The following is a 54,554-nucleotide window of genomic DNA, read 5'->3' as shown; positions in this document are numbered from 1 at the left end:
CACGTTCAACCGCCCCGAGAAGGGCAACGCGATCGTCGCGGACACGCCGCTGGAGTTGTCGGCGCTCGTCGAGCGCGCCGACCTCGACCCGGCAGTGCACGTGATCCTGGTTTCCGGTCGGGGAGAGGGCTTTTGCGCCGGCTTCGACCTGTCGGCGTATGCGGAGGGGTCGTCGTCGGCGGGCGGCGGCAGCCCGTACCAGAACACTGTGCTCTCCGGTAAGACGCAGGCGATCAACCATCTGCCCGATCAGCCGTGGGACCCGATGATCGACTACCAGATGATGAGCCGGTTCGTCCGCGGATTCTCCAGCCTGATGCACGCCGACAAGCCGACAGTGGTGAAGATTCACGGTTACTGCGTCGCCGGCGGTACGGACATCGCGTTGCACGCCGACCAGGTCATCGCGGCGGCCGACGCCAAGATCGGCTATCCGCCGACCCGGGTCTGGGGCGTGCCCGCGGCAGGTATGTGGGCGCATCGGCTCGGCGATCAGCGAGCCAAACGCCTTCTGCTGACCGGTGATTGCATCACCGGCACACAGGCCGCCGAGTGGGGACTCGCGGTCGAGGCGCCGGATCCCGAGGACCTTGACGAGCGCAGCGAGCGACTGGTCGAACGCATCGCGGCAGTCCCGGTGAACCAGCTCATCATGGTCAAACTCGCGATGAACTCCGCGCTGTACAACCAGGGCACCGCCAACAGCGCGATGATCTCCACCGTCTTCGACGGCATCGCCCGGCACACCCCCGAGGGGCATGCGTTCGTCGCGCAGTCCCGCGAACACGGCTTCAGGGAGGCGGTCCGCCAGCGCGATGAGCCGTTCGGTGACTACGGCCGGAAGGCGTCGGGAGTCTGAGGACATGCCCACCCTGTCGCGGATGACGGCCCGATCGGTGGTGCTGAGCGTGCTGCTCGGCGCTCACCCGGCCTGGGCGACCGCGAGCGATTTGATCAAACTGACAGCCGATTTCGATATCCGCGAGCCGACGGTGCGGGTCGCGTTGACCAGGATGGTGAGCGCCGGTGATCTGGTCCGCTCCGAAGACGGTTACCGGCTCTCGGACCGCCTGCTGGCTCGGCAACGCCGCCAGGACGACGCGATCAATCCGCGCAAGCGCAAGTGGGACGGCATCTGGACCACCCTGGTGATCACCAGCATCGGCATCGACGCCAGGACCCGCGCAGCGCTACGAACCACCCTGCAGGACAAGCGGTTCGCTGAACTGCGCGAAGGGGTCTGGCTTCGGCCGGACAACCTGGACATCGAGCTGGGGCAAGATGTGCGCGATCGGGTGCGGGTGCTGCAGTCCCGCGACGACGCGCCCGACGAGCTGGCCGCCCAGCTGTGGGATCTGCCGAACTGGATGCGGGTCGGCCGTGAGCTTCTCGACGAAATGATAACGGCCGCCGATGTTCCCGGCCGGTTCGTCGCTGCCGCAGGTATGGTGCGCCACCTGCTGACGGACCCGGTGCTGCCCGACGAACTGCTGCCCGACGATTGGCCGGGCGACGCGCTGCGCAAGGCATATACGGACTTCGCCGCCGAACTGGTCGCGCGGCGCGATGGTGTCGAACTGATGGAGGCAACGTGACGAGTGGTGGCGTGCGCATCGAACGCAATGGGCCGGTGACGACGGTCATCATGAACCGACCGGAGGCGCGTAACGCCGTCAACGGTGCTGCGGCAGCAGAGTTGTACGCCGCATTCGACGAATTCGACAAGGACGATTCGGCGTCCGTCGCCGTGCTGTGGGGTGATAACGGAACATTCTGTGCCGGAGCCGATCTCAAGGCGATGGGCACACCCGAGGCCAACCCGGTGCACCGCAGCGGACCCGGTCCGATGGGCCCGAGCAGGATGGCGCTGTCCAAGCCGGTGATCGCCGCGGTCAGCGGCTACGCGGTCGCCGGTGGACTGGAATTGGCGATCTGGTGCGATATGCGGGTGGTCGAAGAGGACGCGGTGTTCGGCGTCTTCTGCCGGCGGTGGGGGGTGCCGCTGATCGACGGCGGCACGGTGCGACTGCCGCGGATCGTCGGCCACAGCCGGGCGATGGACATGATGCTCACCGGCCGCCCCGTCGACGCCGCTGAAGCGCTGGCCATGGGGCTGGCCAACCGTGTCGTGCCGAAAGGCCAAGCGCGGCAACGCGCCGAGGAATTGGCGGCCGAGTTGGCGAAGCTGCCCCAGCAGTGCATGCGATCCGATCGGCTGTCTGCGCTGAACCAGTGGGGACGCTCCGAAGCCGACGCGATGGACTTCGAATTCGCCAGCATCTCGCGTGTGGCGGCCGAATCACTGGCGGGCGCAGCGCGATTCGCTGGCGGCGCAGGCCGCCATGGCGCAACCGTCTAGCCCTTGCTGATCTTGTTGTTCGACCCGGTGTCGTTGATCTTCGGGTCCCCGTTGGAGTAGGTGACGGTGTTGTTGAGGCCGACGACGGACAGTTCCTTGTCGACCTTCTCGAAGGTGATCTTGTTGTCCGCGCCGCCGATGTTCACGTTGGCGCAGGTGCCTTTGACCGTCAGCGTGTTATTCGAGCCGCCGACGTTGAGCGACTTCCCGTCGGCGCAGTCCAGCTCGCCGGTCGTCCCGAACGATCCGTAGTTGATGGTGTTGCCGATCTCGATCTGCGCGCCGGACGATCCCGCGGTCGCCGTCGGGGAGTTGGTGTCCTTGCTTTCCGACCCGCAGGCGACCAACCCGAACGACGACACGGCGACTGCGCAGCAGGCGATGGCGGGCGCTACGCGCATCTCAGGCGGCGACCCTGTCGATGCGATTGACCATGCCCAGTTCGCGGCCGCGGTCCCACACCACCGGATCCCCGCTCTTGTAATACACGCTCTGGTCGTTGCCGTACACGATGACGTTGTCGACGATGTTGTCGGCGATCACGACGTTCGAAGATCCTTGCAACGTCACCGCCCAGCAGCTGCCCACCGCATAGATCGTGTTGCCGGTGCCGTTGACGAACAGCGTCGACTGGTTGCAGTCGATGGTCTGGTTGATGCCCTGCCCGGTGACGTGGGTATCGCCGTTGGCCGCTTGCGCCGCAGGCGCCCCGAGGCCGAGCGCGACCGGGATTGCGAGCGCGCATGCCGCCAGCGTCCGACCCACAGCCTTCGATGTCATGCAGGGAGCCTACGACGGGCATCGGCGCTCGGGACAGAGGTTCGCATGAGTCGCTTCGGCGACAGTGCTGGGTTAGCGTGAGCACCGATGCGTTGGCGTGCCCGTTATTTTTCCGCGGTGGCCGCTGCCGCGGTCACCACGGTGGTGACCGTTGCAGGGTGTGCTCAGACCGTCGACGGAAAGCCGCTTAAGGCGCAAGCGGGTGTGCCCGATCCCGATCGCAGCTACGGCTATGTCAACGACCGGTGCGGCCTGTTGGTCGACGGCTCGATCCAGCAGACGATGGGCGCCGACCACATCGTCCGGCCCTACAGCGGTGCGGTGTGCCAGTACGTGCTCTCGCGCGGATCGGCCTTGGTGGACGTCACCTTCTCGTGGTACGAGACGGGCAGCCTCGACCGCGAGCGCGCGCTCGCGGCCGAGCGCGGCGCCAACATCACCGACAAGATCGTCGAACGTCATCAGGCCTTCCTTGCGCGTCGCGACACCACCGGCGCCGCCTGCTCGGCCACCGCGGCCGCAGGCACCGGGGTGCTCAGTTGGTGGGTGCAGTTGCGCGGCCAACGCAACGGCGACCCGTGCCCCGACGCCGAGAAACTGCTCACCGCCACCCTGCAGTCGGACCTGTGATCATGGTGGCCAAAAGCCCCGTCGTGGCGTGCGTTGCGGTTGCCGTTGCGGCGTTCGCGGTGGGCTGCGGTCCGGCGGATCAACCCGCGCCGACCACCGCGGCCTCGGCGCCGCCAAACGCCGGCGGATTCCGCAGCGCCGACTGCAATGGCGTCACCGATGCCGACGTCATCAAGGCCGTCGGCTCGTCGATGTTCACCAAGGCGGTCGTCAGCGACGCCGGGTGCTTCTGGCAGGAAAACACCGTCCTCGGCACCTTCGGCCAGGGCATGGGCATCTCGACGTGGTGGTATCGCGGCAGCGACATGGACACCGAACGGACGCTGGAACAGCAGGCGGGCCGCACCCTCACCGAGTTGTCCATCGACGGCAAGAAGGGTTTCAAGGCCTACGACGCCAACGCTTGCAGCATCTACGTGGCCAAGGGCACCGACGTCATCACGTGGTCGATCCAGACGATGAATCCGGCGATGCTGCCCGATCTCTGTGCGATCACGGGGCAACTCGCCGCGCTCAGTCAAGAGCGCGTCAACTGATGCCTGGGAAACTAGAGGTGTTAGTTTTCCCTGATCAGTTCGACGGAAGGAGGGCGGCATGGCAGCTCCGCAGTCAGCAAGCGGCCGACGCCCCGCCCGACTCAGCCGCGACTCCATCGTCAACGCCGCGCTGACGTTCCTCGACCGGGAAGGCTGGGACGCGTTGACCATCAACGCGCTGGCCACCCAGTTGGGCACCAAGGGCCCGTCGCTGTACAACCACGTCCAGAGCCTGGAGGATCTGCGCCGCAGCGTGCGGATGCGGGTGGTCGGCGACATCATCGAGATGCTCAACACCGTCGGCCAGGGCCGCACCCGCGACGACGCGGTGATGGTGATGGCCAGTGCATACCGCAGCTACGCCCACCACCATCCCGGCCGCTACTCGGCGTTCACCCGGATGCCGCTCGGCGGCGACGATCCGGAGTTCACCGACGCGACGAGGGCGGCTGCCGCCCCGGTCATCTCGGTGCTGGCGTCCTACGGCCTGGACGGCGAGGCGGCGTTCTACGCTGCCCTCGAGTTCTGGTCGGCCATGCACGGTTTCGTGCTGTTGGAGATGACCGGCGCGATGACCGGGATCGACGCGGACGCCGTCTTCACCGACATGGTGATGAGGCTGGCGGCCGGCATGGAGCGGCGATGAGCGCTTGCGCGAAGAGCAGACAGCACCGATGAGCGCTTGCGCGAAGAGCAGACAGCACCGATGAGCGCTTGCGCGAAGAGCGCTTGCGCGAAGAGCGGGTAGCTTCAGCTAGGGTCTGACCTGCGGTTAGGCCACCTAGCGCAGGTTTGGAGCGCTGCGCCAGCCCTGGTATTGTGGACGATCGTGCCTGGCAGATAAGGCGCTTGTCGACGTGAAAATCACAGGCATGCCTGCACGCCGGGCCAATTCGCGTGTCCACGAAGCCTAGTGAAAATCTAGCGGCGGGCGCATGCGACACACCCGATCGCGGGGTACGCGAATGGGTCATAACTGCAGTACAGAGACTTAAAAAAAGAAGAAGCAACACAGAAAGCCGGTAGATGCCAACCATTCAGCAGCTGGTCCGCAAGGGTCGCCGCGACAAGATCGCCAAGGTGAAGACCGCGGCCCTCAAGGGCAGCCCGCAGCGTCGCGGAGTGTGCACTCGCGTGTACACCACCACCCCGAAGAAGCCGAACTCGGCGCTTCGCAAGGTCGCGCGCGTCAAGCTGACCAGCCAGGTTGAGGTCACCGCCTACATCCCCGGTGAAGGCCACAACCTGCAGGAGCACTCGATGGTGCTGGTGCGTGGCGGTCGTGTGAAGGACCTGCCGGGTGTGCGGTACAAGATCATCCGCGGTTCGCTCGACACCCAGGGTGTGAAGAACCGTAAGCAAGCCCGCAGCCGCTATGGCGCCAAGAAGGAGAAGAGCTGATGCCGCGCAAGGGCCCCGCACCCAAGCGTCCGTTGGTCAACGATCCGGTCTACGGGTCGCAGTTGGTCACCCAACTGGTCAACAAAGTTCTCCTGCAAGGGAAGAAATCGCTGGCTGAACGCATTGTTTATGGTGCGCTCGAACAGGCTCGGGACAAGACCGGCACTGATCCGGTGGTCACCTTGAAGCGCGCTCTCGACAATGTCAAGCCGGCCCTCGAGGTCCGCAGCCGCCGCGTCGGTGGTGCGACCTACCAGGTTCCCGTCGAGGTGCGCGCCGACCGTTCCACCACGCTGGCCCTGCGTTGGCTGGTCAGCTTCTCGCGGCAGCGTCGCGAGAAGACCATGGTCGAGCGCCTGGCGAACGAGATCCTCGACGCCAGCAACGGCCTGGGCGCCTCCGTCAAGCGGCGTGAGGACACCCACAAGATGGCCGAGGCAAACCGCGCCTTCGCGCACTACCGCTGGTGATTCAGTCGCCCGGGGCAGTGCTGCGCCGGGCGTAAAGACAACAGCAAAAATCAAGCGAAAGAGAAGACTTCTGTGGCACAGAAGGACGTGCTTACCGACCTGAGCAAGGTCCGCAACTTCGGCATCATGGCCCACATCGATGCCGGCAAGACCACGACGACCGAACGCATCCTCTACTACACCGGTATCACGTACAAGATCGGTGAGGTTCATGACGGCGCCGCCACCATGGACTGGATGGAACAGGAGCAGGAGCGTGGTATCACCATCACCTCCGCTGCGACGACGACGTTCTGGAAAGACAACCAGCTCAACATCATTGACACGCCCGGACACGTGGACTTCACCGTCGAGGTGGAGCGCAACCTGCGCGTGCTCGACGGTGCCGTTGCCGTGTTCGACGGCAAAGAGGGTGTGGAGCCGCAGTCCGAGCAGGTTTGGCGCCAGGCCGACAAGTACGACGTGCCGCGCATCTGCTTCGTCAACAAGATGGACAAGATCGGCGCCGACTTCTACTTCTCCGTGCGCACCATGGAGGAACGCCTTGGCGCCAACGCGATTCCGATCCAGTTGCCCATCGGCGCCGAGGGCGACTTCGAGGGCATCGTCGACCTGGTCGAGATGAACGCCAAGGTGTGGCGTGGCGAGACCAAGCTCGGTGAGACCTACGAGACCATCGAGATTCCGGCCGATCTGGCTGAGAAGGCCGACGAGTACCGCACCAAGCTGCTCGAGACAGTCGCCGAGACCGACGAGGCGCTGCTGGAAAAGTACCTCGGCGGAGAAGAGCTTTCGGTCGAGGAGATCAAGGGCGCGATCCGCAAGCTGACGATCTCCTCCGAGATCTACCCCGTCCTGTGCGGCAGCGCGTTCAAGAACAAGGGCGTGCAGCCGATGCTCGACGCGGTTGTCGACTACCTGCCGTCGCCGCTGGACGTGCCGGCAGCCACCGGCCATCTGCCGGGCAAGGAAGACGACGAGGTGGTGCGCCACGCGACCACCGACGAGCCGTTCGCGGCGCTGGCGTTCAAGATCGCCACTCACCCGTTCTTCGGCAAGCTGACCTACATCCGGGTGTACTCGGGCACGGTCGACTCGGGCTCTCAGGTCATCAACGCGACCAAGGGCAAGAAGGAGCGGCTGGGCAAGCTGTTCCAGATGCACTCCAACAAGGAGAACCCCGTCGAACGGGCCTCCGCGGGGCACATCTACGCGGTGATCGGCCTGAAGGACACCACCACCGGCGACACCCTGTCGGATCCGAATCAGCAGGTCGTGCTGGAGTCGATGACCTTCCCCGATCCCGTCATCGAGGTGGCCATCGAGCCGAAGACCAAGAGCGACCAGGAGAAGCTGGGCACCGCGATTCAGAAGCTGGCCGAAGAGGACCCCACCTTCAAGGTGCACCTCGATCAGGAGACCGGCCAGACCGTCATCGGCGGCATGGGCGAGCTTCACCTGGACATCCTGGTGGACCGGATGAAGCGCGAGTTCAAGGTCGAGGCCAACGTCGGCAAGCCGCAGGTCGCCTACCGGGAAACCATCAAGCGGCCGGTGCAGAACGTCGAGTACACCCACAAGAAGCAGACGGGTGGCTCCGGTCAGTTCGCGAAGGTCATCATCAACCTCGAGCCGTTCACCGGCGAGGACGGGGCCACCTACGAGTTCGAGAACAAGGTCACCGGTGGCCGCATCCCGCGTGAGTACATCCCGTCGGTGGATGCCGGTGCGCAGGACGCCATGCAGTACGGCGTGCTCGCCGGCTATCCACTGGTGAACCTGAAGGTGACGCTGCTCGACGGTGCCTACCACGAGGTCGACTCGTCGGAAATGGCATTCAAGGTCGCCGGCTCGCAGGTGCTGAAAAAGGCTGCGCAGCAAGCACAACCGGTGATTCTGGAGCCGATCATGGCCGTTGAGGTCACCACGCCCGAGGACTACATGGGCGATGTGATCGGCGATTTGAACTCCCGCCGTGGTCAGATCCAGGCCATGGAGGAGCGGGCAGGTGCACGCGTCGTCAAGGCGCATGTGCCGCTGTCGGAGATGTTCGGCTACGTCGGAGACCTTCGGTCGAAGACCCAGGGCCGGGCGAACTACTCCATGGTGTTCGACTCGTACGCCGAGGTTCCGGCCAACGTGTCGAAGGAAATCATCGCCAAGGCGACGGGTCAGTAACTGACCCGCCGTTCTGGCGGGACCACACAACTGCAAAGATCAACACTGCTTTACAACAAGCACCAACACAGTCCAGGAGGACAACACAGTGGCGAAGGCGAAGTTCGAGCGGACGAAGCCGCACGTCAACATCGGGACCATTGGTCACGTTGACCACGGCAAGACGACGCTGACCGCAGCAATCACCAAGGTTCTGCACGACAAGTACCCCGATTTGAACGAGTCGCGCGCATTCGACCAGATCGACAATGCGCCTGAAGAGCGTCAGCGCGGCATCACGATCAACATCTCCCACGTGGAGTACCAGACCGAGAAGCGTCACTACGCGCACGTCGACGCCCCCGGTCACGCCGACTACATCAAGAACATGATCACCGGTGCCGCCCAGATGGACGGCGCGATCCTGGTAGTCGCCGCGACCGATGGCCCGATGCCGCAGACCCGCGAGCACGTGCTGCTGGCCCGCCAGGTCGGTGTGCCCTACATCCTGGTCGCCCTCAACAAGGCCGACGCGGTCGACGACGAGGAGCTCCTCGAGCTCGTCGAGCTCGAGGTTCGTGAGCTGCTGGCCGCCCAGGAGTTCGACGAGGAAGCCCCCGTGATCAAGGTCTCGGCGCTCAAGGCGCTCGAGGGTGACGAGAAGTGGGTCGAGTCGATCGTTGAGCTGATGGACGCGGTCGACGAGTCGATCCCGGACCCGGTGCGCGAGACCGACAAGCCATTCCTGATGCCCGTCGAGGACGTCTTCACGATCACCGGCCGCGGCACCGTGGTCACCGGTCGTGTGGAGCGTGGCGTCGTCAACGTGAACGAGGAAGTCGAGATCGTCGGCATCCGCCCCGACACCACCAAGACCACGGTCACCGGTGTCGAGATGTTCCGCAAGCTGCTCGACCAGGGTCAGGCCGGTGACAACGTCGGTCTGCTGCTGCGCGGCATCAAGCGTGAGGACGTCGAGCGCGGTCAGGTCGTCGTGAAGCCCGGCACCACCACGCCGCACACCGAGTTCGAGGGTCAGGTCTACATCCTGTCCAAGGACGAGGGTGGCCGGCACACGCCGTTCTTCAACAACTACCGTCCGCAGTTCTACTTCCGCACCACCGACGTGACCGGTGTGGTGACGCTGCCGGAGGGCACCGAGATGGTGATGCCCGGTGACAACACCGACATTTCCGTCAAGCTGATCCAGCCCGTCGCCATGGACGAGGGCCTGCGCTTCGCGATCCGCGAGGGCGGCCGTACCGTCGGCGCAGGCCGGGTCACCAAGATCATCAAGTGATGATCTGATCTAGTACCGCGAAGCGGCGCTCACCTCCGGGTGGGCGCCGCTTTCGTATGCGCGATTGCCTTGTCGAGGACGGATGCGCCACCCTGATGGTGACGTCTGAGTTAACAACAGGTTCGACGATTCTCGTCTCGATCGCGAAGAAATTATCTCGGTCTGTTAATTTGCCTGATTGGCAATTGCCACTAAGTCTGCACTTCACAGTACATTTGAGACGGCTCGTAGCGCCTGCGTCCTGGCCATGATCTGGCGTCACTTCTTAGCCCGTTTCGTCGCGGCGCCGCTCGGTGTAACAGATGCGGCGAATGTGGCGATGAACTCCGCGGAGGTCCTGGTAGGGACCGAAGAAGGGTCGGGTTCATGTTTCGTCAGTTCAGCACTGTCGCCTGCGCCACCGCGGTGGCCGGCGCCGCATTCGTCGGTCTGTCCACCGCCACTGCGTCCGCTGATCCCGCGTGCCCCGATGTGCACTGGATGGGCGCGGCCGGGTCCGGCGAGCGCACCGGCACCGATCTGACGGCCTACAACGGCATGGGCCGGGTGGTGGACGAATCGTTCAACGATCTGTCCTCGCAATTGCAGCACGACGGCCGGACGATGACCGCTGAGGCGGTTGAATATCCGGCGGTGCCGGTGCCGGACCAGGACGGTGGCGTCGGGGAGTGGCTCGGCTTCATGGGGAGCGTCGACGCGGGCGCGAAGGCGCTGGGCGATCAGTACGCGACCTTCGTCGCGCAGTGTCCGACCTCGAAGGTGGTGCTCGCCGGCTACTCACAGGGCGCCATGGTGGTCCACCGGAACCTGCAGGCGCTTGGCGCGAGCCCGAACCTGGCCGCGGTGCTGCTGATCGCCGACGGCGACCGGCGTCCGGATGACCCGACCCTTAACCTCGGCACCGCGAGCGGTATCCCGGAGCGTGGCAAGGGCGTCGCGCAGGATTGGCCGATCCTCGCTCACGCACCGGCACCGCTGACACCGGAGGTGGGCGCCCGCACCATCAGCGTCTGCAATCTCAACGACGCCGTCTGCGACTACAGCGAAGACGCCGACGACTCCGCACCGGCGTACGCGCGGCGGGTCGCCGTGCACACCAGCTACGGTCTGGGCCAGACACAGAAGCTGGACTGGACGGGTCCGCTGTATTTCCTGCTCGGGCCTGCCCCTCAGCCCTCGGCTTCCGAAATCGATACTCGCGCCGTGAACAGCACCACCGCTCCGGCAGACAGCAGCAGCGCCGCGAGCACCAACACGATGGCGTCGACGGCGCCCGGCGGTGACATCCCTTCGCGCTGAAGCATTTCCAGCACGGTTCCCGACACCGCGACGCCGACCCCGGCCAGCGTCACCAAAGCGGTGAGCGTCACGCCTGCGGCCTCGCCCGCCCGCTCAGGCCGGACGACCGCCTGGGTCGCAACCGTCGTGAACGCATAGACCAGGCCGAGTGTGAACCCGCACGCGGTCAGCGCGGGCAGGTACACCGCCCAACCGTTCGACGCTGCCAGCGCCGCCAAAGACACTGCCGCGGCAACGGTCATGGCACCCATCACGAGCACCGGCGGCCTGCTCGCGGCGAGCCGGCCGGCCAACACGCCGCCCAGCGCGGCTCCTGCGGACGGCCCGAGGAACGCCAGGCCCGCGGTCAGCGGATCCAGTCCGCGCACCTGCTGCAGGTAGATCGTCGACAGAAAAATCGTCACACCGTAGGCGACGTTCGCCACGACGCCCGCGACGACAAGCGTGGTGAACCGTGGGTTGCGCATGAGCGACAGGTCGACGAGCGGCCACCGAACGCGGGTCTCGACGACGACGAACGCGACGAGCACAGCAATCGAACAACCAAACGCGACGGCGGTTGGCCCCGACAGCCACCCCCACGCCGGCGCGCGATCAAATGCCAACGTGAACAAGCCGATTCCGACGGTGATCAGCGCCAGCCCCGCGAAATCGATGCGACGCGGCACGGACTCGTCGAACGATTCCGTGACGTAACGCGCACCGATTGTCAGCACGCCCAGCGTCAGTGGCACGTTCAGCCAGAAGATCCACCGCCAGCCGACAGTCTCGGTAAGCAGTCCGCCGACCAGAGGACCCGCCGCATTGCCCAAACCGGCTATGCCGTAAGCCAACCCGATCGCGTGGCTGGCGCGTACGGAGGGAAAGGCGTTCGTCAGCACACTCACCGAAACCGGAAAGATCAGTGCAGCGCCGACGCCCTGCAGGGCACGGAAGACGATGACGAGCGCGGCGGTGGGGGCCAACGCGCACAGCGCCGACGCCAGCCCGAACAGCGCGATGCCCGCGAGCAACGCGCGGCGGCGGCCAAAGATGTCACCGATGCGTCCGGCGGGGACCATGCAAGCGCCAAGGGCCAGCATGTACACGCTGATCACCCATTGCAGATCCGGTGCGGTGGTGTCGAGGTCCAGCGCCATCCGCGGCAGCGCGAGATTCATGGCGAAGTAGTCGAGTTGGACGCAGAACAGTGCCATCGACACGCCCGCCAGGATCCACCGGGAACGCACAGGTTCTTCCGTCGCGGTCACGGCCTGACGATACGGCTCACAACCGGCGGTTTGGCGCTAATCTGACACGCGTAGCTGGCAAACGACAGGAGCGTGGCAGATGTTGGCGCGATATCTCAAGGCCCAAATCATGGTGCTCATCTGTGGCGGTCTCGTCGGGCCCATCTTTCTGGTGGTCTACTTCGCCACGGGGCAGAGCACCTATTTGAAGTGGATGTTCTTCGTGGGCCTGCTGATCACCGCCGCCGACGTGCTCATCGCGTTGGCGCTGGCGAATTTCGGAGCAAAATCCGCGGCCAAGACCCAGGCGCTCGAACAGAACGGCGTGCTGGCGCTGGCCCAGGTCGTCGGCATCCACGAAACCGGAACCCGCATCAACGAACAGCCGTTGGTGAAGATCGACCTGCAGATCTCCGGCCCCGGCATCGCGCCGTTCGCATCCCAGGACCGGGTGATCGCCTCGATCACGCGGTTGCCGATGATCACCAGTCGCAAGTTGGTGGCTCTTGTCGATCCCACCACCAACGAATACCAAATCGATTGGGAGCGAAGCGCATTGGTCGCCGGTGTGATGCCTGCGAACTTCACCATCGCCGAGGACAACCGGACCTACGACCTCAGCGGGCAGGCGGGCCCGTTGATGGAGATTCTGCAGATCCTGAAGGCGAACGGGATCGGACTCAACAACATGATCGATCTGCGCTCGAATCCGTCGGCGCGCGCGCAGGTGCAAGCCGTTGTCCGGCGTGCCGCGGCGGCCCAGCAAGCCCCCGCGGCCCAGGCGCCGGCGGGGGCGCCCGCATACGCCCCCCCGCCCGAACCGACCACCGCGCAGCGCCTGCAGGAACTGGAAACGCTGCGTGCCACCGGCACGATCTCCGAGGACGAGTACAACGCCAAGCGTCAACAGATCTTGTCCGACCTTTAACGTCCAAACCGCAATGCGGTTCACCCGCAGTCGCTTAGGCTTCGTGCGACGCCAAACGAATGCGGTGACGATTCATGACGGCAACGGAGCAGCCTGAAAAGGTAACCGAAAAGGTCAGTCTGCCAACACTGACCGCGATGGTCGTCGGTTCGATGGTCGGGTCCGGTGTCTTTCTGCTGCCGCGCCGGTTCGGCACCGAAACCGGCGTGCTGGGCGCCATCATCGCCTGGACCATCGCAGGCACCGGAATGTTGATGCTGGCCTTCGTCTTTCAGCGGTTGGCGATGCGCAAGCCGGACCTGGATGCAGGCATCTTCGCCTACGCCAAGGCGGGATTCGGCGACTACATGGGCTTCAACTCGGCGATCGGCTTCTGGGCATCGGCGTGTGCAGGCAACACCTCCTACTGGGTGCTGATCACCGCGACGCTCAGCGCGTTGATACCGGGCTTCGGCGCAGGCGATACCGTGCTCGCGGTCGTGGTGTCGGCCGTGGGGGTGTGGCTGTTCGCCTTCCTCGTCATGCGCGGGGTCAGGGACGCGGCGGTGATCAACTACATCGTCACCATTGCCAAAGTTGTGCCGATACTGGTGTTCATCGTGATCGCGATCGTCGCGTTCAAGGCCGACGTCTTTGCGGACAACTTCTGGGGCGACAAGGATTACTCGTCGGCGTCCGTATTCGACCAGGCGACCGGCACCATGTTGATCACGGTGTTCGTGTTCCTGGGCATCGAAGGCGCGACCGTGTACTCGCGGATGGCGCGCAAACGTGAGGATGTCGGGCGCGCGACCGTCATTGGATTTCTCAGTGTGCTCGCCGTTTTCGCGATGGTCACGTTGGTGTCGTATGGCGTGATGCCACAGGGCCAATTGGCGGGGGTCAGCCAGCCGTCCATGGCATCGGTATTGGAGTCGATCGTCGGGCCGTGGGGGTCGATCTTCATCCGCGTCGGCGTCATCGTTTCGGTGTTGGGCGCCTATCTTGCATGGACCCTGATGGCCGCCGAGATCCTCTACATTCCCGCCAGGTCCGAGGACATGCCGCGATTTTTGGCGCGTACCAACAGTCACGGCGCACCGGTGATCGCGCTCATCATGGCCTCGGGCCTGGTTTCACTGTTGTTGGTGGCGCTGCTGTTCGCCGCGGACGCGCTCGACTTCATGCTGGATCTGACCGCAGCGCTATCCCTCATCCCGTATTTCCTGGCCGCGGCCTACGCGCTGAAGTTGACGCTCACGCGTGAGACTTACGGTGACAAATCCTCGCTGGTGCCGGACATGATCGTTGCCGCCGTGGCCACGGCGTACACGCTGTTCCTGCTCTACGCGGCGGGCTTCGACAAGCTGTTGCTGTCCTGCATCCTCTATGCACCCGCGGCCGCACTCTTTTTCAAGGCGCGCCGAGAACGCGGTCTGCGAGTCTTCACCCCCATCGAGGCGGTGCTGTTCGGCGTGATCGTCCTCGGGGCGGTGGCGGGTGTGGTGTCTTTGGCAACCGGCGCGATCGAGATATAGCGCTTAGGCGCGGGAAGGAGCGAGGTGACGACTGCGGCTGCCGCGTATGGCGTTCACTCTGAAGTCGGCAAGCTACGCAAGGTTCTGGTGTGCTCACCCGGCCTGGCACACGAGCGGCTCACCCCGACCAATTGCGACGATCTGTTGTTCGACGACGTGCTGTGGGTGCAGAACGCGCGTCGCGACCACTTCGATTTCATCGACAAGATGCGGGAGCGCGATGTCGAGGTCGTCGAACTGCACGATGTGCTGACCGAGACGATGCAGGATCCCGCCGCCAAGGCGTGGCTGCTCGATCGCAAGATCGTGCCCAACGAGGTGGGGCTCGGGCTGGTCGACGACACCCGTGGCTACCTGGACTCACTCGCGCCGCGGCAGCTGGCCGAGTTGCTGATCGGCGGGATGTCGACCCGCGACCTGCCCAAGGAACTGCAATCCGGGTACCGTGCTTTGGCCCGCGAAAGCACCGGCGTCACAGAGTATTTGATGCCGCCGCTGCCCAACACCCTGTACACCCGCGACACCACCTGCTGGATATACGGTGGCCTGACGCTCAACCCGCTGTTCTGGCCTGCGCGCCACGACGAGACGTTGCTGATGAAGGCGATCTACGAATTCCATCCCGACTTCGTCGGCTCCAAGGTCTGGTGGGGAGATCCCGAAACGTCGTGGGGGATGGCCACATTCGAGGGCGGCGACGTGCTGGTGCCCGGTAACGGCGTGGTGATCATCGGGATGAGCGAACGCACATCGCGCCAGGCGATCACACAGGTTGCGTCGAGGCTGTTCGCAGAGGAGGCCGCGACTCAGGTGATCGTCGCGGGCATGCCGAAGCTTCGGGCGGCGATGCATCTGGACACCGTCTTCACCTTCGCCGACCGTGATGTGGTGACCATCTATCCCGGCATCGTTGACGCGCTGCAGACGTTCGTGCTGCATCCCAGCGACAACGACATCAGCGTTGACGTGGAAGAGGCGACCAAACCGTTCGTCGAAGTGGTGGCCGCCGCGCTCGGGGTCGGCAAACTGCGGGTCGTCGAGACCGGCGGAACCGCCTACGACTCGGAGCGACAACAGTGGGACAGCGGCAACAACCTGGTCGCCGTCGAACCAGGCGTGGTGTTCGCCTATGACCGCAACACCCACACCAACACGCTGCTGCGCCGGGCCGGAATCGAGGTGATCACCATCGTCGGCGCCGAACTCGGCCGTGGGCGCGGCGGCGGCCACTGCATGACCTGTCCGCTGATCCGCGACCCGGCCTGACAGGCGTACTAGAACACGTTCCAGTTCTGCTGTTAGCCTGGGCCGCAGGCTCACGAAAGGAGCAGCGGTGACGGGTTCGAACGGCAGCCTGGACGGGCGAGTGGCATTCATCACCGGGGCAGCGCGCGGTCAGGGGCGGGCACATGCGATTCGGCTGGCCACCGAGGGTGCCGACATCATCGCGGTCGACGTCTGCGGCCCGATCTCGGAGACCATCACCTACCCGCTGGCCACTTCGGAGGAACTGGCCGAGACGGTGGCCGCGGTGGAAGCCACCGGCCGCAAGGTGCTGGCCAGGGAGGTCGACATCCGCGACCTGGCCGCCCTGCAGCAGGTGGTCGCCGACGGTGTCGAACAGTTCGGCCGCCTCGATGTCGTCGTCGCCAACGCAGGCGTGCTGAGCTGGGGCCGGATGTTCGAGATGTCCGAAGAGCAGTGGGACACCGTCATCGACGTCAACCTCAACGGCACGTGGCGGACCATCCGGGCGGCGGTGCCCGCGATGATCGAAGCGGGCAACGGAGGGTCGATCATCGTCGTCAGTTCGTCGGCGGGTTTGAAGGCCACGCCGGGTAACGGCCACTACTCCGCGTCCAAGCACGGGGTGGTGGCGCTGACCAACGCGCTGGCGATCGAAGTCGGGGAGTACGGGATTCGCGTCAACTCGATCCACCCGTATTCGATCGACACACCGATGGTTGAGAAGGACGCGATGATGGCGATCTTCGCCAAGTATCCGCAATACCTGCACAGCTTCGCGCCGATGCCCTACCACCCGGTGAACCACGAGGGGAAGAAGGGGCTGCAGGAATTCATGACCGCCGAAGAGGTGTCCGACGTCGTTGCGTGGTTGGCCGGTGACGGGTCCAGGACGATCTCCGGTAGCCAGATCGCCGTCGACCGCGGCACCATGAAGTACTAGCCCGGCAGCACCAGCACCGGGACGGGGCTGTGCCGCAGGATCTTCGAGCCCCGCGAACCCAGGAACACCCGCGCGATGCCGCCCGCAGGCGAGGTGCCGATCGCGAGCAGGTCACCGTCCTGCCAGTCCGCCGCGTCCAGCGCGTCGGCCCAATTGTTGCCGGTGACCACCTGCAAATCGACGTTCTCGCCGACCACACCGTCGGTCTTCAACTGCGCCAATGTCTTCCGGGCATGTGACGCCAGTTGTTCGAGAATGGAGTCCTCGGCGCTGAGCCCGACCTCCGGCGGATACATGGTGCGGCCACGAACCGCGAACGTGACCACCCGCATCGGCACGTTGAGCCGCTCGGCCAGCGCCGTTACGCGTTGCACGACGTGCAGTGTCTCCGGGGTGCCGGGATACGCCGCGGTGATCCGCGTCAGCCCACCGGATTTCGAGCCGCGGTAACCGCGAGGCGCGATGGCCATCGGCACCGGCGACGAGTGCAACAGGCTGTCAGCCGTCGATCCGATCACCACCTGGCCGAGCCTGCCCTCGGACGCCGAGCCCAGCACGAGCAACTCCGGCGCGAGTTCCGCCGCCGCCTCCATCAACCCGCCAGAGGCGGAGCGGTGCGCCACCGTGTGGTAGTTGACGTCGACACCGCCGCCGACCGCACCGATGAACTCCTCCGCCTGCTTCGCCGAATTCATCGCCAATTGTTCTGCGTACTGGGAGAATTCGGCGTCGACGCGGGCCAGCGACGGAATCATCCACGGTCGCGGTACGACGGTGACGATGGTCAGCGTCGTGTTCAGCGCCCTGGCCGCCTCGACGGCGAGGTGCAGTGGTGCGCGGCCCCCCTTGCCCGCGAGGTAGCCGACGACGACGGTCACGGCTCATCCTTGTGCGGGGTGACGAAATGGTGATCTGCCGGATGATCGACGAACATGACATCGTCGTCGCCGGGCACCGCGGTGGGAATGTAGCCGTCCGCGGCTCCGGCATTGAGCGCACTGTGGTGTCGGCCCCAGGCCAGGTAGAACAGCAGCACGGCCCCCACACAGCCGCCGAATACCAGCCACGTCTCCCAGCGCAGACCAGACAGGATCCACACGCACGCGGCGACGGCGAGTACCGGCGTCACCGGATACCCGGGAACCTTGAACGGCCGCTCCAGATTCGGCTCGCGTTTCCGCAGGATGATCACGCCGATCGACACCACGCTGAATGCGACCAAGGTGCCGATCGACACCGCGTCCAACAGCCAGTTCAGCGGGACGAACCCGGCCAGGATCGCCGTGACGACCGCGACGATGATCGTGTTGTTCACCGGGGTCATCGTCCGCGGGTTCACCTTGGCGAACATCGAGGGCAACAGTCCGTCGCGACCCATCGCGAACAGGATCCTGGTCTGCCCGTACAGCACGACAAGCGTCACAGAGAAGATCGAAATCACAGCGCCCGCAGCCAGAATCGTGCTGGCCCAGGTGCCGCCGGTGATGTTCTCCAGGATGACCGACAGCCCGGCCTCGGACTGTTCGTCCGAACCGAACTCCGCTGCGTCCTGGGTGCCGAGACCTGCAAACGCCACCAGGATGTAGAAGCTGGTGACGACGATGAGCGCGGCGATGATGGCCCGCGGCATCGTCTTCTGCGGATTCTTGACTTCATCGCCTGCCGTCGAGACCGCGTCAAGGCCAATGAACGAGAAGAAGATCATGCTCGCCGCCGCGGTGATGCCCGAGAAGCCCTTGTCCCAGAACCCCTGGAAGTGGTCGGCGTTGAAGGCCGTCAGCGCGATGACGATGAACATCGCAAGCACGCCCAGCTTGATGACCACCATGATGCTGTTGACGAGGGCCGACTCGCTGGCACCGCGGATCAGCAGCAGCGCGCACATGAAAATCAGCAGGACGGCCGGCAGGTTCACGATGCCGGGGGTGGAGTCCCACGGCGCCGCCGTGAGCGCCTGCGGCAACTGCCAGCCGAACAGGTTGTCCATCAACTTGTTGACGTATCCGCTCCAACCCACCGCGACCGCGGAGATCGAAACGCCGTATTCAAGTAGCAGACATGCCGCGACGCCCATCGCGACGAACTCGCCGAGCGTGGTGTAGGCGTACGAATAGGTTGACCCCGACACGGGTACCGACGAGGCCATCTCGGCGTAACAGAGCGCCGAAAGACCGGCGGCGATCGCCGCGATGACGAACGAGATGAGCACGGCGGGGCCCGCTTCGGGCACCGCCGCCGACAGCACGAAGAAGATGCCGGTGCCCACCGTCGCGCCGACGCCGAACATCGTCAGCTGAAAAGTGCCGATACTTCGCTTGAGGTGATCGGAGGCGCCGTGCGCGACCGGGGCGCCGGCAACGGGCCTGCGCCGCGTCAGTTGTTCGGAGAAGCTTGACGATGGAGCGGTCATGGCGCCTCCTGCGGAGCCTAGATTGAACTACAACTCAAGTGTGGACCTGTGTCCGCCAAAACTTGGGCGAACTGATCAATCGCCCACTCGATCTCCTCGGCCGTGATGACAAGCGGCGGAGCAAACCTCAGCGTCGAGCCGTGCGTGTCCTTGACCAGCACGAAGCGCTCGGCCAACTTCATGCTGATCTGTTTCCCGGTGGCCAGGGACGGGTCGATGTCGACGCCCGCCCACAGGCCCATGCCGCGCACCGCGACCACACCATGGCCGATGAGTCCGCGCAGCCGTGCGTGCAGCACCTCACCCAATTGCGCTGCGCGGGTCTGGAATTCACCGCGCTGCAGCATGCCGACCACAGTCGTTCCGATCGCGGCTGCCAACGGGTTGCCCCCGAACGTCGAACCGTGCTCGCCGGGGTGCAACACCTCGAGGATGTCCCGGTTTGCCACCACGGCCGACACCGGAACCACGCCGCCGCCAAGGGCTTTGCCGAGCAGATAAATATCGGGAACCACTGACCAGTGCTCGCACGCGAACGTCCGTCCGGTGCGGGCCAGGCCGGACTGGATCTCGTCGGCGATCATCAACACGTTGTGCTCGGTGCACAGTGCGCGCACCCGCGGCAGGTAATCGTCGGGGGGCACGATGATGCCAGCCTCGCCCTGGATGGGCTCGATCAGCACCGCGACGGTGTCGTCGTCGATGGCGGCGGCCAGCGCATCGGCGTCACCGAACGGCACCGCACGGAAGCCGGGGGTGTAGGGGCCGAACCCGCGGCGCGCGGTCTCGTCGTCGGAGAAGCTGATGATCGTGGTGGTGCGACCGTGGAAGTTGTTGTGCGCCACGATGATGTTGCCTCGTCCTGCGGGGACGCCCTTCACGTCGTGCCCCCATTTGCGGGCCACCTTGATGCCACTCTCGACGGCCTCGGCGCCGCTGTTCATCGGCAGCACCATCTGCTTGCCGCACAGTGTGGCCAAGGCCTCGCAGAACGGTCCCAGCCGGTCGGAGTGGAAGGCCCGGCTGACCAGTGTCACGGCGTCCAGTTGCGCGTGTGCGGCTGCGATGATCTCCGGATTGTGGTGCCCGAAGTTGACTGCCGAGTACGCGGCCAGGCAGTCGAGGTAGCGGCGTCCCTCGACGTCGGTGATCCATGCGCCCTCGGCGCTGGCCGCCACCACCGGCAGCGGAGAGTAGTTGTGCGCGACGTAGCGATTGTCGAGGTCGATCGCGGTGTCGGTCGCCGTCATGGAATCCAGAATGGTCACGGATGTACCTCCAGCGTGCAGCATTTGACGGACCCGCCGCCCTTGAGCAGTTCGGACAAATCGACACCGACGGGCCGGAATCCGGCGTGGCGCAGTTGCTCGGCGAAGCCGGTGGCGGCGGCAGGCATCACCACGTTCAGACCGTCGGACACCACGTTGAGGCCCAGCACATCGGCGTCGGCGGCGGCGACCACGATCGCGTCGGGGAACAACTCGCGCAGCTTCGCGTGGGCGGCGGCGCTGAACGCGGGCGGGTAGTAGGCGATGGTGGTGTCGTCGAGCACCGCGAGCGCGGTGTCGAGGTGGTAGAAGCGCGGATCGACCAACTCGAGGCTCACCACGGGCATCTGGACGTGTGCCGCGATCTCGGCGTGAGCTTCGATTTCGGTGCGAAAGCCGTAGCCCGCCAACACGATCGAGCCGACGACGAGCAGGTCGCCCTGGCCCTCGTTGACGTGCCGGGTGTGCGCGGGCTCAAAGCCGTGGCGCGTCATCCACTCGGCGTAGGCGGCCGACTCACCCGCGCGCTGCGGATAGGCGAACTTGGCGACTACCGCTTTGCCGTTCACCAGCAGGCCGCCGTTGGCGGCGTAGACCATGTCCGGGAGGCCGGAGACGGGCTCGACCAACTCCACGGTGTGGCCGAGTTCCTTGTATGTCTGCCGCAGTGTCTCCCACTGATTCAGGGCGACGTGGGTGTCGACCGATGTCGAGGTGTCCATCCACGGATTGATGGCGTACTCCACCGCAAAGAAAGTGGGCGCCGTCATGGCGTAGTGGCGAGGGCGCGGCGCGCGCGAAGTCGTCATGATTCAACGGTATAAGCGCTGCTTTTTGCAATCAATCGCCGTTTATTGCGTGTCGACCAACGATATGTTGTGCCAAACTGAAAATCGCGTCGGTTTGTTGTGTGGAGGTGGTCATGGAGCGGTTGGACGAGACGGACGAGCGGATTCTGGCCGAATTGGCCGAGGACGCCAGGGCCACCTACGCCGAGATCGGCCAGCGGGTGAACCTGTCCGCGCCCGCGGTCAAACGGCGGGTCGACCGCATGCTTGACAACGGGGTCATCCGCGGCTTCACCACCGTCGTCGACCGCAGCGCGCTGGGCTGGAACACCGAGGCCTACGTGCAGGTGTTCCGGCACGGCACGATCGCCCCCGACGAGTTGCGGAAGGCCTGGATCGACATTCCCGAGGTGGTCAGCGCCGCAACGGTCACCGGCACCGCCGACGCGATGCTGCACGTGTTGGCCCGCGATATGCAGCATCTGGAGGAGGCCCTGGAGCGAATCCGGGCGGCCGCCGACGTCGAGCGCAGCGAAAGCATTGTGGTGCTCACCAACATCATCGACAGGATGCGCGGCTAAGAGGTCAACCACAGGGTGGCGGACACAACGGTAAGGGCATCGTGTAAGAACTGCCCATGAGCATCAGTGGGGGCATCGTGATCGTCGGTGGCGGACTGGCCGCCGCGCGCACCGCCGAGCAACTGCGCCGCTCCGAATACACCGGACCGATCACCATCGTCAGCGACGAGGACCACCTGCCGTACGACCGGCCGCCGCTGTCCAAGGAAGTGCTGCGCGCCGAGACCGACGACGTCACCCTCAAGCCCGCCGAGTTCTACGCCGAACAGGACATCACCCTGCTGCTCGGCAACGGCGCCAGCTCGGTGGACACCGAAGCGAAGACGGTGGCCCTGGCGGACGGCAGCCTCGTCGAGTACGACGAGGTGATCATCGCAACCGGGTTGGTGCCCAAGCGAATTCCGTCCTTCCCCGATCTACCGGGCATCCACGTGCTTCGGAATTTCGACGAGAGCCTCAAGCTGCGCAAGGAGGCCGGCTCCGCGCGCACCGCCGTCGTCGTCGGCGCGGGCTTCATCGGCTGTGAGGTGGCGGCCAGCCTGCGCAAGCTGGGCGTGGACGTCGTCCTCGTGGAACCGCAACCGGCGCCGTTGGCGTCTGTCCTCGGCGAGCGGATCGGCGAGTTGGTGGCGCGACTGCACCGCGCCGAGGGCGTCGACGTGCGCTGCGGTGTCGGGGTGGCCGAGGTGCTCGGCACCGCGAAGGTCGAGAAGGTCAGGCTCAGCGACGGCACCGAACTCGATGTGGACCTCGTTGTCGTCGGCATCGGCTCACATCCGGCCACCTCGTGGCTGGAGGGCACCGGCATCGAGGTCGACAACGGTGTGGTCTGCGACGAGCACGGCCGCGCCAGCGCACCGCACGTGTGGGCGATCGGCGACGTCGCGTCCTGGCGTCATCCGGTGGGACATCAAGTGCGCGTTGAGCATTGGAGCAACGTCGCCGACCAGGCGCGGGTGCTGGTGCCCGCGATGCTTGGCAAGGATGCACCCGGCGCAGTTTCGGTCCCGTACTTCTGGAGCGATCAGTACGACGTGAAGATCCAATGCCTCGGCGAACCGGAGGCCACCGACACCGTCCACGTCGTCGAGGACGACGGGCGCAAGTTTCTTGCGTTCTACGAACGCGACGGCGTGGTCGCCGGCGTCGTTGGCGGCGGCATGCCCGGCAAGGTGATGAAGGTGCGGTCCAAGATCGCCGCGGGCGCGCCGATCGCCGACGTCCTCGGCTAGAACTCGCCGAGGTAGAAGCGGGTGCCCTGGTCGTCGGTGCACTGCGCGGACATGCCGTAGGACTGCTGCGACGGCTCGTCGATGACGGTGCCGCCCGCTTCGCTAACCCGGGCCACCGCGGCGTCGATGTCGGCGACGGTCCACATCGGCACCGTCACCGCGGCGTCGCTGCCACCGGCGACGCCCGCCATCGGGTGCGTCTGCGCAATGGCCCACCCGTCCTCGATGCGGCCGGGTTCGAATGTCCAGTACAACACCTGACTGTAGAACGCCTTGAAGGCCGCCGAGTCCGGTACCTCGTAGGTGATATACGAAAGTTCGCCTGGCCCAGTGCCGTTGAGCGCCGGCCGCGGCTGGCCGGGGTTGGGTTGGAAGACGGCGAACGACGTGCCGTGCGAATCGGTCGCGCCACACAACGTGCCGAAGTCGAAGTGCTCGAGTTCATCGACCGTTCCGCCGCCGTCGGCGATCGCCTGCCGTGCGGCCGCGAGGTCAGCCACCGCATACGCGCAGAACAGGGTCGGCGGAACATCGACGGAGAAGATCCCGATGCGTTGCGTGGTGTTCGTGACCTGATTAGTGGCGGGGTCGTAGGTCCAGCCCAGCACATGGCCGTAGAACGCCGCGGCGCGATCGGCATCCGGCGTCCACACCGACACGTAGCCGACGTCGCCGTGCTGGATCTGCAGCGGCGCGCCGGTGACCGGCCCACTGAGCATCCAACGATGCCCGAACGGGTCGACGATCGTCGCGTTGCGCGCGCCGTGGTTCTCGTAGGGCTCCCGCTGTACCTGCGCCCCACGGTCGCGGGCACGTGCCAGCGTGGCGTCGGTATCGACGACATGCAGCATCAGGCTCACTGACGTCGCCTGTGGGACAGGTGCTTTCAAACCCAACTCGGGATACTCGTCGGCGAGATAGAGCACACCGTCGCCGATCGCAAGCTCGGCATGCCCGATGCGGCCGTCGTCCATCTCGAACGGCTCGCCCAGAACGGCTGCGCCGAAGACGTCGGCATACCAAGCGATGGCCTCCCGCGCATTGCCGACCGACAGGTACGGCAATGCAGCGGGGCGCGGGGCGGCTGGCTGGTTGAGTTCGGCGATGGCGGTGTCGGTGCCACTCATGACGACTCCTTGCGTTCGATTGGGTTGTGCCTCAAACAAAGTCACTGCGTCTTCCAGGCGTGCCCGCAGTCGGGCCGCGAACGCCGCGTCGGGCTGAACCGGAGTCTCGTCGGCATGCAGCACGGTCAGCGGATCGTGGCTGTTGTTCATGGCCGCCCTCCATCCGGCTGCGGATAGTGCGATCTGAACGCGCGCCGGGCCCGCACCAGCAGCGCCTCGGTGGCGTGCACGGTGCGGCCGATCAACTCGGCGCATTCGGGCACTGAGCAGTCGTCCATATAGCGCAGCGCCAGCACCGTGCGGTGCTGCTCAGGAAGCCTGGCAAGAACGCTCTCGGCGACGATGCGGTCCAGTTCGGCGTCCCAGTCGTCGGTGGGGACCGGTTCGGGCAGCTCAGCCACCGGGGTGCTGAACCGGTCGTGTCGACGCCGGTAATGGTCGGCGAGCTTGTGCCGTGCGACGCCGAGCAGCCACGGCAGGCTGATCGGCAGCGGAGTGTCCTTGCGGGCGGCGTCCATGGCCGCCAGAAAGGTCTCCGACGTCAGGTCCTCGGCCGTCCCGCGGTCGCCGCAGCGTCTGACGAAGTAGCCGTACACGACCGGCAGTGCATCGTCGTACAGCGCCAGCAGGGTCCGCGGAGCGTCGTTGCCATCCGGTTCGGCGCTCACGCCCTTATCGTCGCCGCACGGGCGTGAACTCCGACGCCCGACTCAAGAATTTTTTCCGCGGATCCCGGGCTCCAGCGCCGACAGACCGTCGCTGACGGTGTCGAATGCCTGCCCCAGTGCCTGTGCCAGCGACACGGACTCGTCGGCCAGCCAGTGTTCGTAGGCTGAGAGCGCCACGCCGAGCATCGTCCACGCCACCGTCTGGGGGACCAGGTCTTCCGCCTTGCCGCCCAACCGCTTTGCGACGAACGCAGCGACGACTGCCCGCCAACCGGCGTACATCGTCATCGAGTAGGCCTGCAGCGCAGCGGTTTGCAGGATCACACGCATCCGCTGCCGATGCCGGGCCGTCTCCTGCTCGTCAAAGCTGTTGAACGCCAGCAGCGCTGTGCGCAGCGCCTCGTTGATCGGCACGTCAGGGTTCAGGTGCTCGAGCAGGTCGCGCATGTGAGCCAGATGCGCGTCGAAGTCGCCCCACGGCAATGCGTTCTTGGACGGGTAGTATCGAAACAGGGTGCGGCGGGCGATTCCGGAAGCCTCGGCGACATCGTCGACGCTGACCTCGTCGAAGCCCCGTGCCGAGAACAGATCGATGGCCACGTTGGAGATGTGGTCGGGCGTCGTCGAGCGTCGCCGGCCCACCCGGTGTCCGGATTCCTGCCTCGCCACCACCGCGCCCTTCCATTTCGGCACTCGATGCCATATTCTTGCGATCTCGCTCACAATTGTCGAGACACTGTGACTGGAAAGGCGCGCTTGATGGAACCGAATCAGCAGGTTGAAACCGAAGAGCTCGTCACCGAGACCCTGGTTGAAGAGGTGTCGATCGACGGGATGTGCGGGGTCTACTGACCGTGGCGACGCCTGCCGCGGGGTTCAATCCTGACCTGAGCTGGCGGTTGCACCGTCAGGTGGCGGTGCGGCCCGAGCCGTTCGGCGCACTCCTCTACCACTTCGGGACGCGCAAGCTGTCGTTCCTCAAGAACCGCACGATTGTCGAGGTGGTCACGTCGCTTGACCACCACCTCGACGCTCGAGCGGCGTGCCGGGCCGCCGGAATCGACGATGCGCGGCAGGCGCCGTATCTACACGCACTCGGCGTGCTGGCCGAGTCCAAGATGCTCGTATCGGGAGAAGCATGACAGTCGCACCCGTACCCCGGCTGGTCGAGCAGTTCGAGCGTGGCCTCGACGCGCCGATCTGTTTGACGTGGGAGCTCACGTACGCCTGCAATCTGGCGTGTGTGCACTGCCTGTCATCGTCCGGCAAGCGCGATCCGCGTGAGCTGACCACCCGGCAGTGCAAGGACATCATCGACGAGCTCGAGCGGATGCAGGTGTTCTACGTCAACATCGGTGGCGGCGAACCGACTGTGCGGTCTGACTTCTGGGAGCTCGTGGACTATGCCACCGCGCACCACGTGGGCGTGAAGTTCTCCACCAACGGTGTCCGGATCACCCCGGAGATCGCAAAGCGGCTTGCCGCAAGCGATTACGTCGACGTACAGATCTCGCTGGACGGGGCGACCGCTGAGGTCAACGACGCCGTGCGCGGCCATGGCTCGTTCGCAATGGCGACGCGGGCGTTGGAGAACCTCGCTGAGGCCGGCTTCAAAGATGCGAAGATCTCGGTCGTCGTGACCCGGCACAACGTCGACCAGTTGGACGACTTCGCCGCTCTTGCAGCGCGTTACGGCGCGACGCTGCGGATCACCCGATTGCGGCCGTCGGGACGTGGCGCCGACGTGTGGGATGAACTGCATCCGACCGCCGAGCAGCAGGTGCGGCTCTACGACTGGCTGGTCGCCAAGGGGGAGCGGGTGCTCACCGGCGACTCGTTCTTCCACCTGTCCGGCCTGGGTGAGCCCGGAGCGCTCGCCGGGCTGAACCTGTGCGGCGCAGGGCGCGTGGTCTGTCTGATCGACCCGGTCGGTGACGTATACGCGTGCCCGTTCGCCATACACGATCGGTTTCTGGCTGGAAACATCCTGTCGGACGGCGGTTTTCGCAATGTCTGGCAGAACGCGCCGCTGTTCCGCGAGCTTCGCGAGCCGCAGTCGGCAGGTGCCTGCAGCAGCTGCGGACACTATGACAGCTGTCGAGGTGGGTGCATGGCCGCCAAGTTCTTCACCGGTCTGCCGCTGGACGGGCCGGACCCTGAATGCGTGCAGGGCTACGGCGCACCCGCATTAGCCCAAGACAGGGTCAAGCCGAAGTCAAGCGTCGACCACTCACGCAGCCAGCCTGTGATGCTGAAACTGCTGACCAAGCCGCCCGCCCGGCTGTGCAATGAAAGTCCGGTGTGAGTCATGGCACGCGACAAATGGTTCGAAACCGTCGCCATCGCGCAGGAGCGGGCGCGCAAGCGCCTCCCGAAATCCGTCTACGGGGCGTTGGTCGCAGGCAGTGAAAAAGGCCTGACCGTCAACGGAAACGCCGACGCGTTCGGCGAGCTCGGTTTCGCCCCGCATGTCATCGGCGCGCTCGAGAAGCGCGATATGGCGACAACGGTGATGGGGCAAGAGATTTCGATGCCGGTGGTGATCTCGCCGACGGGTGTGCAGACCGTCCATCCCGACGGTGAAGTCGCCGTCGCGATGGCGGCAGCGGCCAGGGGCACCGCGATGGGGTTGTCGTCGTTTGCCAGCAAGCCCATCGAAGAGGTCATCGCCGCCAACCCGAAGCTGTTCTTCCAGGTGTACTGGCTTGGTGGTCGCGACGCGATCGCCGCGCGGGTGCAACGTGCGCGGGAGGCAGGCGCCGTCGGCTTGATCGTCACCACCGACTGGAGCTTCTCGCACGGTCGCGACTGGGGCAGCCCCAAGATCCCCGAGAAGATGAGCCTGGGCACCGTCGTGTCGATGCTGCCCGAACTGGTCAGCAGGCCCCGCTACTCGATGCAGTGGGCGAAAAACATCCGGCCGCCGGACCTCTGTGTGCCCAATCAGGCGGCGCGTGGCGAGAGCGGGCCGCCGTTCTTCCAGGCCTACGGCGAGTGGATGGGCACGCCCCCGCCCACCTGGGAGGACATCGCGTGGCTGCGCGAGCTGTGGGGCGGACCTTTCATGCTCAAGGGCGTGATGCGCGTCGACGACGCCAAACGTGCTGTGGATGCCGGTGTTTCGGCGATCTCGGTGTCCAACCACGGCGGCAACAACCTGGATGGCACGCCCGCGTCAATAAGGGCGCTGCCCGCGATCGCGGAAGCGGTCGGCGGGGATGTCGAGGTGCTGCTGGACGGGGGCGTGCGCCGCGGCAGCGATGTGGTCAAAGCGCTGGCGCTCGGTGCGCGGGCCGTCATGATCGGTCGCGCCTACCTGTGGGGCCTGGCCGCCAACGGTCAAGCCGGGGTCGAGAACGTGCTCGACATCCTTCGAGGCGGCATCGATTCGGCGTTGCGGGGGCTGGGGCGCGCGTCGGTCCACGATCTTGTTGCCGACGATGTGCTGGTGCCGCCGGGGTTCACCCGGGCGCTCGGCGTCCCCCCGGCGTCCGACTCCTGACCTGCAACCCGGGTCAGGGCCGAATGCCCTGGTACAGGCGTGGCGCAGGGGGCTGGCGTGGCTGGCCTTCGCCTGCTGAGAAAAGATCGCGGAAATCAATTGCTGCGCATGCGCCAACAATTGGCGCACGCCAGGCGAATTCGGCCTACCATCGGCGGGTGGCTTTCCCCACCGAGCTCGCGAACTCCGCGTCGAGGCAGCTTCAGGGCACGTCGCCCGCGTTGATCATCCCGGTGGGTTCGGTGGAACAGCACGGTCCTCACCTGCCGCTGGACACCGACACGCGCATCGCCGAGTTTGTCGCCCGTTCTGTTGCCGACCGACTGTCGAGATCGGATGAATCCAACTGGACGCTGGCGCCCGCGATCGGGTACGGGGCCAGCGGAGAGCACGAAGGCTTCCCCGGCACGGTATCCATCGGCACGTCGGCGCTGCGGCTGCTGCTCGTCGAGTTCGGCCGGTCCGCGTCGCGGTGGGCGTCGCGCCTGGTCTTCGTCAACGGCCACGGCGGAAACGTCGAGGCGCTCGCGGCCGCGGTGGCGTTGCTTCGATACGAGGGCCGCGACGCGGGCTGGTGTTCGTGCACCGCGAAGAACGCCGATGCACACGCGGGCCACACCGAAACCTCTGTATTGCTTTGTATTTCGCCGGCAGCTGTGCGCATCGAAGAGCGGTTAGCCGGCAACCGCGAGCCGTTGTCGCAGTTGATGCCACAGCTGCGCGAAGGCGGTGTCGCTGCCGTCAGCGACCTCGGTGTCCTCGGTGACCCGACGACCGCCACGGCCGAGGAAGGTGAACGGATCCTCGCCGAGATGGTGGTCGCGTGTCTGCAACGCATCATCCGGTGGGCGCCGGACCGCGACGGGATGTTGACATGACGGGGCCGCGTCTGCCCGACGGCTTCGCCGTCCAGGTCGACCGCAGGGTGAAGGTGCTCGGTGAGGGCTCCGCCCTCCTCGGCGGCTCGCCGACCAGGCTGCTGCGCCTCGCACCGGCTGCCCAGACCATGCTCAACGGCGGCAGGCTGGAGGTCCACGACGCGGTCAGCGCGCAACTCGCGCGCACTCTGCTCGACGCCACCGTCGCGCATCCGCGCCCGGCTAGTGGCCCGTCGCACCGCGATGTCACCGTGGTTATCCCCGTGCGGGACAACATGACTGGCTTATTGCGACTGGTCGGTACACTGCGCGGCATGCGCGTGGTGGTCGTGGACGACGGCTCGTACCTGCCGGTGCAGCACGGCGACTTCGTCGACATGCACTGTGACATCCAGGTGCTGCGGCACGCCCGCAGCAAGGGCCCCGCAGCGGCGCGTAACACCGGCCTGGCGGCGTGCAGCACGGACTTCGTGGCGTTCCTGGACTCTGACGTGGTACCGCGGCGCGGGTGGCTCGAAGCGCTTCTGGGGCACTTCTGCGACCCCGCCGTCGCGCTTGTCGCACCGCGGATCGTGGGTCTGCGGCAGGCCGACAACCTGGTGGCACGTTACGAGGCGGTGCGCTCGTCACTGGACCTGGGACTGCGTGAAGCGCCGGTGGTGCCCTACGGGACGGTCTCCTACGTCCCCAGCGCCGCCATCATCTGCCGGCGCTCGGTGCTCAAGGAATTGGGCGGCTTCGACGAGACGCTCAAGTCCGGAGAAGACGTCGACCTGTGCTGGCGCTTCATCGAAGCAGGCGCGCGACTGCGGTACGAGCCGATCGCGTTAGTAGCGCATGATCACCGCACGCAGGTGCGAGATTGGTTCGTGCGCAAGGCTTTTTACGGTGAGGCAGCCGCGCCGCTGTCGATCCGGCACCCCGGCAAGACCGCGCCGTTGGTGATCTCCGGATGGACGCTGGTGGTGTGGATCCTGCTCGCGATGGGCTCGGGAATCGGCTACCTGGCGTCGATGGTCGTCGCGGCGATCACCGGCCGTCGCATCGCGAACTCGCTGAGCACCGTCGAGACGGAGCCCAAGGAGGTGGCGGTGGTCGCCGCGCACGGCCTGTGGTCGGCCGCCCTGCAGTTGGCCTCCGCGATCTGCAGGCACTACTGGCCCGTCGCGTTGATCGCCGCACTGATGTCCCGGCGATGCAGGCAGGTGGTGCTCGTGGCGGCGGCGATCGACGGCGTCGTCGATTGGATCACCCGCAACGGCAACGTCGACGACGACACCAAACGGGTCGGGCTGCTCACCTACCTGGTGCTCAAGCGACTCGACGACATCGCCTACGGCGTGGGACTGTGGACCGGTGTGGTGCGCGAACGCCACCTCGGTGCGCTCAAACCCCAGATCCGGACCTGACGCGACATTGCAGATCGATGTCCTGATCGTCGGTGCCGGTAGCGCTGGATCTGTTCTCGCCGAACGCCTTTCCGCCGGTGGGCGATGCCAGGTGACCGTTGTCGAGGCCGGTCCGCCGCCGTCGGATCCGCAGGTGCTGGCGCAGATCAGTGACGGCCTGCGACTGCCGATCGGCACCGCGAGCTCGGTGGTGCGCCGCTACCCGACAACGCTGACCGAGGCGCCGAAACGCCACGCCCAGATCATGCGCGGCGCGGTGGTCGGCGGATCGGGGGCGGTGAACGGCGGCTACTTCTGCCGGGGGTTGCCTTCGGATTTCGACGGTTGGGGCGTGCCCGGATGGACCTGGGCCGACGTGCTGCCGCACTTTCGGGCCATCGAGACCGATCTCGACTTCGACACTGCGTTGCACGGCTCGGACGGGCCGATATTTGTTCGGCGGATGCCGGAATTCGACGGCTGTACAGCAGCTTTCGTGCGAGCCGCGGGCAAAGCCGGGTATCCGTGGCTCACCGACTTGAACGGCGCCACGGCAGGCGATTCGTTGCCGACCGGCGTCGGTGCGGTGCCCCTGAACATCAACGGGCGGACGCGGGTCGGTCCCGGCGGCGCGTATTTGAATCCTGCGATGGGACGCGCCAACCTCACGCTGCTGACCGGCACACATGTCAGGCGGGTGCGGACGAGCCGGGGCGGCGCTGTCGGCGTGGAATGTGTCGGGCCGGACGGCCAGTTCGAGTTGGCCGCCGACCGAATCGTGTTGTCTGCAGGCGCAATCGGGTCGGCGCAGCTGCTCATGGTGTCCGGTATCGGTCCGGCGCAGTCGTTGGAGGCGGTGGGGGTTTCGGTGATCGCCGATCTGCCCGTCGGCGCAGCCGCTGTCGACCATCCGGAACTGGTGCTGCCTGTGGACTGGTCGCCAACTCACGATCTGCCTCCGCTGGAGGCCGTGCTGACCACCGACGGTCTCGAGATCCGGCCCTATACCGCGGGATTCCACGCGATGATCAGCGGCCGTCGTGACGACCCGGCCGACCGGCCGCACATCGGCGTCGCGTTGATGCAACCGCAGTCCCGGGGCCGGGTCGCGCTGGCCTCGCCTGACCCTGACGTCCCGCCGACCATCGAACACCGCTATGACAGCGAACCTGCCGATGTCGCCAAGCTAAAAGCCGGTGCCGAGTTGGCGCGCGAATTGGCCGGTGCCACAGCGGAAGTCGCCCGAGTCTCCTGGTCCACATCGCAACATCTGGCGCGGACCGCACCGATGGGCGTCGGCGATGACTCCGTCGTCGACCCGCAATGCCGTGTGCACGGCGTGGACAACCTATGGGTGGTCGACGGGTCGGTGCTTCCCGCGATCACCAGCCGCGGCCCGCACGCGACGATCGTCATGATGGGTCATCGGGCTGCCGAGTTCATCGCTTGATCCGCCGGATGAAATCGAACTGCTGACCGTCGCGGCCGGGCGACCACACCGCGACGAAGGCGGCCGCCACCATCAAGCTGGCCGACATCACCAGCAGCGAGAGGTCCATCGACTGGATGAACGCGTTCTCGGCGAGTTCTGCGAGTCGCTTTCCCTGCGGGCCCATTTGGTCCGCGACGGCCAGGGCGTTGGCCAGCGAGTCGAGCGCATGCTGGCGCACCTGCTCGGGGAATCCGGCGAGTGCCGGAGCGAGAACGTTGTGATACTGCGCCGCCAGAACCGAACCGGCGACCGCGATTCCCACGGCGGCGCCAACCTCCCTGGTGGTGTCGTTGACGGCAGAGGCGACGCCCTGCTTCTCGTCGGGAACCGCGTTCATGATCGCCGAAGTCGTTGGTGCGACGCACAACCCGATTCCGACGCTCGTGATCAGCAGAGGCCAGACGAGGTCAAGGTAACTCGACCCGGCATCGAGGAACCGCATGGTGAACAGGCCCACGCCGATCAGGAACAGGCCTGACGCCACGGCCACCCGCAGGCCGATCTTCGGCAGGTAGAGATGCAGCGTCGCACCGAGCACCATGATCGGCACCGCCAACGGTGTCAGCGCGAACGCCGTCTGCAATGCGCTGTAGCCGAGGATCAACTGCATGAATTGCATTTCCACGAAGAAGAATCCGAAGTTGGCGAAGAAGAGGAACGTGATGCCGATCGACCCGACGGCGAAGTCGGGCCTGCGGAAAAGTCGAACGTCGAGCAGCGGATGTCGGCGGCGCAGTTCGACCACTGCGAACACCGCGGCCAACATCACGCCCGCAGCCATGCAGCCCCACACGATCGGATGTGTCCACCCGCGTGCCGGCGCTTCGACGACCCCGAAAACGAATACCGCGACTGCGCCGCCGATCAAGACGGCGCCCACCCAGTCGAGCGGTGTCGCGGTTTCGTCCTTCGACGAGGTGATGGTGCATGTGCAGATGAACAGGGCAAGGCTGGCCGCGGCGAAGCCGTGGAAGATGGACTCCCACGAGAAGAACTTCAGCAGTAGCCCGGTGCCCATGAAACCGAAGACGGCACCCGAGCTTGCGACGGCCGCCCAGATTCCGACGGCCTTGTTGCGCTCGCTCTTCGGAAAGGCGGCGGTCAGCAGTGACAGCGTCGCGGGCATGATGAACGCCGCACCCAGACCCGCGACCGCGCGGGCGACGATGATCTGGACGGGGCTGTCGAACACCGTCGGCGCCAGCGAGGCGATGGCGAAGACTGCCAGGCCCAGCAGCAGCGCCCCACGCCTGCCGTACCGGTCGCCGAGCGCACCCGCAGGCAGAAGCAGGCAGGCGAGGACCAACGTGTAGCCGTCGACGATCCACGTCAATTGGGTCTGCGTCGCTGAGGTCTGCACCGCGATGTCCGGCAGCGCCGCGTTGAGCGCAACCATCGACGCGATGACCAACAGAACGTCGACCGCGGCAACGGCCAGCAACCAGGTGCGCGCGCGGCTCGACAAGGAGGCGACGTGGCCGTCGATATTCTGGTCGGATCGCGCGAGGGTGTCGACCATCAGGTCGTCTCCTTTGGGTGGAATATTTTTGAGACTAACAGTCTCGGTACGAGACCGACAGTCTTGGTTTCCCCGCTGGAGGTGATGTAAACGAGATGACGGCCACAAGTAGCGATCCACGGCCTGCCAGGTCGCGGGCTCGGTTACTGGACGCCGCGACGACGCTGTTGCGGTCGGGTGGGCCGAGCGCGGTCACGATCGACGCGGTCACCCGTAGTGCCAACGTAGCGAGAGCGACCCTGTATCGCCACTTCGGCAGCGCCAACGATCTTTTGGCTGCGGCGTTCGCCAGCCTGCTGCCGCCCGCACCGATGCCGCCCGCGGAAGGAAGCCTGCGCGATCAGTTGATCGCGGTGGTGGTGGGGTGGGCGGACTCCATCGCCGAGGTGCCCGCGATGCTCACCGCGATGACCTGGCTCGCATCAGGGCCGGACGCCGTCTCGACCGATGTGGGTCAACACGATTCGGACGCCGTCGGCACCCTGCGCACGCGGATCATCCAGCTGTACTCTGCGCCGTTTCAGGCACTGTTCGAGACACCGCAGGCCGCCGCCCAACTCGACGAGGTGGACCTGATACAGGCGATCGCCCTATTGATCGGTCCGCTGATCCTCGGCAGGCTCTCCACCTTCGCCGACTTCGATTACCGCAGCTGCGCTGAGGCCGCCGTCGACGGCTTCCTGGCCACCCACGCCAAGGGTCACTTGAGCGAATAACGAATCGGCAGGTGCTTGAGCCCGCCGACGAACGTCGTTGCGGAAAGCTCTGGCGTGCCTGCCAATTCGATGGACTGCAAACGCGGGATCAACTCGGTGAACAGGCTGTTCATCTCCATGCGTGCCAACGCCGCGCCAAGGCAGAAGTGCACGCCGTAGCCGAACGCGACGTGCCTGTTCGGGTCGCGGCCGACGTCGAACCGGAACGGATCGACGAATACCTCCTCGTCGCGGTTACCGGAAACGTAAGCGAGATAAACGGATTCGCCCTTGGCGATCTTCACGCCGCGCATCTCGGTGTCCTCGGCCGCGGTCCGCATGAACTCCTTGACCGGGGTGGCCCAGCGGATCATCTCCTCGACTGCCGTCGGCATCAGATCCATGTTCTGGCGCAACCGGTCGAGTTCGCCGGGGTTCTCGATCAGCGCGAGCAGCCCTCCGGAGATCGCGTCCTTGGTGGTGTCGTGCCCAGCGCTCGCGACGATCACGTAGTACGAGAGCGTGTCCATGTCGGACATGTACTCGCCGTCGATGCGACCGTTGGCGATCGCGGACGCAAGATCCTCTGTGGGAGCGGACCGGCGCGACGCCGTCAACGCCGAGAAGTAGTTGAAGAAATCGGCCAGCACCGCCAGCAGGTCCTCGGTCGAACCGCCGCGCTGATGTTCCTCGTCGTCACCGCCGAACATCTCCTGAGTCAGCTTCATCATGCGAGGAAAGTCGTCCTCGGGCAGGCCGAGCAGTGAAAGGATCACGTACAGAGGGAAATTGACCGCGATCGCTTCGACGAAGTCACACTCGGGCCCGATGTCGCGCATCGTGTCGACATAGCGTTTCGCCAGTTCGTCCACCCGGACCTTCAGGTCGCGCATCGCCTTGGGCCGGAACCAGTCGGCGCCGATGGCACGCACCTTGCGGTGGTGGGGATCGTCCATGTGGATGAGCGTGCGGATACCCATGCCGGCTTCCTGCTGCGCCTTGAGCACGTCGTCGGCCTCGGCCCTGGCCAGCAGCGGCCGCGGTTCGGACAGCCACAGCTCGTTGTTGCGCTCGATCGCCATGATGTCGGCGTGTTTGCTGATCGCCCAGAACGGCCGGTACGGCGGGTTGTCGACCCAGGCGACCGGGTTGTTCGCCCGCAGATGGGTCAGCGCCGCATGCAGTCGCGCGTCGTCGGCATAGCCCTTCGGATCGGCCAGTACCTTTGCGGCGTCATCCATCGTCGGCGTGCTCATTCGGGCTCCTCACTGCCGGGCTGTGGCGAAACTTGACGGGTGTCAAGTTCGGAGTGTATGTGACGCGGGCCACCTATGGGAAATGGGGCGGCATCAAGCCGCTACTAGGCTCTATCGCTGTGGCCTGTCGATCGCTTCACTGTCTGTTGGCGCTCGCCTTCAGCGTGGTGCTCGCGGTCGGTTGTGGACGCGGCGGAACCGAGCCGCCGAAGACCGTCAAGCCCTCGGATCCCGCGACGGTGCACACGGCCGCAGGTACGGTGCGCGGCATCGTCGCTCCCGATCACCGACTCTTCGCCGGAATCCCTTATGCCGCACCACCAGTCGGCCCGCTGCGATGGCGACCACCAGAGCCGGCCGCCGCCTGGCAGGGGGTGCGTGACGCCACCCGGTTCGGGCCGAGGTGCCTGCAGGACCCCGGCGGCGACCCGGAATTCGGGCGACAGACCGACGAGGACTGTCTGACGCTCAACGTGTGGACGCCGCCGACGACCAGGGCCGACGAGAAGTTGCCGGTGATGGTGTGGATCCACGGCGGCGCGTTCATCAACGGCAGCGCGAGCGTCTACGACTCGCGGTGGCTGGCCAATCGGGGCGACATCATCGTCGTCACCGTGAACTATCGACTGGGCGCGATGGGCTTCCTGGCACACCCGGCGCTCGGCGCGCCAGGCGACGTCGGCAACTACGGTCTGGCCGACCAGCAGGCGGCGCTGCGGTGGGTGCGCGACAACATCGCCGACTTCGGCGGGGATGCGGACAAGGTCACGCTCTCGGGTGAGTCCGCAGGGGGGATGTCGGTGTGCGACCACCTGGTGGCACCGGAGTCGGCGGGATTGTTCAGGGCTGCGATCATCCAGAGTGGCCCTTGTCAAGCGCAACTGGCGCTGCCCGCCGCGGAGCAGGCCAGTCTCGACTACGCGGCCCAACTCGGTTGCCGCGACGTGCAATCCGCTGCGCAGTGCCTACGCGCACTGCCGGAAGGAAAGCTGCGGGAGCCGGTCTGGTACTACCGCATCGGCGCCGACGCGCTGAGCGGGCCGGTGACGGGAACGTCGCGGCTGCCGGTCGATCCGATGGCTGCGCTGGCGGAAGGGCGCGCGACCCGGGTGCCGGTGTTGATCGGCAGCAACCGCGACGAGTTCACACTGTTCGTCGCGCTGCAGTATCTGCGCAAGGGTCCCTACTCCCGCGAGCAGTATCCGCAGCTGCTGGCCGAGACGTTCGGCGCCGACGCCGCCGCTGTCGAAGCGCATTATCCGCTGCAGAGATACGGCCTTGTTCCGGTTGCGTATTCGGCTGCGGTCACGGACGGGGTGTTCGCCTGCCCGACCGCTCGGATGAGCGACGCAATGGCGCGGACCGGGCCCGTGTACGCCTACGAGTTCAACGACCGGGATGCGCCCATGCCCGAGCCGATGCGCACGTTGCCGTTCCCGGTGGGGGCGAGCCATTCGCTGGAATTGCGGTATCTCTTCGACGTCGGCGGTGCGCCGCCGCTCAACCCGACCCAGCAGGCGTTGTCGGACCAGATGATCGACTACTGGGCGCATTTCGTCCATACCGGCGAACCGGGCGCGCAATGGCCTGCATTCGGCGCCGACAAAAAGCGGGTGTCGTTCCAAGCGGGCACGAGCACAGTGACTACCGACTTCGACGACGTTCACCAGTGCGCGTTCTGGTCTGGCCTGAAAGGTTGACCGCGATGCCGACTCCGGATCCGAACGGCTATGCCGAAGCGTGGGTGCAGGCCTGGAATGGGCACGACATCGAGGCGGTGCTTGCGCACTTCCACGACGACGTGCTGTTCACCTCACCCGTAGCGGCGCGCGTCGTGCCCGAGAGTGGGGGAGTGGTGCGCGGTAAGGCCGCCCTGCGGGATTACTGGACGGCGGCGTTGGCCAAGCAGCCTGATTTGCAGTTCGCGGTGGTCGGTGTCTACCGCGGCGAATCGACACTGGTGATCAACTACCGCAACCATCGCGGTGAGTTGGTCAACGAGGTGCTGACCTTCGACGGCGACGGCCTGGTCCGTGAAGGCCACGGGACGTACCTGTCGGCCTAGGCCTCATGTCACCTGGCCCTGTTCGCGCCTCCCGGCCAGGGATTTGGCTGACGTCGCCTTTTAGGGCATACTGTTCGGGTTGCCTTGAGCCGGGTACGCCTGGCCGGGGCATCCGACCAGCGCCCGTACGGGCGCATCCGGTACCCACCTCGATCGCGACATTTTCTGCCGCGGCTGAGTGTGCGTGAGGGCGACACGCCCGACCGCGGGGATCGGTGGACCACAGACAGATGAACAGCGGCGGCATACCAGCGCGAAGCGAGTGCGCCGAACGGAATGCGGTCCCGACAGGGACCCTGTAGGAGTGAGGTAGGAGAAGCGTGGCGGGACAGAAGATCCGCATCAGGCTCAAGGCCTACGACCACGAGGCGATCGACGCCTCGGCGCGCAAGATCGTGGAGACGGTCACCCGTACCGGCGCCAGCGTGGTTGGTCCTGTGCCGCTGCCGACTGAGAAGAACGTGTACTGCGTCATCCGGTCCCCGCACAAGTACAAGGACTCGCGGGAGCACTTCGAGATGCGTACGCACAAGCGGTTGATCGACATCCTCGACCCGACGCCGAAGACCGTCGACGCGCTCATGCGCATCGATCTGCCGGCGAGTGTCGACGTCAACATCCAGTAGGAGAAACCAGAAGAAATGGCAAGAAAAGGCATTCTGGGCACCAAGCTGGGCATGACGCAGGTGTTCGACGAGAACAACCGGGTCGTTCCGGTGACGGTCGTCAAAGCCGGGCCCAACGTCGTCACGCGTATCCGTACGCCTGAGCGCGACGGTTACTCCGCCGTGCAGCTGGCCTACGGCGAGATCAGCCCCCGCAAGGTGAACAAGCCGGTCACCGGTCAGTACGCCGCTGCGGGCGTCAACCCGCGCCGCCACCTCGCCGAGCTGCGGCTCGACGACGAGGCCGCCGCAAGCGAATACCAGGTCGGTCAGGAACTGACCGCGGAGATCTTCGCCGACGGCACCTACGTCGACGTGACCGGCACCAGCAAGGGCAAGGGCTACGCGGGCACCATGAAGCGCCACGGTTTCCGCGGCCAGGGCGCCAGTCACGGTGCCCAGGCGGTGCACCGTCGTCCCGGCTCCATCGGTGGCTGTGCCACCCCGGGCCGGGTGTTCAAGGGCACGCGCATGTCGGGCCGGATGGGCAACGACCGCGTGACGACGCAGAACCTGTTGGTGCACAAGGTCGATGCCGAGAACGGCGTGTTGCTGATCAAGGGCGCGATCCCCGGTCGTACCGGTGGACTGGTCGTGGTCCGCAGCGCAATCAAGCGAGGCGAAAAGTAATGGCTACCAACAAGATTGACGTTCACACCCCGGCCGGCAAGAAGGACGGCTCCATCGAGCTGCCCGCCGAGCTGTTCGACGTCGAGCCGAACATCGCGCTGATGCATCAGGTCGTCGAGGCGCAGCTGGCCGCCAAGCGGCAGGGCACCCACGCGACCAAGACGCGCGGCGACGTCCGTGGCGGCGGCAAGAAGCCGTACCGCCAGAAGGGCACCGGCCGCGCCCGTCAGGGTTCGACGCGCGCACCGCAGTTCACCGGCGGCGGCACCGTGCACGGCCCGCAGCCGCGCGACTACAGCCAGCGCACGCCCAAGAAGATGATCGCCGCCGCACTGCGCGGGGCGCTGTCGGACCGGGCGCGCAACGGCCGCATCCACGCCGTCACTGAACTCGTCGAGGGGCAGACCCCGTCGACCAAGAGCGCCAAGGCGTTCCTGGCCACCTTGACCGAGCGCAAGCAGGTGCTGGTGGTGATCGGCCGCACCGACGACACCGGTGCGCGCAGCGTGCGCAACCTTCCCGGTGTGCACATCCTGTCGCCGGATCAGCTCAACACCTACGACGTGCTGAAGGCCGACGACGTGGTGTTCAGCGTCGAGGCGCTGAACAACTACATCAGCGCGAACACCAAGACTGCCGAGGAGGTAAGGGCGTAGATGGCGACCGTGACTGACCCCCGCGACATCATCCTGGCTCCGGTCATCTCCGAGAAGTCGTACGGACTGATCGAAGACAACGTGTACACGTTCGTCGTGCACCCCGACTCGAACAAGACGCAGATCAAGATCGCGATCGAGAAGATCTTCAACGTCAAGGTCGCGTCGGTGAACACCGCCAACCGACAGGGCAAGCGCAAGCGCACCCGCGCCGGTTTCGGCAAGCGTAAGGACACCAAGCGCGCCATCGTGACGCTGGCCGCGGGCAGCAAGCCCATCGACCTGTTCGGAGCGCCGGCCTAGCCGGCTGGAAGGACCGCCGGCCGAGCCGGCAGAGAGACTTAGAGAATCATGGGAATTCGCAAGTACAAGCCGACGACCCCCGGTCGCCGCGGTGCCAGCGTCTCCGATTTCGCCGAGATCACTCGCGACCACCCGGAGAAGTCGCTGGTTCGTCCGCTGCACGGCAAGGGCGGTCGCAACGCGCACGGCCGAATCACCACCCGGCACAAGGGCGGTGGCCACAAGCGTGCCTACCGCGTGATCGACTTCCGTCGCCACGACAAGGACGGTGTCGACGCCAAGGTCGCGCACATCGAGTACGACCCGAACCGCACCGCCAACATCGCGCTGCTGCACTATCTGGACGGCGAGAAGCGCTACATCATTGCGCCGCAGGGTCTTTCGCAGGGTGACGTGGTGGAGTCCGGTGCCAACGCCGACATCAAGCCGGGTAACAACCTGCCGCTGCGCAACATCCCGTCGGGCACCGTGATCCATGCGGTGGAGTTGCGGCCCGGTGGCGGCGCGAAGCTGGCCCGTTCGGCTGGCGCGAGCATCCAGCTGCTCGGTAAGGAAGGCACGTACGCCTCGTTGCGTATGCCGTCCGGTGAGATCCGCCGCGTCGACGTGCGCTGCCGTGCCACCGTCGGCGAGGTCGGCAATGCCGAGCAGGCCAACATCAACTGGGGTAAGGCCGGCCGCATGCGGTGGAAGGGCAAGCGCCCCACCGTCCGTGGTGTCGTGATGAACCCGGTCGACCACCCGCACGGCGGCGGCGAGGGCAAGACCTCCGGTGGCCGTCACCCGGTCAGCCCATGGGGTAAGCCCGAGGGCCGTACCCGCAAGGCCAACAAGCCAAGCGACAAGCTCATCGTCCGACGCCGGCGCACCGGCAAGAAGCACCACCGGTAGGAGACAAGCCGATGCCACGCAGCCTGAAGAAGGGTCCGTTCGTCGACGACCATCTGCTCAAGAAGGTCGACGTGCAGAACGAGAAGAACACCAAGCAGGTCATCAAGACCTGGTCGCGGCGTTCGACCATCATCCCCGACTTCATCGGGCACACCTTCGCGGTCCACGACGGCCGCAAGCATGTCCCGGTGTTCGTCACCGAGGCGATGGTCGGGCACAAGCTCGGCGAGTTCGCGCCGACCCGCACATTCAAGGGTCACATCAAGGACGACCGGAAGGCCAAGCGCCGGTGAGTATCACGAGTGAATATCCGTCTGCGGTCGCGAAGGCGCGCTTCGTGCGCGTCTCGGCGACCAAGGCGCGCCGGGTCATCGACCTGGTTCGCGGCAAGAGCGTCGAGCAAGCCCTCGACATCCTGCGGTGGGCGCCGCAGGCCGCCAGCGAGCCGGTCGCCAAGGTGATCGCCAGCGCCGCGGCCAACGCACAGAACAACGAGGGACTGGATCCCTCCACCCTCGTGGTCGCCACCGTCTACGCCGACGAGGGTCCGACCGCCAAGCGCATCCGGCCGCGTGCGCAGGGTCGCGCGTTCCGGATCCGCAAGCGCACCAGCCACATCACGGTGATCGTCGAGAGCCGTCCCTCACGCGAGGACCGGCGCGGTCAGTCGGCCAGCTCGACGCGCGCACGCCGTGCCCAGGGCAGCAAGGCGGCCGCGGCCAAGAAGGCTCCCGCGACCAAGGCGGCTGCTGACGCACCGGCCAAGAAGGCGCCCGCCAAGAAGGCGGCCCCGAAGAAGACGACTGAAGCTTCCGCCGAAGCGAAGGAGGGCTCGGAGTAGTGGGCCAGAAAATCAATCCCCACGGCTTCCGGCTCGGTATCACCACCGACTGGAAGTCCCGGTGGTACGCCGACAAGCAGTACAAGGACTACGTCAAGGAAGACGTGGCGATCCGCCGACTGCTTGCCACGGGTCTGGAGCGCGCCGGCATCGCCGACGTGGAGATCGAGCGCACCCGTGACCGGGTCCGTGTTGATATCCACACCGCGCGCCCAGGCATCGTCATCGGCCGCCGCGGCACCGAGGCTGACCGGATCCGCGCCGACCTGGAGAAGCTGACCGGTAAGCAGGTCCAGCTGAACATCCTCGAGGTGAAGAACCCCGAGTCGCAGGCGCAGTTGGTGGCTCAGGGTGTGGCAGAGCAGCTTTCGAACCGCGTGGCGTTCCGTCGTGCGATGCGCAAGGCCATCCAGTCGGCCATGCGCCAGCCCAACGTGAAGGGGATCCGGGTGCAGTGCTCGGGCCGTCTCGGCGGCGCCGAGATGAGCCGCTCGGAGTTCTACCGCGAGGGGCGGGTGCCGCTGCACACGCTGCGTGCCGACATCGACTACGGCCTCTACGAGGCCAAGACGACGTTCGGCCGGATCGGCGTGAAGGTCTGGATCTACAAGGGCGACATCGTCGGTGGCAAGCGTGAGGCGACCGCGACGGTTCCGTCGGGCGCCGATCGTCCGCGCCGCGAGCGTCCGTCGGGCACCCGGCCGCGTCGTAGCGGTGCGTCGGGTACCACCGCGACGAGCACCGATGCTGGTCGTGCCGCCTCCGGCGACGAAGCCGGCCGCGCCGCCACGGGCACCGAAGATGCGCCTGCCGTCGCCGAGGCGACGGGCGGAACCGAGGCCGCTGCTGGACAAGCACCGGCCACGGAGAACACGGAGAGCTGAATCATGTTGATTCCCCGCAAGGTCAAGCACCGCAAGCAGCACCACCCCCGTCAGCGCGGCATCGCCAGCGGCGGGACGTCGGTGAGCTTCGGTGACTACGGCATCCAGGCGCTGGAGCATGCCTACATCACCAACCGGCAGATCGAGTCCGCTCGTATCGCCATCAACCGGCACATCAAGCGTGGCGGCAAGGTGTGGATCAACATCTTCCCGGACCGCCCGCTGACCAAGAAGCCCGCCGAAACCCGCATGGGTTCGGGTAAGGGTTCGCCGGAGTGGTGGGTCGCCAACGTGAAGCCCGGCCGGGTGCTGTTCGAGCTGAGCTACCCCGATGAGAAGACCGCGCGGGATGCGTTGACCCGCGCGATCCACAAGTTGCCGATCAAGGCGCGCATCGTGACTCGAGAGGATCATTTCTGATGGCAGTGGGAGTGACTCCTGGCGAACTTCGCGAACTGACCGACGACGAGTTGAAGGACAAGCTGCGCGAGTCCAAGGAAGAGCTGTTCAACCTGCGCTTCCAGATGGCGACCGGTCAGCTCGCCAACAACCGTCGGCTTCGTACGGTGCGTCAGGAAATTGCGCGTGTGTACACAGTGCTGCGCGAACGTGAATTGGGCCTGGCGTCCGGGCCCGCGGGTGAGGAATCGTAAAAATGGCAGAGACTAAGGGCCCCAAGCACACTCCGCGCGCGGAAAAGCCGCGCGGGCGGCGTAAGACCGCTATCGGTTACGTGGTGTCGGACAAGATGCAGAAGACCATCGTGGTCGAGCTGGAAGACCGTAAGAGCCATCCGCTCTACGGCAAGATCATCCGGACCACCTCGAAGGTCAAGGCGCACGACGAGAACGGTGACGCCGGTGTCGGCGACCGCGTCTCGCTGATGGAGACTCGTCCGCTGTCGGCCACCAAGCGGTGGCGGCTGGTCGAGATCCTGGAAAAGGCCAAGTAGCCCGATCGCACACGACGAGCCCCCGCCGCGGCGGGGGCTCGTCGTGCGTCAGCTGTCACCCTTGGCCTCGCGCCAGGCCCGTTCGAACGGCAACCGCCATGCGTTCGGCGCGATCAGTTGGTGAATGGCGTTGGGGCCCCAACTGCCCTGCGGATATGACTTCGTGGGCGGCGGGTCGGCGAGCAGGTCGGCCGACCGCTCCCACAGCGACTCGATGCCTTCCGCAGTGGTGAACAGGGTGTGGTCGCCGCGCATCGCGTCGAGCATCAGGCGTTCGTAGGCCTCCAGCACGTCGGTGCTGCTGCCGACTTCCTGCGTCGAGAACTGCATCGACAGCTTCTCCAGTTTCATGCCGGGGCCGGGGCGCTTGCCGTAGAACGACAGCGACACCTTCGAGTCCTCGGCCAGGTCGAAGGTGAGGTGGTCCGGCCCCTGCGCGCCGACACCCGAGCCGTGCGCGAACATCGTCCGCGGCGCCTCCTTGAACGCGATCGAGATGATGCGCATGCCCTCGGCCATCCGCTTACCCGTGCGCAGATAGATCGGTACGCCCGCCCACCGCCAGTTGTCGATGCCGACCTTGAGCGCGATGAACGTCTCAGTATCGGAATCCTTTGCCACACCTTCTAATTCGCGGTATCCGGTGAACTGGCCGCGCACCACGTTCTTCGGGTCGACCGGCAGCATCGACCTGAACACCTTGTTCTTCTCCTCACTGATGGCGCGCGGCTCCAACGCCGTCGGCGGCTCCATCACCACGAAGGCCATCACCTGGAACAGATGGGTGACGACCATGTCCTTGTATGCCCCAGTGCTCTCGTAGAAGTTCGCCCGCTCGTCCAAACCGAGCGTCTCGGGGATGTCGATCTGGATGTGGTCGATGAAGTTGCGATTCCAGATCGGCTCGAACAGCCCGTTCGCGAAGCGGAAAGCCAAGATGTTCAGCGCCGCCTCTTTACCGAGGAAGTGGTCGATGCGGAAGATCTGATCCTCACGAAACGTTTCGTGGACAAAGTCGTTGAGCGCCACGGCACTTGCCAGATCGGTGCCGAACGGCTTCTCCATCACCACGCGCGAGCGGTCCACCAGGTTCGCGTCCCGCAGCGTTTCGATCACCGCGTGCGCGGCCTTCGGCGGCACCGACAAGTAGTGCAGCCGGCGTACGCCCTGGCCGAGCTTCTTCTCCGCTTTCTCGACCGCGGCGGCCAACGCGTCGGGTCCCGCGCTCTGCGGCACATAGGTGACCGTTTCCGCGAACCGTCCCCACTGCTCGGTGCTGAGTTTGTGGGTCCCGAAATCGTCGATGGCCGACTTCGCCACCTCGAGGAACTCGTCCTCGGTGAGCTCTTCCAGCGAGGTGGCGACGATCTCGATGTGGGGTGCCAGCTCCGACTGGTCGAGATAGGCCAGCCCGGGGATCAGTTTGCGTCTCGCAAGATCGCCTGTCGCGCCGAACAGGACGACCACATGCGGATCGACCGCGACGTCCTCCTGTCGGTATGGGCGCGAGCCCGGAGCGGGATAGGAGATCATCTGTGGCTTGCTGGTCGTCACTCTCGGCATACTCCCACCGCCACACTGTCCCTGCACGCTTACCGTCCGCCCTTAACGTTGCACGAAGCGTGCCAGCCTAAACACCGGGTGCGTATGCGCTGCCCGGACGAACTCGTCGTCGGCCGAATCCATGCCGACGTCGAGATAGGGCAGGACGAAGAACCGCCGGAACACGGCCACGATCGGGCGCGGTATGCCGGGTGGACCAGTCAGCAAGCTGCTGCGCAGCACAGGTCCGGCTTGTTCGGCGGGCAGCTCGACCGCGCAGACCTGCTCGACGTCACCGCCGCGGCGCAGTTCGGCTCGGCCCTCGGCGGCGCGCAGGTTGCGCACCCAGTTGACGATGCCGTACGACGCCACCAGGTACTCGCTGTCGCCGTGAGGGAAGACGACCAGCGGGACGCTGACAGGCGTGCCGCTCTTGCGACCCCGTACGGTCAGCACGGCGAAGGTGCCGATCCGGACGTCGCCGCGGATGAGTGCCCGCATCACGGCGTTGTTGAATCGGACAAAGACGTTGACTCGGTAGGCTTTTGGCATCGTCAGTCCGCGGTGGTTTCCAGGGCGACTCGGTAGATCGCGGGATGAGCAGCGACGGCGAATTCCTGCATGGACCGCTGCGCGACATTGACTCAGCGCAGTGTGAAGCCGCAGTGACCGGAAACCGGGAAGCGTCGACCTGCCCCTGCGGGATCTCGAAGATGTTGATGAGGTGATCGGTTCACTGTCCATACCTCTATGACGCAGCGCGGCGGCCCGACATGACAAGCGCGCTAGGGTAGCTTCGCTGCGGCTGTGGTTCACGGTCAAGGACTACGTCGCTGCGCGGCAACGGCGGTTCGCGCAGCATCGCAGAGACATGGTCACCGCATGTCAACCATTGCGGGACAGCGTGTTTGGTGGCAACGAGGAACACTTCGTGTGGTTCGTGGCAGGTGCGGGTGCGTGGTTGGGATGGCCGATCCCGTTCGTCGCCGTGCAGCGGTGGCTGAACCGGCAACCCGGACTGGCGCCGTCGTCAATTTCCGGACTAACCGATGGGCGGGGTGTAACCTCCGGTCGTGGCGAAGGAATTCAACGGCAAGATCGAGCTCGACATTCGGGATTCCGAACCGGACTGGGGCCCGTACGCGGCGCCGACGGCGCCCAAGGACGCCCCCAATGTGCTGTACCTGGTGTGGGACGACACCGGGATCGCAACCTGGGACTGCTTCGGCGGTCTGGTCGAAATGCCGACGATGACCCGCATCGCCCAACGCGGTGTGCGGCTGTCGCAGTTCCACACGACGGCGCTGTGCTCGCCGACCAGGGCGTCGCTGCTGACCGGACGCAACCCGACCACCGTCGGCATGGCCACCATCGAGGAGTTCACCGACGGCTTCCCCGGATGCAGCGGGCGCATTCCCGACGACACCGCACTGCTGTCCGAGGTCCTCGTCGAAAACGGATACAACACCTACTGCGTCGGCAAGTGGCATCTCACTCCGCTGGAAGAGTCCAATCTGGCTGCCACCAAACGACATTGGCCACTGTCCCGCGGATTCGAGCGGTTCTACGGCTTCATGGGTGGCGAGACTGACCAGTGGTATCCCGAACTGGTCTACGACAACCATCCGGTCGCACCGCCGGCAACGCCCGAAGACGGCTACCACCTGTCGAAGGACCTGGCCGACAAGACAATCGAATTCATCCGCGACAGCAAGGTGATCGCGCCCGACAAGCCGTGGTTCTCCTACGTGTGCCCGGGCGCCGGGCACGCCCCGCATCACGTCTTCAAGGAATGGGCGGACAAGTACGCCGGAAAGTTCGACATGGGCTACGAGCGCTACCGCGAAGTCGTGCTCGAGAGCCAGAAGAGGTTGGGCATCGTTCCGCCCGACACCGAACTGTCCCCGATCAACCCCTATCTGGATGTCAAGGGCCCCAACGGTGAATCGTGGCCGGCGCAGGACACCGTCCGGCCGTGGGATTCGCTCACCGACGACGAGAAGCGGTTGTTCGCGCGAATGGCCGAAGTGTTCGCCGGCTTCCTGTCCTACACCGACGCCCAGATCGGCCGCATCCTCGACTTTCTCGAGGAATCCGGTCAGCTGGACAACACCATCATCGTGGTCATTTCCGACAACGGCGCCAGCGGCGAGGGCGGTCCGAACGGCTCGGTGAACGAGGTCAAATTCTTCAATGGCTACATCGACACCGTCGAGGAGAGTCTGAAGCTGATGGACAACCTCGGCGGGCCGGAGACCTACAACCACTATCCGATCGGCTGGGCGATGGCGTTCAACACGCCGTACAAACTGTTCAAGCGGTACGCCTCCCATGAAGGAGGCATCGCCGACACCGCAATCATCTCCTGGCCCAAGGGAATAGCGGCGCACGGCGATGTTCGGGACAACTACATCAACGTGTGTGACATCACGCCGACGGTGTACGACTTGATCGGCATCACCCCGCCTGCGACCGTCCGCGGCATCTCGCAGAAGCCACTCGACGGCGTGAGTTTCAAACTGGCACTTGACGATCCGTTGGCTCCCACCGGCAAGGAAACGCAGTTCTACACGATGCTTGGCACTCGAGGCATCTGGGACAAAGGCTGGTTCGCCAACACCGTCCACGCGGCATCGCCTGCCGGCTGGTCGAACTTCGACAAGGACCGCTGGGAGCTGTTCCACATCGAGGCCGACCGCAGCCAGTGCCACGATCTGGCCGCCGAAAACCCGGAGAAGCTCGAAGAACTCAAGAAGTTGTGGTTCAGCGAGGCCGACAAGTACAACGGCCTGCCGTTGGGTGACTTGAACATGTTGGAGACGATGACGCGGTACCGGCCCTACCTGTCGGGCACCCGCGAGTCGTACACCTACTACCCGGGCACCGCCGACGTCGGCATGGGTGCCGCCGTCGAGATCCGGGGCCGGTCGTTCGCGATCATCGCCGAGATGACCGTCGACACCACCGGTGCCGAGGGAGTGATCATCAAGCACGGCGGTGCGCACGGCGGACACGTGTTGTTCCTTCAGGACGGGCGACTGCACTACATCTACAACTTCCTCGGCGAGCAGGAGCAAGCGCTGTCGTCTTCGAACGCGGTGCCGACGGGCAGGCACACGTTCGGCGTCGCGTTCACCCGCACCGGGACGGTGGAGGGCAGTCACACGCCGCTCGGCGACGCCGGGCTCTACATCGACAACGACGAGGTGGCGTCGCTGTCCGGGATGAAAATTCATCCGGGAACGTTCGGGCTGGCAGGCGCCAGCCTCAGCGTCGGGCAGAACACCGGGTCGCCGGTGTCACGGACCTACAAGGCGCCGTTCCCGTTCACAGGTGGCAGCATCATTCAGGTGAACGTTGACGTCTCAGGCAAGCCGTACGTGGATTTGGAACGCGAGTTCGCGCGGGCTTTCGCGAAAGACTGATGAAGCGCCTCGCAGCGGTGACGCTTGCGGTGGCCTGCGTGGCGACGGCGTGCGCGCGGACCAGCGACGGCTCTCCGGTCGCCGAACCGGCTGGCTTGGTCGCGGTGCGGCCTTCCGCTCCGCCGGCCACCGGCGGCGCGGCCCCGCCGACGGAATCGGGTTTCGGCGTCGTGCCCACCACGCGGGTACCGGTGCCGGCCAACAGTGTCGTGTGCTCGCAGATGCTCGAACCGAGCGTGCGGATGACCGCCGAAGTCGACGATCCACAGGCGCCGAGGATCACGGTGGGCGTGCCTGACAAATGGTCGATGACCGCGGGCACCGGCGACATCGGCGGCCAGTTGGACGGCCCCGGCGGCATGCAGGCGACCGTCACGATCGCGCCCACGCAGCTGGAGCCGGGTGAGGCCTTCAGGAAGTACGCCGACGACCTGATGGCCGAATCGTCGGTCAGCTCGGTCAGCGTGCTGCCCGGCGATTTGTGCGGTTACAGCGGGCAGAAGCTGATGGGCGCGTGGTCGGAGACGACGCAGAACGCCGCCGTCTACGAGGACCGCATCGCCCACATCTGGACCCGTGGCGGCAACAACTATCTGGTCGCCGTGCACGTGCAGGCGCCGCCGGGAACTCCCGGCTTCGATTCGGCCGCGGCGCTGCTGACCGAGGACTTCGAGATCCTCATCCCGTGACCGCACTGCTCACGGAGCTCGTCGCGTTACCGGGTGGGTCCTTCCGGATGGGCTCGACGCAGTTCTATCCGGAAGAGGCGCCGGTCCACACCGTGACCGTCGGCGCGTTTGCCGTCGAACGTCACCCGGTGACCAACGCCCAATTCGCCGCGTTCGTCGCCGAGACCGGGTACGTCACCGTCGCCGAGCAGTCCCCGGACCCCGCGCTGTATCCCGGTGCGTCGGCGCAGGACCTGGTGCCAGGAGCGCTGGTGTTCCGGCCCACCGACGGCCCGGTTGACCTGCGGGATTGGCGGCAGTGGTGGCACTGGGTACCCGGCGCCGACTGGCGGCATCCGTTCGGCCCCGACAGCGACACCGCAGACCGACTCGAGCACCCGGTCGTGCAGATCGCCTATCCGGATGCTGTCGCCTACGCCGCCTGGGCAGGTCGGCGGCTGCCCACCGAGGCCGAGTGGGAGTACGCGGCCAGGGGCGGCAGCACTACGACGTTCGCGTGGGGCGACGTCGCGGCTCCCGACGGCCGGTTGATGGCCAACACCTGGCAGGGCCGGTTCCCGTTCCGCAACGACGGGGCGCTGGGCTGGGTCGGTACGTCACCGGTCGGTACGTTCCCGCCCAACGGGTTCGGGCTGGTCGACATGGTCGGGAACGTGTGGGAGTGGACGACGACGCAGTTCTCGGCGCACCACCGGCTCGACGGACCCGTGGAATCGTGTTGTGGCCCATCGACTCCTGACCCGACGGTGGCCCAGACACTCAAGGGCGGGTCGCATCTGTGCGCAGCGGAGTACTGCCTGCGGTACCGGCCCGCGGCCAGGTCGCCGCAGTCACAGGACAGCGCGACGACGCACATCGGGTTCCGCTGCGTGGCGGGGTGACCAGCGGCGATTTGGTTCCTCGCAGGTCGTCACCTAGAATCAAACGGTTGCCTTGGGCAGACCTCGGATATCGGACACGAAATCCCTGCGTGCTCTTCGGTGACAGCAAGACCGCGCATGTCAGGTCGGAATCTGCCGTGCACACATTAACCAGGTCGAGGAGATCGAGTGATTCAGCAGGAATCGCGGCTGAAGGTCGCCGACAACACGGGCGCCAAGGAGATCTTGTGCATCCGCGTGCTCGGCGGTTCGTCGCGGCGCTACGCCGGCATCGGCGACATCATCGTGGCCACCGTCAAGGACGCCATCCCCGGTGGCAACGTCAAGCGCGGTGAGGTGGTCAAGGCCGTCGTCGTGCGCACCGTCAAGGAACGCCGCCGCGCCGACGGCAGCTATATCAAGTTCGACGAGAACGCGGCCGTCATCATCAAGGCCGACAACGATCCGCGCGGCACCCGCATCTTCGGCCCGGTCGGCCGCGAACTGCGCGAGAAGCGCTTCATGAAGATCGTCTCGCTTGCCCCGGAGGTGTTGTAGATGAACGTCCACAAGGGCGACACGGTGCTCGTGATCTCCGGTAAGGACAAGGGCGCCAAGGGCAAGGTCCTGGTGGCCTACCCCGATCGCAACAAGGTGCTCGTCGAAGGCGTGAACCGAATCAAGAAGCACACTCCTGTTTCGCGCACCGAGCGTGGGGCGTCCTCGGGCGGCATCGTCACCCAGGAGGCGCCGATCCACGTCAGCAACGTGATGTTGCTCGACTCCGACGGCAAGCCCACCCGCGTCGGGTTCCGCGTCGACGACGAGACCGGCAAGAAGGTCCGCGTCGCCAAGACCAATGGCAAGGACATCTGATGACGACTACCGAAAGCGCGGTGAAGACCCTTCCCCGGCTCAAGCAGCGCTACCGCGAAGAGATTCGCGAGGCGCTCCAGAAAGAGTTCGGCTACGCCAACGTCATGCAGATCCCCGGCGTGGTCAAGGTCGTCGTGAACATGGGTGTCGGCGACGCCGCCCGCGACGCCAAGCTGATCAACGGCGCGGTCAACGACCTGTCGCTGATCACCGGCCAGAAGCCCGAAATCCGCAAGGCCCGCAAGTCGATCGCACAGTTCAAGCTGCGCGAGGGCATGCCGATCGGTGCCCGCGTCACGCTGCGCGGCGACCGGATGTGGGAGTTCCTCGACCGGCTGATCTCGATCGCGTTGCCGCGTATCCGCGACTTCCGCGGGCTGTCACCCAAGCAGTTCGACGGCACCGGCAACTACACCTTCGGCCTGACCGAGCAGTCGATGTTCCACGAAATCGACGTGGACTCCATCGACCGCCCGCGTGGCATGGACATCACCGTCGTCACCTCGGCGACGAACGACGACGAAGGACGAGCGCTGCTGCGGGCTCTCGGCTTCCCCTTCAAGGAGAACTGAACGAATGGCAAAGAAGGCTCTGGTCAACAAGGCCAACAAGAAGCCCAAGTTCAAGGTGCGCGCGTACACGCGGTGCAGCAAGTGCGGTCGCCCCCACGCGGTCTACCGCAAGTTCGGCTTGTGCCGAATCTGCCTGCGCGAGATGGCGCATGCCGGCGAACTGCCCGGCGTCCAGAAGTCCAGCTGGTAACAGACCCCTACAGAACAGGTGCGCAGCAGGCCCAGACCGGGAACCGCTGCGAGGAAGGTAGACAGGCCCAGTCATGACTATGACGGACCCGATCGCAGACTTCTTGACACGTCTGCGCAACGCCAATTCGGCGTACCACGACGAGGTGACCCTGCCGCACAGCAAGATCAAGGCCAACATCGCCGAGATCCTCAAGGCAGAGGGCTACATCTCCGATTACCGCACCGAGGATGCCCGCGTCGGCAAGTCGCTTGTTGTGCAACTGAAGTACGGCCCGAGCCGTGAACGCAGCATCGCGGGCCTGCGCCGGGTGTCCAAGCCCGGTCTGCGTGTCTATGCGAAATCCACCAACCTGCCGCGGGTGCTGGGTGGCCTCGGCGTGGCGATCATCTCCACGTCCTCGGGTCTGCTCACCGACCGTCAGGCAGCACGACAGGGCGTGGGCGGCGAAGTCCTCGCGTACGTGTGGTGAGGGAGACGTAGATATGTCGCGTATTGGAAAGCAGCCGGTCCCGGTGCCATCCGGGGTCGATGTAACGATTGACGGTCAGAACGTGTCGGTCAAGGGGCCGAAGGGCACGTTGGAATTGGCGGTCGCCGAGCCCATTTCGGTGTCGCGCGACGACGACGGCGCCATCGTGGTGAGCCGGCCCGACGACGAGCGGCGCAGCCGTTCGCTGCACGGGCTGTCGCGCACGCTAGTGGCCAACCTCGTCACCGGTGTGACCGAGGGCTACACCATCAAGATGGAGATCTTCGGCGTCGGTTACCGCGTCGTCGCCAAGGGCAACAACCTCGAGTTCGCGTTGGGCTACAGCCATCCGGTGCTGATCAACGCTCCCGAGGGCGTCACCTTCGCGGTGGAAACCCCGACGAAGTTCTCGATCTCAGGTATCGACAAGCAGAAGGTCGGCCAGATCGCGGCCAACATCCGCCGCCTGCGGAAGAGCGACCCGTACAAGGGCAAGGGCATCCGCTACGAGGGTGAGCAGATCCGCCGCAAGGTCGGAAAGACAGGTAAGTAGACATGGCTGCTAAGACTGAGGGCTCGACCCGTAAGCCGGTGGGCCAGAACGTTTCTGCGACCCGGCGGGTTGCGCGGCTGCGTCGGCACGCCCGGCTCCGCAAGAAGATCGAGGGCACGGCCACCACGCCGCGCCTTGTGGTGAACCGTTCGTCGCGGCACATCCACGTGCAGCTGGTGGACGACCTCACCGGCACCACGGTGGCCGCCGCCTCGTCGATCGAGGCCGATGTGCGTGCCGTCGATGGTGACAAGAAGGCTCACAGTGTGCGGGTCGGTCAGCTCATCGCGGAGCGCGCCAAGGCCGCAGGCATCGAGCAGGTCGTGTTCGACCGCGGTGGGTACACCTACGGCGGTCGCATCGCGGCACTGGCCGACGCAGCGCGCGAAGGCGGGCTGAAGTTCTAATGACCAATAACGAGAGGACTGCATGATGGCCGAGCAGGCTGGCGCCGCTCCGGCGCAGGACAATCGCGGCGGTCGCGGTGATCGCGACGGCCGGGGACGACGCGACGATCGCGGTGGCCGTGGCGGCCGCGACGGCGGTGAGAAGAGCAACTACCTCGAACGTGTCGTCGCGATCAATCGCGTCTCCAAGGTCGTCAAGGGCGGTCGGCGGTTCAGCTTCACCGCGCTGGTGATCGTCGGAGACGGCAACGGCATGGTCGGTGTCGGCTACGGCAAGGCCAAGGAAGTTCCGGCCGCCATCGCCAAGGGCGTCGAGGAGGCTCGCAAGGGCTTCTTCCGGGTGCCCCTGATCGGTGGCACCATCACCCACCCGGTGCAGGGCGAGGCCGCCGCGGGTGTTGTGATGCTGCGTCCGGCGAGCCCCGGTACCGGTGTGATCGCAGGCGGCGCGGCCCGTGCCGTGCTGGAATGCGCTGGCGTGCATGACATTTTGGCCAAGTCGCTGGGTAGCGACAACGCGATCAACGTGGTGCATGCCACCGTTGCCGCGCTGAAGCTGCTGCAGCGTCCGGAAGAGGTGGCGGCCCGTCGTGGGCTGTCGATCGAGGACGTGGCTCCGGCAGGAATGCTGCGGGCACGTCGCGAGGCGGACGCGCTCGCCGCGTCGGCCGCACGTGAAGGGTCGGCGTAACCATGGCAGAGCTCAAGATCACGCAGGTGCGTAGCACCATCGGTGCGCGCTGGAAGGCACGCGAGAGCCTGCGGACGCTGGGGCTGCGGAAGATCCGTCAGTCCGTGGTCCGCGAGGACAACGCCCAGACGCGCGGCCTGATCAAGGCCGTACATCACCTCGTCGAGGTTGAAGAGGTTTAGCGATGACTATCAAACTCCATGACCTGAAGCCGGCCCCGGGTAGCAAGACCGCCAAGACCCGCGTGGGTCGCGGTGAGGGCTCGAAGGGCAAGACCGCCGGCCGCGGTACCAAGGGCACCAAGGCTCGCAAGAACGTCCCAGCGACGTTCGAGGGCGGCCAGATGCCGATTCACATGCGGCTGCCGAAGCTCAAGGGCTTCCGCAACCGGTTCCGCACCGAATACGAGGTCGTCAACGTCGGCGACATCAACAAGCTGTTCCCCAAGGGCGGCGACGTCGGTGTCGACGAGTTGGTGGCCGCAGGCGCGGTGCGCAAGAACACGCTGGTGAAGGTGCTCGGCGACGGCAAGCTGACCGTCAAGGTCAACGTCACCGCGCACAAGTTCAGCGGTAGTGCTCGCGAGAAGATCACCTCCGCGGGCGGATCCGCGACCGAGCTGTAGATCACGCATAGGGCCCCGCACGCTGCACTGAAGTGGTCCCCGGAAGTTGGACCCTGACGTAGGGAGCCTAAGCCGCGAGGGCCTGGGCCCGGTATTGGACCGGACTCAGGCCCTTGAGCTTTATTGAGATGCGTTCGTCGTTGTACCAGTGGATGTAGACGTCGCTT

At 65.8% G+C, this 54,554-nt stretch carries 65 protein-coding genes and 1 pseudogene (1 of these 66 running past the window's edge); 51 read left to right on the top strand and 15 right to left on the bottom strand.

Annotation, left to right across the window (positions count from 1 at the left end; all coding sequences use genetic code 11):
- The 3 genes in view from A5724_RS16985 to A5724_RS16975 are tightly spaced (at most 4 nt apart) and all read left to right on the top strand, a layout consistent with a single transcriptional unit that may run on beyond the window.
- On the top strand, positions 1-859 hold the 3' portion of the coding sequence (locus tag A5724_RS16985) for a crotonase/enoyl-CoA hydratase family protein (RefSeq protein WP_067804175.1). 80 nt of this gene lie to the left of the window's left edge; only the last 859 of its 939 coding nucleotides appear in the window; its start codon lies off the left edge, out of view; it ends in the stop codon at positions 857-859.
- Positions 860-863: 4 nt separating this feature from the next.
- On the top strand, positions 864-1,595 hold the full coding sequence (locus A5724_RS16980; protein ID WP_067804171.1) for a PaaX family transcriptional regulator C-terminal domain-containing protein: 732 nt from the start codon (positions 864-866) through the stop codon (positions 1,593-1,595).
- Entirely contained in the window at positions 1,592-2,359 is a 768-nt protein-coding gene (locus A5724_RS16975; protein ID WP_369830644.1) for a crotonase/enoyl-CoA hydratase family protein, read from the top strand. The genes A5724_RS16980 and A5724_RS16975 overlap by 4 nt, the downstream gene beginning before the upstream one ends.
- Here the strand turns inward: A5724_RS16975 and A5724_RS16970 are convergent.
- The gene (locus A5724_RS16970) at positions 2,356-2,760 is read right to left on the bottom strand and encodes a DUF3060 domain-containing protein (protein ID WP_067804169.1); all 405 of its coding nucleotides are present in this window, start codon (positions 2,758-2,760) and stop codon (positions 2,356-2,358) included. The genes A5724_RS16975 and A5724_RS16970 overlap by 4 nt on opposite strands.
- A 1-nt stretch (position 2,761) precedes the next feature.
- The gene (locus tag A5724_RS16965; RefSeq protein WP_067804167.1) at positions 2,762-3,139 is read right to left on the bottom strand and encodes a DUF3060 domain-containing protein; all 378 of its coding nucleotides are present in this window, start codon (positions 3,137-3,139) and stop codon (positions 2,762-2,764) included.
- Positions 3,140-3,226: 87 nt separating this feature from the next.
- Between A5724_RS16965 and A5724_RS16960 the strand changes: the two genes are divergently transcribed.
- From A5724_RS16960 to A5724_RS33180, 8 genes are all read left to right on the top strand, one after another.
- A complete protein-coding gene (locus tag A5724_RS16960; RefSeq protein WP_067804165.1) occupies positions 3,227-3,769 on the top strand; it encodes a DUF3558 domain-containing protein in 543 nt (180 codons plus the stop codon).
- 2 nt (positions 3,770-3,771) lie between these two features.
- Complete coding sequence (locus A5724_RS16955) at positions 3,772-4,305, top strand: DUF3558 domain-containing protein (RefSeq protein WP_067804588.1); 534 nt, start codon at positions 3,772-3,774, stop codon at positions 4,303-4,305.
- A 58-nt stretch (positions 4,306-4,363) separates the two neighbouring features.
- Entirely contained in the window at positions 4,364-4,951 is a 588-nt protein-coding gene (locus A5724_RS16950) for a TetR/AcrR family transcriptional regulator (protein WP_067804162.1), read from the top strand.
- Between the two features lie 380 nt (positions 4,952-5,331).
- A complete protein-coding gene (gene rpsL, locus A5724_RS16945; protein ID WP_007167812.1) occupies positions 5,332-5,706 on the top strand; it encodes a 30S ribosomal protein S12 in 375 nt (124 codons plus the stop codon).
- Positions 5,706-6,176 carry a 30S ribosomal protein S7 gene (rpsG, locus tag A5724_RS16940; protein ID WP_066986953.1) on the top strand — a complete coding sequence of 157 codons (471 nt, stop codon included), beginning with the start codon at positions 5,706-5,708 and terminating at the stop codon, positions 6,174-6,176. Before rpsL ends, rpsG begins: the two co-directional genes overlap by 1 nt.
- Before the next feature lie 72 nt (positions 6,177-6,248).
- On the top strand, positions 6,249-8,354 hold the full coding sequence (fusA, locus tag A5724_RS16935) for an elongation factor G (protein WP_082965090.1): 2,106 nt from the start codon (positions 6,249-6,251) through the stop codon (positions 8,352-8,354).
- A gap of 88 nt (positions 8,355-8,442) precedes the next feature.
- Complete coding sequence (tuf, locus tag A5724_RS16930) at positions 8,443-9,633, top strand: elongation factor Tu (RefSeq protein ID WP_067804159.1); 1,191 nt, start codon at positions 8,443-8,445, stop codon at positions 9,631-9,633.
- A 366-nt stretch (positions 9,634-9,999) separates the two neighbouring features.
- Positions 10,000-10,932, top strand: a complete 933-nt coding sequence (locus A5724_RS33180; RefSeq protein WP_082965089.1) for a cutinase family protein — start codon at positions 10,000-10,002, stop codon at positions 10,930-10,932.
- Positions 10,933-10,997: 65 nt separating this feature from the next.
- On the opposite strand, the pseudogene A5724_RS16920 reads toward A5724_RS33180, so the two are convergent.
- Positions 10,998-12,128: pseudogene (locus tag A5724_RS16920) on the bottom strand (MFS transporter); the annotation flags it as partial.
- 133 nt (positions 12,129-12,261) lie between these two features.
- Here A5724_RS16920 and A5724_RS16915 point away from each other — a divergent pair.
- The 4 genes from A5724_RS16915 (at position 12,262) to A5724_RS16900 (ending at position 16,794) form a co-directional block, all read left to right on the top strand.
- A complete protein-coding gene (locus tag A5724_RS16915) occupies positions 12,262-13,089 on the top strand; it encodes an SHOCT domain-containing protein (RefSeq protein WP_067804153.1) in 828 nt (275 codons plus the stop codon).
- Between the two features lie 74 nt (positions 13,090-13,163).
- Complete coding sequence (locus A5724_RS16910; RefSeq protein ID WP_067804150.1) at positions 13,164-14,606, top strand: basic amino acid/polyamine antiporter; 1,443 nt, start codon at positions 13,164-13,166, stop codon at positions 14,604-14,606.
- A 24-nt stretch (positions 14,607-14,630) separates the two neighbouring features.
- Positions 14,631-15,872, top strand: coding sequence for an arginine deiminase (locus tag A5724_RS16905; protein ID WP_067804148.1), 1,242 nt, complete (start codon positions 14,631-14,633; stop codon positions 15,870-15,872).
- Positions 15,873-15,939: 67 nt separating this feature from the next.
- A complete protein-coding gene (locus tag A5724_RS16900) occupies positions 15,940-16,794 on the top strand; it encodes a mycofactocin-coupled SDR family oxidoreductase (protein ID WP_197518691.1) in 855 nt (284 codons plus the stop codon).
- Here A5724_RS16900 and A5724_RS16895 read toward each other — a convergent pair.
- Genes A5724_RS16895 through ddaH form a run of 4 tightly spaced genes read right to left on the bottom strand, consistent with a single transcriptional unit; the run spans position 16,791 to position 21,281 of the window.
- Positions 16,791-17,672 carry a universal stress protein gene (locus A5724_RS16895; RefSeq protein WP_067804145.1) on the bottom strand — a complete coding sequence of 294 codons (882 nt, stop codon included), beginning with the start codon at positions 17,670-17,672 and terminating at the stop codon, positions 16,791-16,793. The two genes, A5724_RS16900 and A5724_RS16895, sit on opposite strands and share 4 nt — an antisense overlap.
- Positions 17,669-19,204: an amino acid permease gene (locus tag A5724_RS16890; RefSeq protein ID WP_067804142.1), complete on the bottom strand. Its 1,536-nt coding sequence runs from the start codon at positions 19,202-19,204 to the stop codon at positions 17,669-17,671. The genes A5724_RS16895 and A5724_RS16890 overlap by 4 nt, the downstream gene beginning before the upstream one ends.
- Before the next feature lie 17 nt (positions 19,205-19,221).
- The gene (gene rocD, locus A5724_RS16885) at positions 19,222-20,496 is read right to left on the bottom strand and encodes an ornithine--oxo-acid transaminase (protein ID WP_156752324.1); all 1,275 of its coding nucleotides are present in this window, start codon (positions 20,494-20,496) and stop codon (positions 19,222-19,224) included.
- Positions 20,469-21,281: a dimethylargininase gene (ddaH, locus tag A5724_RS16880; protein ID WP_067804135.1), complete on the bottom strand. Its 813-nt coding sequence runs from the start codon at positions 21,279-21,281 to the stop codon at positions 20,469-20,471. The genes rocD and ddaH overlap by 28 nt, the downstream gene beginning before the upstream one ends.
- Before the next feature lie 113 nt (positions 21,282-21,394).
- Here ddaH and A5724_RS16875 point away from each other — a divergent pair, with 113 nt between their 5' ends.
- The gene (locus A5724_RS16875; RefSeq protein ID WP_067804578.1) at positions 21,395-21,841 is read left to right on the top strand and encodes an Lrp/AsnC family transcriptional regulator; all 447 of its coding nucleotides are present in this window, start codon (positions 21,395-21,397) and stop codon (positions 21,839-21,841) included.
- 56 nt (positions 21,842-21,897) lie between these two features.
- A complete protein-coding gene (locus A5724_RS16870) occupies positions 21,898-23,073 on the top strand; it encodes an NAD(P)/FAD-dependent oxidoreductase (protein ID WP_067804133.1) in 1,176 nt (391 codons plus the stop codon).
- On the opposite strand, the gene A5724_RS16865 is transcribed toward A5724_RS16870, so the two are convergent.
- From A5724_RS16865 to mftR, 3 genes are read right to left on the bottom strand one after another with little or no spacing between them, the layout of a single operon-like run.
- Positions 23,070-24,350: a VOC family protein gene (locus A5724_RS16865; protein ID WP_067804130.1), complete on the bottom strand. Its 1,281-nt coding sequence runs from the start codon at positions 24,348-24,350 to the stop codon at positions 23,070-23,072. The two genes, A5724_RS16870 and A5724_RS16865, sit on opposite strands and share 4 nt — an antisense overlap.
- On the bottom strand, positions 24,347-24,868 hold the full coding sequence (locus tag A5724_RS16860; RefSeq protein ID WP_067804127.1) for an RNA polymerase sigma factor: 522 nt from the start codon (positions 24,866-24,868) through the stop codon (positions 24,347-24,349). The genes A5724_RS16865 and A5724_RS16860 overlap by 4 nt, the downstream gene beginning before the upstream one ends.
- Before the next feature lie 42 nt (positions 24,869-24,910).
- Positions 24,911-25,561 (bottom strand): mycofactocin system transcriptional regulator, encoded by a 651-nt coding sequence (gene mftR, locus A5724_RS16855; RefSeq protein WP_232004872.1) that lies wholly within the window; start codon positions 25,559-25,561, stop codon positions 24,911-24,913.
- A 66-nt stretch (positions 25,562-25,627) separates the two neighbouring features.
- Between mftR and mftA the strand changes: the two genes are divergently transcribed.
- The 7 genes from mftA to mftG all read left to right on the top strand — a co-directional run bounded on the left by mftA (position 25,628) and on the right by mftG (position 32,086).
- The gene (mftA, locus tag A5724_RS33175; RefSeq protein WP_082965088.1) at positions 25,628-25,720 is read left to right on the top strand and encodes a mycofactocin precursor MftA; all 93 of its coding nucleotides are present in this window, start codon (positions 25,628-25,630) and stop codon (positions 25,718-25,720) included.
- A complete protein-coding gene (gene mftB / locus A5724_RS16845) occupies positions 25,705-26,010 on the top strand; it encodes a mycofactocin biosynthesis chaperone MftB (RefSeq protein WP_369830643.1) in 306 nt (101 codons plus the stop codon). The genes mftA and mftB overlap by 16 nt, the downstream gene beginning before the upstream one ends.
- The gene (mftC, locus tag A5724_RS16840; protein WP_067804119.1) at positions 26,007-27,173 is read left to right on the top strand and encodes a mycofactocin radical SAM maturase; all 1,167 of its coding nucleotides are present in this window, start codon (positions 26,007-26,009) and stop codon (positions 27,171-27,173) included. Before mftB ends, mftC begins: the two co-directional genes overlap by 4 nt.
- A 3-nt stretch (positions 27,174-27,176) precedes the next feature.
- Positions 27,177-28,370 (top strand): pre-mycofactocin synthase MftD, encoded by a 1,194-nt coding sequence (mftD, locus tag A5724_RS16835; RefSeq protein ID WP_067804116.1) that lies wholly within the window; start codon positions 27,177-27,179, stop codon positions 28,368-28,370.
- A 119-nt stretch (positions 28,371-28,489) separates the two neighbouring features.
- The gene (mftE, locus tag A5724_RS16830; protein ID WP_232004880.1) at positions 28,490-29,248 is read left to right on the top strand and encodes a mycofactocin biosynthesis peptidyl-dipeptidase MftE; all 759 of its coding nucleotides are present in this window, start codon (positions 28,490-28,492) and stop codon (positions 29,246-29,248) included.
- The gene (gene mftF, locus A5724_RS16825; protein ID WP_067804110.1) at positions 29,245-30,657 is read left to right on the top strand and encodes a mycofactocin biosynthesis glycosyltransferase MftF; all 1,413 of its coding nucleotides are present in this window, start codon (positions 29,245-29,247) and stop codon (positions 30,655-30,657) included. Before mftE ends, mftF begins: the two co-directional genes overlap by 4 nt.
- Positions 30,658-30,664: 7 nt before the next feature.
- Entirely contained in the window at positions 30,665-32,086 is a 1,422-nt protein-coding gene (gene mftG / locus A5724_RS16820) for a mycofactocin system GMC family oxidoreductase MftG (RefSeq protein ID WP_067804572.1), read from the top strand.
- Here mftG and A5724_RS16815 read toward each other — a convergent pair.
- Positions 32,076-33,647, bottom strand: a complete 1,572-nt coding sequence (locus tag A5724_RS16815) for an MFS transporter (protein WP_067804107.1) — start codon at positions 33,645-33,647, stop codon at positions 32,076-32,078. The two genes, mftG and A5724_RS16815, sit on opposite strands and share 11 nt — an antisense overlap.
- A gap of 95 nt (positions 33,648-33,742) precedes the next feature.
- Here A5724_RS16815 and A5724_RS16810 point away from each other — a divergent pair, with 95 nt between their 5' ends.
- On the top strand, positions 33,743-34,363 hold the full coding sequence (locus A5724_RS16810; protein ID WP_067804104.1) for a TetR/AcrR family transcriptional regulator: 621 nt from the start codon (positions 33,743-33,745) through the stop codon (positions 34,361-34,363).
- On the opposite strand, the gene A5724_RS16805 is transcribed toward A5724_RS16810, so the two are convergent.
- Positions 34,348-35,598 carry a cytochrome P450 gene (locus A5724_RS16805; protein ID WP_067804101.1) on the bottom strand — a complete coding sequence of 417 codons (1,251 nt, stop codon included), beginning with the start codon at positions 35,596-35,598 and terminating at the stop codon, positions 34,348-34,350. The two genes, A5724_RS16810 and A5724_RS16805, sit on opposite strands and share 16 nt — an antisense overlap.
- Before the next feature lie 113 nt (positions 35,599-35,711).
- On the opposite strand from A5724_RS16805, the gene A5724_RS16800 reads away from it, so the two are divergent.
- The 13 genes from A5724_RS16800 (at position 35,712) to rpsQ (ending at position 43,485) form a co-directional block, all read left to right on the top strand.
- Positions 35,712-37,298: a carboxylesterase/lipase family protein gene (locus A5724_RS16800; protein ID WP_067804570.1), complete on the top strand. Its 1,587-nt coding sequence runs from the start codon at positions 35,712-35,714 to the stop codon at positions 37,296-37,298.
- A 5-nt stretch (positions 37,299-37,303) separates the two neighbouring features.
- The gene (locus tag A5724_RS16795; RefSeq protein ID WP_197518690.1) at positions 37,304-37,663 is read left to right on the top strand and encodes a nuclear transport factor 2 family protein; all 360 of its coding nucleotides are present in this window, start codon (positions 37,304-37,306) and stop codon (positions 37,661-37,663) included.
- Between the two features lie 320 nt (positions 37,664-37,983).
- Complete coding sequence (gene rpsJ / locus A5724_RS16790) at positions 37,984-38,289, top strand: 30S ribosomal protein S10 (protein WP_003883485.1); 306 nt, start codon at positions 37,984-37,986, stop codon at positions 38,287-38,289.
- Between the two features lie 15 nt (positions 38,290-38,304).
- Positions 38,305-38,958, top strand: coding sequence for a 50S ribosomal protein L3 (rplC, locus tag A5724_RS16785; protein ID WP_067804099.1), 654 nt, complete (start codon positions 38,305-38,307; stop codon positions 38,956-38,958).
- Positions 38,958-39,614, top strand: a complete 657-nt coding sequence (rplD, locus tag A5724_RS16780; RefSeq protein ID WP_067804096.1) for a 50S ribosomal protein L4 — start codon at positions 38,958-38,960, stop codon at positions 39,612-39,614. The genes rplC and rplD overlap by 1 nt, the downstream gene beginning before the upstream one ends.
- Positions 39,615-39,917 carry a 50S ribosomal protein L23 gene (gene rplW / locus A5724_RS16775; RefSeq protein ID WP_067804093.1) on the top strand — a complete coding sequence of 101 codons (303 nt, stop codon included), beginning with the start codon at positions 39,615-39,617 and terminating at the stop codon, positions 39,915-39,917.
- A 48-nt stretch (positions 39,918-39,965) separates the two neighbouring features.
- Positions 39,966-40,808 carry a 50S ribosomal protein L2 gene (gene rplB, locus A5724_RS16770; RefSeq protein ID WP_067804090.1) on the top strand — a complete coding sequence of 281 codons (843 nt, stop codon included), beginning with the start codon at positions 39,966-39,968 and terminating at the stop codon, positions 40,806-40,808.
- A gap of 11 nt (positions 40,809-40,819) precedes the next feature.
- The gene (rpsS, locus tag A5724_RS16765; RefSeq protein ID WP_010908582.1) at positions 40,820-41,101 is read left to right on the top strand and encodes a 30S ribosomal protein S19; all 282 of its coding nucleotides are present in this window, start codon (positions 40,820-40,822) and stop codon (positions 41,099-41,101) included.
- Entirely contained in the window at positions 41,098-41,649 is a 552-nt protein-coding gene (gene rplV, locus A5724_RS16760) for a 50S ribosomal protein L22 (RefSeq protein WP_067804087.1), read from the top strand. The genes rpsS and rplV overlap by 4 nt, the downstream gene beginning before the upstream one ends.
- Positions 41,649-42,533: a 30S ribosomal protein S3 gene (rpsC, locus tag A5724_RS16755; protein WP_067804084.1), complete on the top strand. Its 885-nt coding sequence runs from the start codon at positions 41,649-41,651 to the stop codon at positions 42,531-42,533. Before rplV ends, rpsC begins: the two co-directional genes overlap by 1 nt.
- A 3-nt stretch (positions 42,534-42,536) precedes the next feature.
- Positions 42,537-42,953: a 50S ribosomal protein L16 gene (gene rplP, locus A5724_RS16750; RefSeq protein ID WP_067804081.1), complete on the top strand. Its 417-nt coding sequence runs from the start codon at positions 42,537-42,539 to the stop codon at positions 42,951-42,953.
- Entirely contained in the window at positions 42,953-43,186 is a 234-nt protein-coding gene (rpmC, locus tag A5724_RS16745) for a 50S ribosomal protein L29 (RefSeq protein WP_067804078.1), read from the top strand. The genes rplP and rpmC overlap by 1 nt, the downstream gene beginning before the upstream one ends.
- Positions 43,187-43,188: 2 nt before the next feature.
- Positions 43,189-43,485, top strand: coding sequence for a 30S ribosomal protein S17 (rpsQ, locus tag A5724_RS16740; protein WP_067804075.1), 297 nt, complete (start codon positions 43,189-43,191; stop codon positions 43,483-43,485).
- A gap of 48 nt (positions 43,486-43,533) precedes the next feature.
- Here rpsQ and zwf read toward each other — a convergent pair whose 3' ends face one another.
- Positions 43,534-45,039 (bottom strand): glucose-6-phosphate dehydrogenase, encoded by a 1,506-nt coding sequence (zwf, locus tag A5724_RS16735; protein ID WP_067804071.1) that lies wholly within the window; start codon positions 45,037-45,039, stop codon positions 43,534-43,536.
- A 51-nt stretch (positions 45,040-45,090) separates the two neighbouring features.
- On the bottom strand, positions 45,091-45,579 hold the full coding sequence (locus tag A5724_RS16730) for a nitroreductase family deazaflavin-dependent oxidoreductase (protein ID WP_067804068.1): 489 nt from the start codon (positions 45,577-45,579) through the stop codon (positions 45,091-45,093).
- Between the two features lie 521 nt (positions 45,580-46,100).
- Between A5724_RS16730 and A5724_RS16725 the strand changes: the two genes are divergently transcribed.
- The 13 genes from A5724_RS16725 to rplO all read left to right on the top strand — a co-directional run bounded on the left by A5724_RS16725 (position 46,101) and on the right by rplO (position 54,387).
- Positions 46,101-48,452 (top strand): arylsulfatase, encoded by a 2,352-nt coding sequence (locus tag A5724_RS16725; protein WP_067804065.1) that lies wholly within the window; start codon positions 46,101-46,103, stop codon positions 48,450-48,452.
- Positions 48,452-49,141 (top strand): hypothetical protein, encoded by a 690-nt coding sequence (locus A5724_RS16720; protein ID WP_067804062.1) that lies wholly within the window; start codon positions 48,452-48,454, stop codon positions 49,139-49,141. Before A5724_RS16725 ends, A5724_RS16720 begins: the two co-directional genes overlap by 1 nt.
- 5 nt (positions 49,142-49,146) lie before the next feature.
- Entirely contained in the window at positions 49,147-50,022 is an 876-nt protein-coding gene (locus A5724_RS16715) for a formylglycine-generating enzyme family protein (protein WP_067804560.1), read from the top strand.
- Positions 50,023-50,190: 168 nt separating this feature from the next.
- Positions 50,191-50,559 (top strand): 50S ribosomal protein L14, encoded by a 369-nt coding sequence (rplN, locus tag A5724_RS16710; protein WP_015305035.1) that lies wholly within the window; start codon positions 50,191-50,193, stop codon positions 50,557-50,559.
- Positions 50,560-50,877: a 50S ribosomal protein L24 gene (gene rplX, locus A5724_RS16705; protein WP_067804059.1), complete on the top strand. Its 318-nt coding sequence runs from the start codon at positions 50,560-50,562 to the stop codon at positions 50,875-50,877. It begins immediately after the preceding gene.
- Positions 50,877-51,449 carry a 50S ribosomal protein L5 gene (gene rplE / locus A5724_RS16700; RefSeq protein ID WP_067804054.1) on the top strand — a complete coding sequence of 191 codons (573 nt, stop codon included), beginning with the start codon at positions 50,877-50,879 and terminating at the stop codon, positions 51,447-51,449. Before rplX ends, rplE begins: the two co-directional genes overlap by 1 nt.
- A 4-nt stretch (positions 51,450-51,453) precedes the next feature.
- Positions 51,454-51,639, top strand: a complete 186-nt coding sequence (locus A5724_RS16695) for a type Z 30S ribosomal protein S14 (protein ID WP_067804051.1) — start codon at positions 51,454-51,456, stop codon at positions 51,637-51,639.
- A 73-nt stretch (positions 51,640-51,712) separates the two neighbouring features.
- Positions 51,713-52,111, top strand: coding sequence for a 30S ribosomal protein S8 (gene rpsH / locus A5724_RS16690; protein ID WP_067804048.1), 399 nt, complete (start codon positions 51,713-51,715; stop codon positions 52,109-52,111).
- Between the two features lie 13 nt (positions 52,112-52,124).
- Complete coding sequence (rplF, locus tag A5724_RS16685; RefSeq protein ID WP_067804044.1) at positions 52,125-52,664, top strand: 50S ribosomal protein L6; 540 nt, start codon at positions 52,125-52,127, stop codon at positions 52,662-52,664.
- 38 nt (positions 52,665-52,702) lie between these two features.
- Positions 52,703-53,071, top strand: a complete 369-nt coding sequence (rplR, locus tag A5724_RS16680; RefSeq protein WP_197518703.1) for a 50S ribosomal protein L18 — start codon at positions 52,703-52,705, stop codon at positions 53,069-53,071.
- 25 nt (positions 53,072-53,096) lie between these two features.
- On the top strand, positions 53,097-53,762 hold the full coding sequence (rpsE, locus tag A5724_RS16675) for a 30S ribosomal protein S5 (protein ID WP_197518689.1): 666 nt from the start codon (positions 53,097-53,099) through the stop codon (positions 53,760-53,762).
- 2 nt (positions 53,763-53,764) lie between these two features.
- A complete protein-coding gene (rpmD, locus tag A5724_RS16670) occupies positions 53,765-53,944 on the top strand; it encodes a 50S ribosomal protein L30 (protein WP_067804035.1) in 180 nt (59 codons plus the stop codon).
- 2 nt (positions 53,945-53,946) lie between these two features.
- Complete coding sequence (gene rplO / locus A5724_RS16665) at positions 53,947-54,387, top strand: 50S ribosomal protein L15 (RefSeq protein WP_067804032.1); 441 nt, start codon at positions 53,947-53,949, stop codon at positions 54,385-54,387.
- Between the two features lie 67 nt (positions 54,388-54,454).
- On the opposite strand, the gene A5724_RS33170 is transcribed toward rplO, so the two are convergent.
- On the bottom strand, positions 54,455-54,554 hold a 100-nt coding region (locus tag A5724_RS33170; RefSeq protein ID WP_156752323.1), incomplete at its 5' end, for an IS3 family transposase.

This window comes from Mycobacterium sp. ACS1612 (genome assembly GCF_001667505.1).
Taxonomy (GTDB): domain Bacteria; phylum Actinomycetota; class Actinomycetes; order Mycobacteriales; family Mycobacteriaceae; genus Mycobacterium.
This window is presented reverse-complemented; position numbering and strand designations above follow the sequence as displayed.

What these genes read in the sequence shown, in the direction of transcription:
- A5724_RS16980 (WP_067804171.1), top strand. Translation starts at nt 864, where the DNA reads ATGCCCACCCTGTCGCGGATGACGGCCCGATCGGTGGTGCTGAGCGTG.
- A5724_RS16970 (WP_067804169.1), bottom strand. Translation starts at nt 2,760, where the DNA reads ATGCGCGTAGCGCCCGCCATCGCCTGCTGCGCAGTCGCCGTGTCGTCG.
- A5724_RS16965 (WP_067804167.1), bottom strand. Translation starts at nt 3,139, where the DNA reads ATGACATCGAAGGCTGTGGGTCGGACGCTGGCGGCATGCGCGCTCGCA.
- A5724_RS16960 (WP_067804165.1), top strand. Translation starts at nt 3,227, where the DNA reads ATGCGTTGGCGTGCCCGTTATTTTTCCGCGGTGGCCGCTGCCGCGGTC.
- A5724_RS16955 (WP_067804588.1), top strand. Translation starts at nt 3,772, where the DNA reads ATGGTGGCCAAAAGCCCCGTCGTGGCGTGCGTTGCGGTTGCCGTTGCG.
- A5724_RS16950 (WP_067804162.1), top strand. Translation starts at nt 4,364, where the DNA reads ATGGCAGCTCCGCAGTCAGCAAGCGGCCGACGCCCCGCCCGACTCAGC.
- rpsL (WP_007167812.1), top strand. Translation starts at nt 5,332, where the DNA reads ATGCCAACCATTCAGCAGCTGGTCCGCAAGGGTCGCCGCGACAAGATC.
- rpsG (WP_066986953.1), top strand. Translation starts at nt 5,706, where the DNA reads ATGCCGCGCAAGGGCCCCGCACCCAAGCGTCCGTTGGTCAACGATCCG.
- A5724_RS33180 (WP_082965089.1), top strand. Translation starts at nt 10,000, where the DNA reads ATGTTTCGTCAGTTCAGCACTGTCGCCTGCGCCACCGCGGTGGCCGGC.
- A5724_RS16915 (WP_067804153.1), top strand. Translation starts at nt 12,262, where the DNA reads ATGTTGGCGCGATATCTCAAGGCCCAAATCATGGTGCTCATCTGTGGC.
- A5724_RS16910 (WP_067804150.1), top strand. Translation starts at nt 13,164, where the DNA reads ATGACGGCAACGGAGCAGCCTGAAAAGGTAACCGAAAAGGTCAGTCTG.
- A5724_RS16890 (WP_067804142.1), bottom strand. Translation starts at nt 19,204, where the DNA reads ATGACCGCTCCATCGTCAAGCTTCTCCGAACAACTGACGCGGCGCAGG.
- rocD (WP_156752324.1), bottom strand. Translation starts at nt 20,496, where the DNA reads ATGCTGCACGCTGGAGGTACATCCGTGACCATTCTGGATTCCATGACG.
- ddaH (WP_067804135.1), bottom strand. Translation starts at nt 21,281, where the DNA reads ATGACGACTTCGCGCGCGCCGCGCCCTCGCCACTACGCCATGACGGCG.
- A5724_RS16875 (WP_067804578.1), top strand. Translation starts at nt 21,395, where the DNA reads ATGGAGCGGTTGGACGAGACGGACGAGCGGATTCTGGCCGAATTGGCC.
- A5724_RS16870 (WP_067804133.1), top strand. Translation starts at nt 21,898, where the DNA reads ATGAGCATCAGTGGGGGCATCGTGATCGTCGGTGGCGGACTGGCCGCC.
- A5724_RS16865 (WP_067804130.1), bottom strand. Translation starts at nt 24,350, where the DNA reads ATGAACAACAGCCACGATCCGCTGACCGTGCTGCATGCCGACGAGACT.
- mftA (WP_082965088.1), top strand. Translation starts at nt 25,628, where the DNA reads ATGGAACCGAATCAGCAGGTTGAAACCGAAGAGCTCGTCACCGAGACC.
- mftC (WP_067804119.1), top strand. Translation starts at nt 26,007, where the DNA reads ATGACAGTCGCACCCGTACCCCGGCTGGTCGAGCAGTTCGAGCGTGGC.
- mftD (WP_067804116.1), top strand. Translation starts at nt 27,177, where the DNA reads ATGGCACGCGACAAATGGTTCGAAACCGTCGCCATCGCGCAGGAGCGG.
- mftF (WP_067804110.1), top strand. Translation starts at nt 29,245, where the DNA reads ATGACGGGGCCGCGTCTGCCCGACGGCTTCGCCGTCCAGGTCGACCGC.
- A5724_RS16815 (WP_067804107.1), bottom strand. Translation starts at nt 33,647, where the DNA reads ATGGTCGACACCCTCGCGCGATCCGACCAGAATATCGACGGCCACGTC.
- A5724_RS16810 (WP_067804104.1), top strand. Translation starts at nt 33,743, where the DNA reads ATGACGGCCACAAGTAGCGATCCACGGCCTGCCAGGTCGCGGGCTCGG.
- A5724_RS16805 (WP_067804101.1), bottom strand. Translation starts at nt 35,598, where the DNA reads ATGAGCACGCCGACGATGGATGACGCCGCAAAGGTACTGGCCGATCCG.
- A5724_RS16795 (WP_197518690.1), top strand. Translation starts at nt 37,304, where the DNA reads ATGCCGACTCCGGATCCGAACGGCTATGCCGAAGCGTGGGTGCAGGCC.
- rplC (WP_067804099.1), top strand. Translation starts at nt 38,305, where the DNA reads ATGGCAAGAAAAGGCATTCTGGGCACCAAGCTGGGCATGACGCAGGTG.
- rplD (WP_067804096.1), top strand. Translation starts at nt 38,958, where the DNA reads ATGGCTACCAACAAGATTGACGTTCACACCCCGGCCGGCAAGAAGGAC.
- rplW (WP_067804093.1), top strand. Translation starts at nt 39,615, where the DNA reads ATGGCGACCGTGACTGACCCCCGCGACATCATCCTGGCTCCGGTCATC.
- rplB (WP_067804090.1), top strand. Translation starts at nt 39,966, where the DNA reads ATGGGAATTCGCAAGTACAAGCCGACGACCCCCGGTCGCCGCGGTGCC.
- rpsS (WP_010908582.1), top strand. Translation starts at nt 40,820, where the DNA reads ATGCCACGCAGCCTGAAGAAGGGTCCGTTCGTCGACGACCATCTGCTC.
- rplP (WP_067804081.1), top strand. Translation starts at nt 42,537, where the DNA reads ATGTTGATTCCCCGCAAGGTCAAGCACCGCAAGCAGCACCACCCCCGT.
- rpmC (WP_067804078.1), top strand. Translation starts at nt 42,953, where the DNA reads ATGGCAGTGGGAGTGACTCCTGGCGAACTTCGCGAACTGACCGACGAC.
- rpsQ (WP_067804075.1), top strand. Translation starts at nt 43,189, where the DNA reads ATGGCAGAGACTAAGGGCCCCAAGCACACTCCGCGCGCGGAAAAGCCG.
- A5724_RS16730 (WP_067804068.1), bottom strand. Translation starts at nt 45,579, where the DNA reads ATGCCAAAAGCCTACCGAGTCAACGTCTTTGTCCGATTCAACAACGCC.
- A5724_RS16720 (WP_067804062.1), top strand. Translation starts at nt 48,452, where the DNA reads ATGAAGCGCCTCGCAGCGGTGACGCTTGCGGTGGCCTGCGTGGCGACG.
- rplX (WP_067804059.1), top strand. Translation starts at nt 50,560, where the DNA reads ATGAACGTCCACAAGGGCGACACGGTGCTCGTGATCTCCGGTAAGGAC.
- rplE (WP_067804054.1), top strand. Translation starts at nt 50,877, where the DNA reads ATGACGACTACCGAAAGCGCGGTGAAGACCCTTCCCCGGCTCAAGCAG.
- A5724_RS16695 (WP_067804051.1), top strand. Translation starts at nt 51,454, where the DNA reads ATGGCAAAGAAGGCTCTGGTCAACAAGGCCAACAAGAAGCCCAAGTTC.
- rpsH (WP_067804048.1), top strand. Translation starts at nt 51,713, where the DNA reads ATGACTATGACGGACCCGATCGCAGACTTCTTGACACGTCTGCGCAAC.
- rplF (WP_067804044.1), top strand. Translation starts at nt 52,125, where the DNA reads ATGTCGCGTATTGGAAAGCAGCCGGTCCCGGTGCCATCCGGGGTCGAT.
- rpsE (WP_197518689.1), top strand. Translation starts at nt 53,097, where the DNA reads ATGGCCGAGCAGGCTGGCGCCGCTCCGGCGCAGGACAATCGCGGCGGT.
- rpmD (WP_067804035.1), top strand. Translation starts at nt 53,765, where the DNA reads ATGGCAGAGCTCAAGATCACGCAGGTGCGTAGCACCATCGGTGCGCGC.
- rplO (WP_067804032.1), top strand. Translation starts at nt 53,947, where the DNA reads ATGACTATCAAACTCCATGACCTGAAGCCGGCCCCGGGTAGCAAGACC.